This window comes from Caballeronia sp. LZ033 (assembly GCF_031451265.1).
Taxonomy (GTDB): Bacteria; Pseudomonadota; Gammaproteobacteria; order Burkholderiales; family Burkholderiaceae; genus Caballeronia.
Map to the genome: position 1 here is coordinate 583722 of NZ_JARUXQ010000001.1, position 57671 is coordinate 641392.

The 57671-nt window shown below is 65.8% G+C and carries 50 protein-coding genes (1 of these 50 only partly in view); 21 read left to right on the forward strand and 29 right to left on the reverse strand.

The genetic code is table 11. The features are described 5' to 3' along the window. On the reverse strand, positions 1–250 hold a 250-nt coding region (locus tag QCE62_RS02780), incomplete at its 3' end, for a hypothetical protein (RefSeq protein ID WP_309914042.1). 394 nt (positions 251–644) lie between these two features. Between QCE62_RS02780 and QCE62_RS02785 the strand changes: the two genes are divergently transcribed. Genes QCE62_RS02785 through QCE62_RS02795 form a run of 3 tightly spaced genes read left to right on the forward strand, consistent with a single transcriptional unit; the run spans position 645 to position 6492 of the window. Next, positions 645–1841, forward strand: a complete 1197-nt coding sequence (locus QCE62_RS02785; protein ID WP_309914045.1) for an efflux RND transporter periplasmic adaptor subunit — start codon at positions 645–647, stop codon at positions 1839–1841. Between the two features lie 18 nt (positions 1842–1859). Further along, positions 1860–5039 carry an efflux RND transporter permease subunit gene (locus tag QCE62_RS02790; protein WP_309914047.1) on the forward strand — a complete coding sequence of 1060 codons (3180 nt, stop codon included), beginning with the start codon at positions 1860–1862 and terminating at the stop codon, positions 5037–5039. Between the two features lies 1 nt (position 5040). Continuing rightward, complete coding sequence (locus tag QCE62_RS02795) at positions 5041–6492, forward strand: efflux transporter outer membrane subunit (RefSeq protein WP_309914050.1); 1452 nt, start codon at positions 5041–5043, stop codon at positions 6490–6492. A gap of 133 nt (positions 6493–6625) precedes the next feature. Here the strand turns inward: QCE62_RS02795 and QCE62_RS02800 are convergent, their stop codons facing one another. Beyond that, positions 6626–8017 (reverse strand): nucleobase:cation symporter-2 family protein, encoded by a 1392-nt coding sequence (locus tag QCE62_RS02800; protein WP_309807377.1) that lies wholly within the window; start codon positions 8015–8017, stop codon positions 6626–6628. 571 nt (positions 8018–8588) lie between these two features. Between QCE62_RS02800 and QCE62_RS02805 the strand changes: the two genes are divergently transcribed. The 3 genes from QCE62_RS02805 to fghA are packed head-to-tail and all read left to right on the forward strand — an operon-like array spanning position 8589 to position 11808. Beyond that, complete coding sequence (locus tag QCE62_RS02805; RefSeq protein ID WP_309914053.1) at positions 8589–9803, forward strand: AGE family epimerase/isomerase; 1215 nt, start codon at positions 8589–8591, stop codon at positions 9801–9803. Between the two features lie 35 nt (positions 9804–9838). Beyond that, on the forward strand, positions 9839–10945 hold the full coding sequence (locus tag QCE62_RS02810; protein ID WP_309914055.1) for an S-(hydroxymethyl)glutathione dehydrogenase/class III alcohol dehydrogenase: 1107 nt from the start codon (positions 9839–9841) through the stop codon (positions 10943–10945). A gap of 14 nt (positions 10946–10959) precedes the next feature. Beyond that, positions 10960–11808: an S-formylglutathione hydrolase gene (gene fghA, locus QCE62_RS02815; RefSeq protein ID WP_309914059.1), complete on the forward strand. Its 849-nt coding sequence runs from the start codon at positions 10960–10962 to the stop codon at positions 11806–11808. Positions 11809–11836: 28 nt separating this feature from the next. On the opposite strand, the gene QCE62_RS02820 is transcribed toward fghA, so the two are convergent. The 13 genes from QCE62_RS02820 to QCE62_RS02880 form a co-directional block, all read right to left on the reverse strand. After that, on the reverse strand, positions 11837–12625 hold the full coding sequence (locus QCE62_RS02820) for a metal ABC transporter permease (protein WP_309914062.1): 789 nt from the start codon (positions 12623–12625) through the stop codon (positions 11837–11839). Continuing rightward, complete coding sequence (locus QCE62_RS02825) at positions 12618–13532, reverse strand: ABC transporter ATP-binding protein (RefSeq protein ID WP_309914065.1); 915 nt, start codon at positions 13530–13532, stop codon at positions 12618–12620. Before QCE62_RS02825 ends, QCE62_RS02820 begins: the two co-directional genes overlap by 8 nt. Beyond that, positions 13529–14410 (reverse strand): metal ABC transporter solute-binding protein, encoded by an 882-nt coding sequence (locus QCE62_RS02830; RefSeq protein ID WP_309914066.1) that lies wholly within the window; start codon positions 14408–14410, stop codon positions 13529–13531. Before QCE62_RS02830 ends, QCE62_RS02825 begins: the two co-directional genes overlap by 4 nt. 58 nt (positions 14411–14468) lie before the next feature. Then, positions 14469–14945, reverse strand: coding sequence for a Fur family transcriptional regulator (locus QCE62_RS02835; protein WP_309914068.1), 477 nt, complete (start codon positions 14943–14945; stop codon positions 14469–14471). Between the two features lie 147 nt (positions 14946–15092). Next, the gene (locus QCE62_RS02840) at positions 15093–15509 is read right to left on the reverse strand and encodes a hypothetical protein (RefSeq protein WP_309914070.1); all 417 of its coding nucleotides are present in this window, start codon (positions 15507–15509) and stop codon (positions 15093–15095) included. 3 nt (positions 15510–15512) lie between these two features. Continuing rightward, positions 15513–16313: a hypothetical protein gene (locus QCE62_RS02845; RefSeq protein WP_309914073.1), complete on the reverse strand. Its 801-nt coding sequence runs from the start codon at positions 16311–16313 to the stop codon at positions 15513–15515. Positions 16314–16370: 57 nt separating this feature from the next. Beyond that, positions 16371–16832 carry a hypothetical protein gene (locus QCE62_RS02850; RefSeq protein WP_309914076.1) on the reverse strand — a complete coding sequence of 154 codons (462 nt, stop codon included), beginning with the start codon at positions 16830–16832 and terminating at the stop codon, positions 16371–16373. Continuing rightward, positions 16823–17578: an enoyl-CoA hydratase/isomerase family protein gene (locus QCE62_RS02855; protein ID WP_309914079.1), complete on the reverse strand. Its 756-nt coding sequence runs from the start codon at positions 17576–17578 to the stop codon at positions 16823–16825. Before QCE62_RS02855 ends, QCE62_RS02850 begins: the two co-directional genes overlap by 10 nt. Positions 17579–17684: 106 nt before the next feature. After that, entirely contained in the window at positions 17685–18551 is an 867-nt protein-coding gene (locus tag QCE62_RS02860) for a TauD/TfdA family dioxygenase (protein ID WP_309914081.1), read from the reverse strand. 44 nt (positions 18552–18595) lie between these two features. Further along, positions 18596–19792 (reverse strand): bifunctional glutamate N-acetyltransferase/amino-acid acetyltransferase ArgJ, encoded by a 1197-nt coding sequence (gene argJ / locus QCE62_RS02865; protein ID WP_309914084.1) that lies wholly within the window; start codon positions 19790–19792, stop codon positions 18596–18598. Positions 19793–19800: 8 nt separating this feature from the next. Then, positions 19801–20577, reverse strand: a complete 777-nt coding sequence (locus tag QCE62_RS02870) for an enoyl-CoA hydratase/isomerase family protein (protein WP_309914087.1) — start codon at positions 20575–20577, stop codon at positions 19801–19803. Positions 20578–20646: 69 nt separating this feature from the next. Further along, positions 20647–22128, reverse strand: coding sequence for an asparagine synthetase B family protein (locus QCE62_RS02875; RefSeq protein WP_309914090.1), 1482 nt, complete (start codon positions 22126–22128; stop codon positions 20647–20649). 275 nt (positions 22129–22403) lie between these two features. Further along, a complete protein-coding gene (locus QCE62_RS02880; RefSeq protein WP_309914094.1) occupies positions 22404–22907 on the reverse strand; it encodes a DUF1566 domain-containing protein in 504 nt (167 codons plus the stop codon). A 455-nt stretch (positions 22908–23362) separates the two neighbouring features. Between QCE62_RS02880 and QCE62_RS02885 the strand changes: the two genes are divergently transcribed. From QCE62_RS02885 to QCE62_RS02915, 7 genes are all read left to right on the forward strand, one after another. Continuing rightward, positions 23363–24136: an L-iditol 2-dehydrogenase gene (locus QCE62_RS02885; RefSeq protein WP_309914097.1), complete on the forward strand. Its 774-nt coding sequence runs from the start codon at positions 23363–23365 to the stop codon at positions 24134–24136. A gap of 288 nt (positions 24137–24424) precedes the next feature. Beyond that, positions 24425–25789, forward strand: coding sequence for a sugar ABC transporter substrate-binding protein (locus tag QCE62_RS02890; RefSeq protein ID WP_309914099.1), 1365 nt, complete (start codon positions 24425–24427; stop codon positions 25787–25789). Positions 25790–25890: 101 nt separating this feature from the next. Next, positions 25891–26829, forward strand: coding sequence for a sugar ABC transporter permease (locus tag QCE62_RS02895; RefSeq protein ID WP_309807402.1), 939 nt, complete (start codon positions 25891–25893; stop codon positions 26827–26829). Beyond that, a complete protein-coding gene (locus QCE62_RS02900; RefSeq protein WP_404987219.1) occupies positions 26826–27689 on the forward strand; it encodes a carbohydrate ABC transporter permease in 864 nt (287 codons plus the stop codon). Before QCE62_RS02895 ends, QCE62_RS02900 begins: the two co-directional genes overlap by 4 nt. 10 nt (positions 27690–27699) lie before the next feature. Further along, positions 27700–28428, forward strand: a complete 729-nt coding sequence (locus tag QCE62_RS02905) for an HAD-IA family hydrolase (RefSeq protein WP_309914101.1) — start codon at positions 27700–27702, stop codon at positions 28426–28428. Beyond that, on the forward strand, positions 28421–29557 hold the full coding sequence (locus tag QCE62_RS02910) for a sn-glycerol-3-phosphate ABC transporter ATP-binding protein UgpC (RefSeq protein WP_309914103.1): 1137 nt from the start codon (positions 28421–28423) through the stop codon (positions 29555–29557). The genes QCE62_RS02905 and QCE62_RS02910 overlap by 8 nt, the downstream gene beginning before the upstream one ends. A 138-nt stretch (positions 29558–29695) precedes the next feature. Then, positions 29696–30547 (forward strand): MOSC N-terminal beta barrel domain-containing protein, encoded by an 852-nt coding sequence (locus QCE62_RS02915; protein ID WP_309914106.1) that lies wholly within the window; start codon positions 29696–29698, stop codon positions 30545–30547. A gap of 4 nt (positions 30548–30551) precedes the next feature. Here QCE62_RS02915 and QCE62_RS02920 read toward each other — a convergent pair whose 3' ends face one another. The 3 genes from QCE62_RS02920 to dalD all read right to left on the reverse strand — a co-directional run bounded on the left by QCE62_RS02920 (position 30552) and on the right by dalD (position 34680). Then, positions 30552–31499: a sugar-binding transcriptional regulator gene (locus QCE62_RS02920; RefSeq protein WP_309914110.1), complete on the reverse strand. Its 948-nt coding sequence runs from the start codon at positions 31497–31499 to the stop codon at positions 30552–30554. A gap of 115 nt (positions 31500–31614) precedes the next feature. Further along, a complete protein-coding gene (xylB, locus tag QCE62_RS02925; RefSeq protein WP_309914112.1) occupies positions 31615–33096 on the reverse strand; it encodes a xylulokinase in 1482 nt (493 codons plus the stop codon). Between the two features lie 195 nt (positions 33097–33291). Then, positions 33292–34680, reverse strand: coding sequence for a D-arabinitol 4-dehydrogenase (gene dalD / locus QCE62_RS02930; RefSeq protein WP_309914115.1), 1389 nt, complete (start codon positions 34678–34680; stop codon positions 33292–33294). A gap of 391 nt (positions 34681–35071) precedes the next feature. Between dalD and QCE62_RS02935 the strand changes: the two genes are divergently transcribed. Next, positions 35072–36616, forward strand: a complete 1545-nt coding sequence (locus QCE62_RS02935) for an FGGY-family carbohydrate kinase (protein ID WP_309914119.1) — start codon at positions 35072–35074, stop codon at positions 36614–36616. A 23-nt stretch (positions 36617–36639) separates the two neighbouring features. On the opposite strand, the gene QCE62_RS02940 is transcribed toward QCE62_RS02935, so the two are convergent. After that, positions 36640–37461 carry an EAL domain-containing protein gene (locus QCE62_RS02940; protein ID WP_309914123.1) on the reverse strand — a complete coding sequence of 274 codons (822 nt, stop codon included), beginning with the start codon at positions 37459–37461 and terminating at the stop codon, positions 36640–36642. Positions 37462–37733: 272 nt separating this feature from the next. On the opposite strand from QCE62_RS02940, the gene hmgA reads away from it, so the two are divergent. The 4 genes from hmgA (at position 37734) to QCE62_RS02960 (ending at position 42087) form a co-directional block, all read left to right on the forward strand. After that, entirely contained in the window at positions 37734–39059 is a 1326-nt protein-coding gene (hmgA, locus tag QCE62_RS02945) for a homogentisate 1,2-dioxygenase (protein WP_309914126.1), read from the forward strand. Then, the gene (gene fahA / locus QCE62_RS02950) at positions 39056–40342 is read left to right on the forward strand and encodes a fumarylacetoacetase (RefSeq protein ID WP_309914129.1); all 1287 of its coding nucleotides are present in this window, start codon (positions 39056–39058) and stop codon (positions 40340–40342) included. Before hmgA ends, fahA begins: the two co-directional genes overlap by 4 nt. Before the next feature lie 25 nt (positions 40343–40367). After that, positions 40368–41705 (forward strand): MFS transporter, encoded by a 1338-nt coding sequence (locus tag QCE62_RS02955; protein WP_309914132.1) that lies wholly within the window; start codon positions 40368–40370, stop codon positions 41703–41705. Between the two features lie 100 nt (positions 41706–41805). Next, positions 41806–42087, forward strand: a complete 282-nt coding sequence (locus QCE62_RS02960; RefSeq protein ID WP_309914135.1) for a hypothetical protein — start codon at positions 41806–41808, stop codon at positions 42085–42087. A 31-nt stretch (positions 42088–42118) separates the two neighbouring features. Here the strand turns inward: QCE62_RS02960 and QCE62_RS02965 are convergent, their stop codons facing one another. Together QCE62_RS02965 and QCE62_RS02970 are read right to left on the reverse strand one after the other, a co-directional pair. Then, positions 42119–43285: an MFS transporter gene (locus tag QCE62_RS02965; RefSeq protein WP_309914138.1), complete on the reverse strand. Its 1167-nt coding sequence runs from the start codon at positions 43283–43285 to the stop codon at positions 42119–42121. Between the two features lie 19 nt (positions 43286–43304). Further along, on the reverse strand, positions 43305–44477 hold the full coding sequence (locus QCE62_RS02970; protein WP_309914141.1) for an MFS transporter: 1173 nt from the start codon (positions 44475–44477) through the stop codon (positions 43305–43307). Between the two features lie 310 nt (positions 44478–44787). Here QCE62_RS02970 and QCE62_RS02975 point away from each other — a divergent pair, with 310 nt between their 5' ends. Then, entirely contained in the window at positions 44788–45231 is a 444-nt protein-coding gene (locus tag QCE62_RS02975) for a hypothetical protein (RefSeq protein WP_309914143.1), read from the forward strand. Here the strand turns inward: QCE62_RS02975 and pdeM are convergent. The 4 genes from pdeM to QCE62_RS02995 are packed head-to-tail and all read right to left on the reverse strand — an operon-like array spanning position 45194 to position 51218. Continuing rightward, the gene (gene pdeM / locus QCE62_RS02980) at positions 45194–45883 is read right to left on the reverse strand and encodes a ligase-associated DNA damage response endonuclease PdeM (RefSeq protein ID WP_309914146.1); all 690 of its coding nucleotides are present in this window, start codon (positions 45881–45883) and stop codon (positions 45194–45196) included. The genes QCE62_RS02975 and pdeM overlap by 38 nt on opposite strands. Beyond that, the gene (locus QCE62_RS02985; protein ID WP_309914148.1) at positions 45884–48502 is read right to left on the reverse strand and encodes a ligase-associated DNA damage response DEXH box helicase; all 2619 of its coding nucleotides are present in this window, start codon (positions 48500–48502) and stop codon (positions 45884–45886) included. Continuing rightward, positions 48499–50166: an ATP-dependent DNA ligase gene (locus tag QCE62_RS02990; RefSeq protein WP_309914152.1), complete on the reverse strand. Its 1668-nt coding sequence runs from the start codon at positions 50164–50166 to the stop codon at positions 48499–48501. The genes QCE62_RS02985 and QCE62_RS02990 overlap by 4 nt, the downstream gene beginning before the upstream one ends. Then, positions 50163–51218, reverse strand: coding sequence for a ligase-associated DNA damage response exonuclease (locus tag QCE62_RS02995; RefSeq protein ID WP_309914155.1), 1056 nt, complete (start codon positions 51216–51218; stop codon positions 50163–50165). Before QCE62_RS02995 ends, QCE62_RS02990 begins: the two co-directional genes overlap by 4 nt. Before the next feature lie 264 nt (positions 51219–51482). Here QCE62_RS02995 and QCE62_RS03000 point away from each other — a divergent pair, with 264 nt between their 5' ends. After that, positions 51483–51980, forward strand: coding sequence for a plasmid fertility inhibition factor family protein (locus QCE62_RS03000; protein ID WP_309914158.1), 498 nt, complete (start codon positions 51483–51485; stop codon positions 51978–51980). Positions 51981–52062: 82 nt separating this feature from the next. Here QCE62_RS03000 and QCE62_RS03005 read toward each other — a convergent pair whose 3' ends face one another. After that, the gene (locus tag QCE62_RS03005) at positions 52063–53115 is read right to left on the reverse strand and encodes a LysR family transcriptional regulator (protein ID WP_309919572.1); all 1053 of its coding nucleotides are present in this window, start codon (positions 53113–53115) and stop codon (positions 52063–52065) included. Positions 53116–53625: 510 nt separating this feature from the next. On the opposite strand from QCE62_RS03005, the gene QCE62_RS03010 reads away from it, so the two are divergent. Beyond that, positions 53626–54471 (forward strand): aldo/keto reductase, encoded by an 846-nt coding sequence (locus QCE62_RS03010; RefSeq protein ID WP_309914161.1) that lies wholly within the window; start codon positions 53626–53628, stop codon positions 54469–54471. Between the two features lie 24 nt (positions 54472–54495). Here QCE62_RS03010 and QCE62_RS03015 read toward each other — a convergent pair whose 3' ends face one another. The 3 genes from QCE62_RS03015 to QCE62_RS03025 all read right to left on the reverse strand — a co-directional run. Continuing rightward, positions 54496–54927: a hypothetical protein gene (locus QCE62_RS03015; RefSeq protein WP_309914164.1), complete on the reverse strand. Its 432-nt coding sequence runs from the start codon at positions 54925–54927 to the stop codon at positions 54496–54498. Positions 54928–55026: 99 nt separating this feature from the next. Next, positions 55027–57093 (reverse strand): ABC transporter ATP-binding protein, encoded by a 2067-nt coding sequence (locus QCE62_RS03020; RefSeq protein WP_309914167.1) that lies wholly within the window; start codon positions 57091–57093, stop codon positions 55027–55029. Beyond that, positions 57090–57671, reverse strand: partial view of an ABC transporter permease gene (locus tag QCE62_RS03025; RefSeq protein WP_309914169.1) — the 3' portion only. Its footprint extends 285 nt past the window's final position; the window shows 582 of its 867 coding nt (coding positions 286–867); the start codon falls outside the window, past its right edge — the gene reads right to left on this strand; its stop codon occupies positions 57090–57092. The genes QCE62_RS03020 and QCE62_RS03025 overlap by 4 nt, the downstream gene beginning before the upstream one ends.

The window sequence follows — 57671 nt, forward strand, 5'->3', positions numbered from 1 at the left end:
AGTCTTTGACGACTGCTTGCTTGAATCGTGCGCTGTGCTTGCTCATGAAAAAACACCCCAAATCGTTGGACTGGTGTCCAACTTTTGGGGTGCAGTTCACCTTGCGCCGGGCTTTTTTTCGCCCGTAACGGGCCAGCGATGACAGCGTTTGTTGAAATTCAACAAGCAACGACAAACGTTGACGGATCTGCCCGATGATCGGGCGGACTGAAGGCGCGCGCTCACTATAATCAATTGCTTGCCGCAGCAACTACTGCGTCAGTCTCTGTGGCCTGTCCGTGGGGTCGTCCGGCGTGTGTTGAGCGCCAGTCGAAACAACGCGGCGGGCTGTATCGAAACGCTGAAATCCCGCGATGCGAGCAAGCAAAAAGATTAGTCATCCCGAAATATTCCGATCCGCTTTCCGACACGACGCGCGGCGCTCTGCACGGCGCCTTTCCAGCGCGAGGTCCAGTCCGAAGCGCCAGTGATTCCCACCATCGGGGCTGCCTGAGCGGCCCTCGCATCGCATCTTGCACAGCGTGCGCACGGCCATCGTGTCCGGCGCGCGTGGCTGCGCACGCGCGGGTCCTCGCGAGTGCCCGCGGGTGCCCCTGGGTGCCCTGCGTCATTTCAATTTCAGTCATCAAAGAGGTTCGCGTTCCATGCGTCTCACACGGATTCCATATCGCTTCATCGGTGTCGCGACGGTCGCCATGCTGACCGCCGCCTGCGGGGAAAAGCGTCCCGCGATGACGCCGCACACGCCGGAAGTCGGCGTCGTCACGCTGGCGCCCGTCACGGTGCCCGTCTCGACCGAACTGACCGGGCGCACCAGCGCCTACCTCGACGCCCAGGTGCGGGCGCGCGTCGACGGCATCGTGCTGCGCCGCGAGTTCACCGAAGGCAGCGTCGTCAAGGCCGGGCAGCGTCTGTACAAGATCGATCCGGCGCCATACATCGTGCAGTTGAACAACGCCCGGGCGTCGCTCGCGAAGGCGCGCGCCAATCTCGACTCGACCACCGCGCAGGCCACGCGCTACAAGGTGCTGGTTGCATCGAACGCGGTCAGCCGGCAGGACTACGACAACGCCGTCGCCGCGCAGTCGCAGGCCGCGGCGGATGTCGCATCGGCACGGGCCGCGATCGACGCCGCGCAGATCAACCTCGGCTATACCGATGTCGTCGCGCCCGTCACGGGCCAGGCCGGCATCTCGCAGGTCACGCCGGGCGCCTATGTGCAGGCCGCCCAAGCCACGTTGATGGTGACGGTCCAGCAGCTCGACCCCATGTACGTGGACCTGACCCAGTCGAGCATCGACGGTCTCAGGCTGCGCCGGCAGATCCAGGAAGGGCGGCTCGCCACCCATGGCCCGAACGCGGCGAAAGTGAGCTTGATCCTGGAAGACGGCCGCGTGTACCCCGAGCAGGGCAAGCTGCAATTCAGCGACGTCACCGTGGACCCGTCCACCGGCTCCGTGACCGTGCGCGCGATGTTCGAGAACAAGGACCGCGTGCTGCTGCCGGGCATGTTCGTGCGCGCGCGCATCGAGGAAGGCGTGAATCCGAACGCGCTGGTCGTGCCCGTGCAGGGCGTGTCGCACGACCAGAAGGGCGGGGCGCAGGCGCTGGTCGTCGGCCGCGACGAGAAGGTCACGCTGCGTCCGCTCGTCACCGGCGGCACCTACGGACAGAACTGGATCGTCGACAGCGGGCTGCAGCCGGGTGAGCGCGTGATCGTCGAGGGCATCGACAAGGTGCGTCCCGGCATGACGGTGAAGACGCAGTCGGCGCATCTGCCGGGCGCGTCCGCCGCAACGCCGGTTGCCGCTTCCGGCGGTTCCGGCGCCGGTGGTGCGTAAGGACGGGAGACACGCGCCATGGCCAATTTCTTCATCGATCGCCCGATTTTTGCGTGGGTGGTCTCCATCATCCTGATGCTGGCGGGCGCGGCGTCGGTCGCGACCTTGCCGGTCGCGCAGTATCCGACGATCGCACCGCCCGCCATCCAGATTTCCGCCACCTATCCGGGCGCCTCGGCCCAGACCGTTGAAAACACGGTGACACAGGTGATCGAGCAGCAGATGAGCGGTCTCGACCATCTGCTGTACCTGTCCTCCACCTCCGACGACAGCGGCACCGCCACCGTGACGCTGACCTTCGCCGCCGGCACCAATGCCGACATCGCACAGGTGCAGGTGCAGAACCGCTTGCAACTGGCTACGCCTAACCTGCCGCAGGTCGTGCAGCAACTGGGCACCAGCGTGTCGAAGTCGAGCAGCAGCTTCCTGCTGGTGCTCGCGTTCGTGTCGAAGGACGGCAGCATGAGCCGCGAGGACCTCGCGAACTACGTGGCGTCGAACGTGCAGGACCCGGTGAGCCGTCTCAACGGCGTCGGCACGGTGACGCTGTTCGGCACGCAATACGCGATGCGCATCTGGCTCGACCCGAACAAGCTGACGCAGTACAGCCTCACGCCGGTCGATGTGCAGAACGCGCTGCAGACGCAGAACGTGCAGGTCGCGGCGGGGCAACTGGGCGGCACGCCCGCCGTGCCCGGCCAGGCGATGCAGGCGACCATCACGGAAGCCACGCTGCTGCGCACGCCCGAGCAGTTCGGCAACGTGCTGCTGAAGGTGAACCAGGACGGCTCGCAGGTGCGCATCAAGGACGTCGCGCGCGTGGGCCTGGGCGGTGAGAACTACATCTTCGAGACGCGCTACAACGGCAAGCCGGCCGCCGGCTTCGGCATCCAGTTGGCGACCGGCGCGAACGCGCTGGCCACCGCCAACGCCGTGCGCGCGAAGATCGACGAGCTCTCGAAGTTCTTCCCGCCGGGGCTGGTCGTCGAGTATCCCTACGACATGACGCCGTTCGTCAGGCAGTCCATCAGCGAGGTGGTGAAGACGCTGTTCGAGGCCATCGTGCTGGTGTTCCTCGTGATGTACCTGTTCCTGCAGAACCTGCGCGCCACGCTGATCCCCACGCTTGCCGTGCCGGTGGTGCTGCTTGGCACCTTCGCGATCATGTCGGCGGCGGGCTTCTCGATCAACACGCTGTCGATGTTCGGCATGGTGCTCGCCATCGGCCTGCTGGTGGATGACGCGATCGTCGTGGTGGAGAACGTCGAGCGGGTGATGACCGAGGAGGGTCTCGGACCGAAGGAGGCCACGCGCCGCGCGATGAGCCAGATCACCGGCGCGCTGGTCGGCGTGGCGCTGGTGCTGGCGGCGGTGTTCGTGCCGGTGGCGTTCTCGGGCGGCTCGGTGGGCGCGATCTACCGGCAGTTCTCGCTGACGATCGTGGCCTCCATGGGCCTTTCCGTGCTCACGGCGATGATCCTCACGCCGGCGCTGTGCGCTACGCTCCTGAAGCCGCTGCCGCCGGGACACGGGCCGAAGACCACCGGCTTCTTCGGCTGGTTCAACCGCGTGTTCGCTCGCAGCCAGGAGAAGTATCACGACGGCGTGTATCAGGTGATCCGCCGCTCGGGCCGCTTCATGATCGTCTATCTGGTGATCATCGCGGCGGTCGCGCTGCTGTTCGCGCGGCTGCCGAAAGCCTTCCTGCCCGACGAGGACCAGGGAACGATGTTCGTGCTCGTCGCGACGCCAGCCGGCTCCACGCAGGAACTGACGCAGCGCGCGCTCGACGACGTCTCGGGCTACTTGCTCAAGCAGGAAGGCGCGATCGTCGAATCAGCCTTCACCGTGAACGGCTACAGCTTCGCGGGCCGCGGCCAGAATGCGGGCCTCGTGTTCGTGCGCCTGAAGGACTTCGCCAAGCGCACCGGCGCGAAGGAGAAGGTGCAGGCGCTGGTCGGCCGGACCTTCGGGCACTTCGCCGGCTACAAGAATGCGCTGGTGTTCCCGGTGAATCCGCCGTCCATTCCAGAACTCGGCACGGCGGCGGGCTTCGACTTCGAGTTGCAGGATCGCGCGGGTCTCGGTCACGAGAAGCTGATGCAGGCGCGCGCGATGTTGCTCGGCATGGCGGCGAAGGATCCGTCGCTGGCGCAGGTGCGTCCGAATGGCCTCAACGATACCGCGCAGTTCCGCGTCAACATCGACCGCCAGAAGGCGCTTTCGCAGGGCGTGGATCCGTCGGCGATCGACCAGACCTTCTCGATTGCGTGGGCGTCGAAGTACGTCAATAACTTCCTCGATACCGACAGCCGCATCAAGAAGGTCTACCTGCAAGGCGATGCGCCGTTCCGCATGGCGCCGGAGAACATCGACAGCTGGTACGTGCGCAATGCGTCGGGCGCGATGGTGCCGTTCTCGTCGTTCGCAACCGGCAGCTGGAGCTACGGCTCGCCGAAGCTCGAACGCTACAACGGCCGTTCGTCGATCGAGATCCAGGGCGTTGCCGCGCCCGGCAAATCCACCGGGCAGGCCATGACCGCCATGGAAGCGCTCGCGGCGAAGCTGCCGGCGGGCATCGGCTTCGAATGGACCGGGCTGTCCTATCAGCAGATCCAGTCGGGCTCGCAGGCGCCCGTGCTGTACGGCATCTCGATCCTCGTCGTGTTCCTGTGTCTCGCGGCGCTGTACGAGAGCTGGTCGGTGCCGTTCGCCGTGATCATGGTCGTGCCGCTCGGCGTGATCGGCGCGTTGTTTGCCGTGTCGCTGCGCGGCCTGGAAAACGACGTGTTCTTCCAGGTCGGCCTGCTGACCACGGTGGGGCTGTCGGCGAAGAACGCCATCCTGATTGTGGAATTCGCGCGCGACCTGCAGCTCACCCAGAAGATGGGTCCGGTCGAAGCAGCGATGGAAGCGGCGCGCCTGCGTCTGCGGCCCATCCTGATGACCTCGCTGGCCTTCATCCTCGGCACGCTGCCGCTCGCCATCAGCAACGGCGCGGGCTCGGGCAGCCAGCACGCGATCGGCACGGGCGTAATCGGCGGCATGCTCACCGCGACCTTCCTGGCCATTTTCATGGTGCCGATGTTCTTCGTCGTCGTGCGTTCGCGCTTCGGCGGCGACAAGGAGGACCCGCAAGCCGCGCTCGCGCACTACGACCAGAAGCGCCGCGCGGAAGCCGGCAAGGAGGGACACTGACATGCTGAGACTGACCTTGATTGCCGCCGCCATCGCGTGGCTTGCCGGCGGCTGCACGCTCGCGCCCAAGTACGCGCAGCCGGCGTCGCCGGTGCCCGCGGGCTATCCCGCCGATGGCGTATATGCGGCGCAGGCTGCACAAAACGCGTCCGCCACGCCCGCCGCCGATGTCGGCTGGCGCGATTTCTTCATCGATGTCCGCTTGCAGCAACTCATCGACATCGCCTTGCGCAACAACCGCGATCTGCGCGTCGCGGTGCTGAACGTGCAGGCGGCGCAGGCGCAATACCGCATCGCCCGCGCCGGGCTGCTGCCGTCGGTGAGCGCGCAGGGCGGACAGACGAAGCAGCGCACGCCGCGGGATCTCGCATTCGCCAACCAGACGATCCAGAACAGCTACTCCGTGGGCCTGAACGCGTCGTGGGAAATTGACCTGTTCGGCCGCGTGCAGAGCCTGAAGGACCAGGCGCTCGCCACCTATTTCGCGACTGCCTATGCACGCAAGGCGGCCGAGATTTCGCTGGTCGGACAGGTGGCGACGCAATACCTGCAAGTGCTGCAAGCCGACGATCTCCTCGCCGTCACGCGCGAGACACTGAAGAGCGCGGGCGATTCGTTCGGCATCGTCAAGCTGCAGTTCGACAACGGCACGGCGTCTGAGCTGGATTTGAGCCAGTCGCAAACCGTGATGGAAACCGCGGCGGCCAATCTGCAGGCGCAGGAACGCGCGCGGGCCCAGGCGGTGAACGCGCTCGCGCTGCTGCTCGGCGAACCCGTGCCGGACGATCTTCCGGAAGGTCAGCCGCTCGCTCGCCAGCCGATGCTGACCGACCTGCCAGCGGGACTGCCGTCGGACCTGTTGCTGCGACGTCCGGACATCATGGAGGCGGAGCAGAACCTGGTTGCCGCCAACGCGAACATCGGCGCGGCGCGCGCGGCGTTCTTTCCGAGCATTTCGCTGACCGGCAGCTTCGGTACGCTGAGTCCGTCGCTCGGCGGGCTGTTCAAGCCGGGCTCGGCGGCGTGGAGCTTTGCGCCGACCATCACCCTGCCGATCTTCTCGGGCGGCCAGAACGTCGCGAACCTGGACCTGGCGAACGTCAGCAAGCGCATCGAGGTGGCGCGCTACGAGAAAACCATCCAGTCGGCGTTCCGCGACGTCGCCGACGGTCTGGCCGCGCGCGGCACCTTCGATCAGCAGATCGCGGCGCTCGAGCGCGATACGGCTGCGCAGCAGCGTCGTCTGGATCTTTCGACGCTGCGCTACCGGCAAGGTGTCGACGGCTATCTGAACGTGCTGACGGCGCAGCAGGATCTCTATGCCGCGCAGCAGACGCTCGTTTCCGCGCGCACACAGCGGCTGGCGAATCTGGTGAGTTTGTATCAGGCGCTCGGCGGCGGGTGGATTGAGAAGACGGGAGACGCGCCGCGTCCGGCGGACGCGAGTTCGTGATGGGCGCAGGCGTCGTGAGGCGCCTGCCGCTTACACGCCGCGCTACGCCTGCGGGTCACGCGAGCACACAAAAAAAACGCCGCAACTTTCGTCGCGGCGCTCAACGCAAGCACTTCCTGGGACTACTCCATCATCAATGCGCGTCGCCTGCGTGCGCCGCGCCATCGAAATCGTGCGCGGCTTCGCGGATCTCGCGCCGCGCCTCGCGTTCCTTGCGCACGCCATTGAACACGATGTTCAGAATCACCGCCGTCACCGAGGCCAGCAGAATGCCGCTGTGGAGGATCGGTTCGAGCGCGTGCGGCAGTTGGGTAAAGAACTTCGGCGCGACGACCGGCACCATGCCCATGCCCACGCTGACCGCGACGATGAACAGGTTGTGATGATTGGTCGAGAAGTCCACGCGCGACAGCGTCTTGATGCCGTTTGCCGCGACCATGCCGAACATCACGATGCCCGCGCCGCCCAGCACGAACGGCGGCACGGAAGCCACGACCTGCGCCATCTTCGGGAACAGGCCGAGCACGACCAGGATGACGCCGCCGGTCGCGCAGACGAAGCGGCTCTTCACGCCGGTCACGCCGATCAGCCCGACATTCTGCGAAAACGACGTATGCGGGAACGAGTTGAAGATGCCGCCGATCAGCGTGCCCAGGCCATCGACGCGCAGTCCGCGCACCAGCGACTTCTGATCGACGGGACGTTCGACCAGATCGCCGACCGCGAGGAACATGCCGGTCGACTCGATGAACGTGACGAACATGACGATGACCATCGTCGCGACGGAGAGCGGATCGAAATGCGGCAGGCCGAAGTGGAACGGCAGCACGATGCCGACCCACGGCGCATGGGCCACGCCGTCCATGTTGACGCGGCCGAGCAGCGCGGCGATGACGAAGCCCGCGACGATCCCGAGCAGCACCGAGATATTGGCGATGAAGCCGCGCGCGAACTTGTTGATGAGCAGGATCAGCGAGAGCACGACGAGCGAGAGCAGCAGGAACACCGGGTTGCCGTAGTCGGGATTGCCGACGCCGCCCGCCGCCCAGTTGATGCCGACGCCCATCAGCGAGAGCCCGATCACCGCGATGACCGTGCCCACCACGACCGGCGGGAAGAAGCGCAGCAGCTTGCCGATCATCGGCGCGAGCAGGATGCCGATCACGCCGGCCGCGATGGTCGAGCCGAAGACATCGAGAATGCCGAGCGAGGGATTCGTGCCGATGGCGACCATCGGGCCGACCGCGGCGAAGGTGCAGCCCATGATGACCGGCAGGCGGATGCCGAAGATCCACAGGCCGAGCGTCTGGATCAGCGTCGCGACGCCGCAGGAGAACAGGTCAGCGCTGATGAGGAACGCGACCTGGTCCTTCGGCAAGCCCATTGCGGCGCCGAGGATCAGCGGCACCGCGACCGCGCCGGCGTACATGACGAGCACGTGCTGGATGCCGAGGGTCAGCAACTGACCGGCAGGTAGCCGCTCGTCGCACGGATGCACGGACGGATTCACCGAACTTGATGCCATGTCTCTCTCCTTTATTGCCTTCTAACAAGAATGGCCTCCACGTTAAGTGCATCAAAATGCATGAACAAGACCACGCGGCGCTATACGTCGCGTTCGCCCGCCGATATGGATCGGGCGCGGCGGCGCGGACGCAAACGTGCGCAGGTCCCGGCTACAAGGGGCTTGGCGCATTGCAAGGGAAATTCGTCGGGTCGTGCAAGGCGCACTTCCTGCGGTGCTCGTTATGATGTGCATTACCCCGTGCGTATAGTCGATTTTTGACGCGGGTCGCGCGGCGCAGGGGTAAACCCCCGTTTTGCGCGTTTTCCCTAAGGCCTTTTTTCGCTCCGCCGTCCCATGGTTTTTCCTGGAATCGATGCGCTTTACATCGCCGGTTTGTCGCTCGACGAACGCTTCCTGCGCGTCCTCGATCCGGACACGCGGTCCGACGGCGGGTTCACGGTCCGCCGCGAGAGCGCTTAAACTTGCGTACCCTCGAAGCCGATGCAACGCGCGCCGCGCATCATGAAGCGACGCTTCATATGAGCGGCGCATGATGCCCGCTATCGTCCAGCTCACTCCGGAATCCGCCATGCCCGCACCTTCGCCGTCCCATCCTGACTTCCGTTCGCGCGCCTTCCTGCTGGACCACGTGCTGCGCACGATGACCTTCTATCACCCGCACTGCATGGACCCGGCGGGCGGCTTTTTCCACTACTACAAGAACGACGGCACGATCTACGACCGCACCTCGCGGCATCTGGTGTCGAGCACGCGCTTCGTCTTCAACTACGCGATGGCCTGGAAGCATTGGGGCATGGACGAATATCGCGGCGGCGTGGTGCATGGCATCGACTATCTGCGCGAGTTTCACCGCAATCCGCAGACGGGCGGCTACGCGTGGACGCTGAACGGCCGTGAGGTGACGGACGCGACCAATCATTGCTACGGACTGGCGTTCGTCATGCTCGCGTATGCGAAGGCGGTCGAAGCCGGCGTCGACGAGGCGCGCGCCTATCTCGACGAAACCTGGGACCTGATGGAAGCCCGCTTCTGGGACGCGCCGCATGGTCTCTACAAGGACGAGGCGAGCGCGGACTGGGACGTGTCGGAGTATCGCGGCCAGAACGCCAACATGCACACCTGCGAGGCGCTGCTCGCCGCGTTCGAGGCCACCGGCGCCGCGCGCTATCTCGACCGCGCCGCGCTGCTCGCCGACAACATGGTGAACCGTCAGGCGGCGCTCGCGGGCGGGCTCGTGTGGGAGCACTACAAGCCGGACTGGTCCGTCGACTGGGACTACAACAAGGGCGACCGCAGCAACATCTTCCGGCCGTGGGGTTTCCAGCCGGGACACCAGACCGAATGGGCGAAGCTGCTGCTGATCCTCGACCGGCATCGTCCGGAAGCCTGGCATGCCGTGCGCGCGCGCGAACTGTTCGACCGGGCGCTGGAGCGCTCGTGGGATCACGAGCACGGCGGCATGGTCTATGGCTTCGACCCCGAAGGCCAGTTCTACGACGAGGACAAGTATTTCTGGGTGCAGGCCGAATCGCTCGCAGCGGCGGCGCTGCTCGCGGAGCACGCGCGCAGCGCGGGCGACACGACGCTCGCCGCGCGCTACTGGAACGATTACGACCGCCTGTGGGCCTATTCCTGGGAGCATTTCGTCGATCACAAGTGGGGCGCGTGGTATCGCATCCTGACGCGCGACAACCGCCAGTACAGCGACGAAAAGAGTCCCGCCGGCAAGACCGACTATCACACGATGGGCGCATGCTACGAAGTCTTGAACGTCGTGCGCTGAACTGAATCCGCCAATCAAAACCGAGGAGCTGAACGATGAAGACGAAAGCCGCAATCGCATGGGAAGCAGGCAAGCCGCTGACGATCGAAGAGGTCGATCTCGAAGGTCCGCGCGCCGGTGAGGTGCTGATCGAAGTGAAGGCAACCGGCATCTGCCATACCGACTACTACACGCTGTCGGGCGCGGACCCGGAAGGCATTTTCCCGGCGATCCTCGGGCACGAGGGCGCGGGCGTGGTCGTCGATGTCGGACCGGGCGTCGGCACGCTGCGCAAGGGCGATCACGTCATTCCCCTCTACACGCCGGAATGCCGCGAGTGCAAGTTCTGCCTGTCGCGCAAGACCAATCTCTGCCAGAAGATCCGCGCGACCCAGGGCAAGGGCCTGATGCCCGATGCCACTTCGCGTTTCTCGCTCGACGGCAAGCCGCTGTTCCACTACATGGGCACGTCGACGTTCTCGAACTACATCGTCGTGCCGGAAATCGCGGTGGCCAAGGTGCGTGAAGACGCGCCGTTCGACAAGATCTGCTACATCGGCTGCGGTGTGACCACGGGCGTCGGCGCGGTGGTGTATTCGGCGAAGGTCGAGGCGGGCGCGAACGTCGTCGTGTTCGGGCTGGGCGGCATCGGACTGAACGTGATCCAGGGCGCGAAGATGGTCGGCGCGGACAAGATCATCGGCGTCGACATCAATCCGGGCCGCATCGAGCTGGCGAAGAAGTTCGGCATGACGCACTTCATCAACCCGAAGGAAGTGGAGAACGTCGTCGATCACATCGTGCAGCTGACCGACGGCGGCGCGGACTATTCGTTCGAATGCGTCGGCAACACGACGCTGATGCGCCAGGCGCTCGAATGCACGCACAAGGGCTGGGGCCAGTCGTTCATCATCGGCGTGGCGGCGGCCGGGCAGGAAATCAGCACGCGGCCGTTCCAGCTGGTCACGGGCCGCGAGTGGAAAGGTTCGGCGTTCGGCGGCGCACGCGGGCGTACCGACGTGCCGAAGATCGTCGACTGGTACATGGAAGGCAAGATCAATATCGACGACCTGATCACCCACCATCTCAAGCTCGAGCAGATCAACGACGGCTTCGACCTGATGAAGAAAGGCGAGTCGATCCGCTCGGTCGTGGTCTACTGAACCCGGAGGCCTTCATGCTGGAACTCGTGGAAGAGCACCGCTGTTTCGACGGCGTGCAGCGCATCTACAAGCACGACGCCCGAAGCATCGGCCTGCCGATGCGCTTCTCGGTCTTCCTGCCGAAGCAGGCCGCGTCGGGCAAGGTGCCGGCGCTGTTCTACCTCGCCGGCCTGACCTGCACCGAAGAAACCTTTCCGATCAAGGCGGGCGCGCAGCGTTACGCCGCGGAGCACGGCATTGCGCTGATCGCGCCGGATACGTCGCCGCGCGGCGCCGACATTCCCGGCGAGAAGGACGCGTGGGACTTCGGCGCGGGAGCGGGCTTCTATGTCGATGCGACGCGCGAGCCATGGTCGAAGCACTACCGGATGGACTCGTATGTGACGCAGGAATTGCGCGAGACGGTGATCGCGGAACTGCCGGTGCGCGAGGACCGCATCGGCATCTTCGGTCATTCGATGGGCGGGCACGGCGCGCTCGTGCTGGCATTGCGCAATCCGGACATCTATCGCAGCGTGTCGGCGTTCGCGCCCATCGCGGCGCCGTCGCAGTGTCCGTGGGGCGTGAAGGCGTTTTCCGGCTACCTCGGCGACGATCGCGAGGCGTGGAAGCAGTATGACGCGAGCGAGCTCATCAAGGGCGATGCGGCCGCGCGCTTCGAGGGCGGCATCCTGATCGATCAGGGGCTGGCGGATCAGTTCCTCGCCGAACAGTTGCATCCCGACGTGTTCGAGCGCAATGCGCGTGAAGCCGGACACACGGTGAACGTCCGGCGGCACGAAGGCTACGATCACGGCTACTTCTTCATCTCGACCTTCGTGGGCGAGCATGTCGCGCATCACGCGCGGGTGTTGTGCAAGTGAGTTTGCAGGACGGCGCCGGCGAGAGAACTCAGTCGCCGCGCCGTCCGATCAGACTCGCGCCATAGACGACGGCGGCGAGCATGGTGATCCAGAAGCTCGTCGGCCAGTCGGTGTAGTAGGCGAGCGTCAGCCCGAGCCACGCCTGCCCGAGCGCGAACGCGGCGGCCAGCAACAGCCCTGACGACAGCCGCGTCGTGACGTTCTGCGCGGCGGCGGCCGGACCGACCATCAGCGCGAATACCAGCAACACGCCCACGATCTGCGTACACGCTGCCACTGCGAGCGCGGTGATCGCAAGAAACAGCACCGACACGAGCCGCAGCGACACGCCCTTGGCCTCGGCCAGTTCCGGTTGCAGCGACGCGAACATCAGCGGCCGCATGATGAACGCCAGCGCCGCGAGACTCACCAGCGCGAGACCGAGCAGTACGATCAGCGTGTCATGGCTGACGCCGAGCACGTTGCCGAACAGAAGCGCAGTGGCCTGGGTGGCATAGGCGGTAAAGAAGTGCAGGAACAGCAGGCCGAAGCCCAGCGACAACGAGAGAATCACGCCGATCGCCACGTCGCGGCCCGAGAGCTTTTCGCCGAGCGCGCCCATGCCGATGCCCGCCGCGAGCGTGAAGCCGACCATGCCCCAGAGCGGCGGCATGCCGATCAGCACCGCGCCGGTCGCGCCGGTGAAGCCGACGTGCGAGAGCGCGTGGCCCGCGAAGGTCTGCCCGCGCATCACCAGAAAATAGCCGACGATGCCCGCCAGCACCGCGACGATTCCCGACGCCGCGAATGCATTCACCATGAAGTCGTATTCAAACATTGTGCGTGTGGCTTCCCTTCTTGCCCTGAGCGCCGGCGTGCTCATGATGATGCGCATGGCCATGCCCGTGCCCGTGGTCATGATCGTGCGTGTGTTCGCCGTCTTCCTCGTGGGCGTGATCGAGCTTGTCGATCTCGACATCGCCCGACATCACGAAGATGCGCCCGTTCACCCGCATCACGTCGATCGGCGAGCCGTACAGCCGTGACAGCACCGGCTTCGAGATGACCTCGTCGACGGTGCCGAGCGCCGCGCGGCCGCTGCCGAGATAGAGCACGCGGTCAAGCGAGTTCAGCAGCGGATTGAGTTCGTGCGCCGAAAACAGCACCGTGATGTTCAGTTCGCGCTGCACGCGCCGCACCAGTTCCACCACGCCGGTCTGATGCCGTGGATCGAGGCTGATGAGCGGTTCGTCGAGCAGCAGGAGACGCGGATTGCCGAGCAGGCATTGCGCGAGCAGCAGGCGCTGCCGCTCGCCGCCCGACAGTTCCGACAGCGGCCGCGACGCAAGCTGCCGTGCGCCGACCAGGTCGAGCACGCGCTCGACTTCGGCACGCACGCGCGCATCGCGATGCGGCAGGCCCCAGCGATGCCCGTCCGCGGCCATCGCGACGAAATCGCGGCCCAGCACGCGGCGGTTGGCGAGACCGCTGCGGATCTGCGGCATATAGCCGATCGACGCATTGCCGCGCACCACGGCCTCGCCGTTGACGCGGATCGCACCGCTCTTCAACGGCACGAGGCCGAGCAGCGCGCGCATCAACGTGGTCTTGCCCGCGCCGTTCGGTCCGAGCACGCCGATGAACTCGCCGTTGTGGACCGTGAAGCTCGCGTCGTTCAGGATCTCGCGACCGCCGAGTTCCAGCGTGACGTGTTCGACTTCGAGCGCGGGTCGTGCTGCATTCATTGCTGCCATCCTTGCAGCGCGCCCGCGAGTGCGTCGAGCTGCGACTGCATCCATTGCTGGTAGGTCTTCTTCGCCGGCAGCGTTTCCGTCACGCTGATGCTCGGCACGTGCGCGTCCTTGGCGACGCCCAGCAGGCGCTTCGTCAGCGCGCCGGTGGCCTGGCTGTTGTAGATCAGCACGTGCACGCGGCGTTCGCGCAAGTCCTTCTCGAAGGCGGCGATGTCGGCGGGGCTCGGTTCGGTCTCGTTCATCGACGCCATCTGGAAGCGCAGGTTACGCATCTCGAAGCCGATGGCATCGGCCATATAGCCGAACACCGGTTCCGTGGCCGTCACGGGCACGCCCTTGTAGTGCGCCTTCAGTTGCGCGACGCTGGCGTCGATCGGCTTCAGCGAGTCGAGGAAGGTCGCGAGACGGGCGTCGTAGTCGCTCTTGTGCGACGGATCGGCGCTCACGAGATAGGCGCTCACCGCGCGCGCGACGACCGGCATGGTCGCCGGGTCATACCAGAGGTGCGGATTGTCGCCGGCCTTCTTGCCGACGAGTTGCGCCGCGACGATCACCGTGCGCTTGTCGTTGCTCTTCGATGCCGCGAGCAGCTTGTCCATCCATGGATCGTAGTCCGCGCCGTTGTACACGACGAGCGACGCATGCTGCAACGCGCGTGCGGTTTTCGGGCTGGCCTCGAACAAGTGCGGGTCTTCGTCCGGATTGCTAAGGATGCTCGTCACTTGCACGTGGTCGCCGCCGAGCTGGCGGATCACGTCGCCGTAGAAGTTTTCTGCCGCGACGACCGGCACGCGCGCCGCCTGCGCGGAAGCGGTATTGCAAAAGCCGAGCGCGAGCGCGAAGCAGGTCAGGACGTGCGCGAATTTCATCGATTTCCTCGTGTGGTGGCGGTCAGAGCCGGGATGGGTGTCGTTGCTGGCGGGCGCTTCAGGCGCCTTGCGGGCGATGCTGCGCCCGATGTTTCTTCTGGCAGTCGGCGCACAGGCCGCTCAGTTCGACGACCTGGTGATGCACCTTGAAGCCATGCGCGGGCGGACTCGCCGACAGCGACGACGCGAGTTCGCGGCCCTGGATTTCGAGCGTCGCGCCGCATTCGTCGCAGATCAGAAACTGGCTTTCGTGCGGCTTGCCCGCATCGCAGCAGGCGACAAACGCGTTCTTCGATTCGATGCGATGCACGAAACCGTTCTCGACCAGGAATTCAAGCGCCCGGTACACGGTCGTGGGCGGCACGCGCGAGCCGCGCTGAGGCTGCATGGCGTCGATGAGATCGTAGGCGCCGATCGGCTTGTGCGCCTGAAGGACGAGTTCGTACACGTGGCGGCGCAGCGGCGTCAGCGCGACGCCGCGCTCGGTGGCCAGCACCTCGGCGCGCGCGAGCTTGGTTTCGACGGAATCAGTCATGACATTCGGGCCACGCGGAGCGTGAGCCAGGCAAGGGGTGAATGCGGAGCGGACCAGCCGCTCGCAATGCAATCCGGCGATGATATAACGTATCAACGGAAGATGCACGCGGGGTCATGAGCGACCGTGCTCCGCGGTCCTCCGCCGTCAACGTTTCGACAGATGCCCGGCGAGTGCGTCGTGCATGATGGCGTAGATGAGCGGGTCGTTCGTCACACGGATGCGTCCCACATGCACGACTTTTCCCGCGACGGTCGTCACGCCGCGAACGAACTGGCAATCGTCATAGCAGGTCAGGGTTCCGCCGCTCGCGCCGTCCTGATAGCGGACCGACGGCGTCCTGCCGGTCCGGTTGCCCAGATACCAGACGAGCACGCGACGTTCGGCCGCGCCTTCGCCGGCGGACATCCGGGCGTATTCGAACGCGTCGCCCTGGCGTCCGATGTAGTAGTGAGCTTGCGCGGCGTCGTCCGCACTGCGGGCGTCCGCGCCCAGCAGGACGAGCGCGGCGGCCAGCCAGCGAAGTCTCGATCCGGACGCGCGCATGGCGTTCTTCTGAGACATGCGTCAGACGCGCGAACCCGCGCGCTGCGCCGTGCCGGACTTCCCGGACAGGGCGGCGGCGTCGAGGTCGATTTCCTGGGCGGCGACGAACTCGGCCATCGAACGCCATTCGGGCATGCCCTTCGGCGAGCCGAACGTCAGATCGTCGTCTTGCGGGACGTGGTCGGGGTCGGGCGGTGCGGTGAAACTGCGCTTGCGCCTGGCGACCGCCACCAGGGTTTTCGCTCCGGAGGGCGACACACGGAAGACCCGAATCCACGCGGGACGCTCGCCGAGCGCGGTGAGATCGCTGGCTTCCTCGTCGGCGGACGCGGCAACACGCGCCCAGCCGATGACGACGATCTGCGTCGTGCGGCCGGTTGAATCAAGCCGTTCCTGACGCTGCACGCGCCCGCCCAGCAACTGGAAGCGCGCGACCGGAATGTGCGAACGAGCGGGGAAGTATTCGGCAATGACCCAGTTGCCGCCGGAGGAGACGATCGGGACGTCCCTGCGGCGCTCGTAGCGATAGATGTCCGTCAGGCGATGCAGCACGGCTTGCGGAACGTGTGCGCGCGGGAACGAATAGCGGGCGGGCTTGAAGTCGTCGGTTTCGGATCGGACCGAGTTGTGCGCGTTCATGTCGAGCCTCAGGCGCATGGGCTGAAGCTGGATCGACAGCAGCGTGCCATCTGAGACACGCGCCACGTAGGGTGGATTGGAGGATTCGATCCAGCGGCCGGGCGCCGTTGCATGCAGCGGCGACGAAAGGCTCAGGAAGACAGCGACGGCGATGGCACCGAGACTCGATAACAGCGATTTCATGTTCTGGTCAGGCAAGTGGGGCGAGCGGACATCGCTCGGCGCGGTAGTGGAAAAACGTCATTGAGATTCGGGGCAGCGGTTTCGCATCGCGTGCTTGATTTCCTCGATACCGCCGTCGCCCGCCCGGCAGAACCACGCCTGGGCGGCGCAGTAGTTGGTGGGCGTGCCCATGCCCTGGGCATGCATGAAGCCGACGAGCAACGCCGCCTCCGGATCACCGTCCCGCGCAAGCTGCGAGAGTGAGCGAAAAGCGTCCTGCACTTCGCCCTGGCCGGATTCGCTCAGCAGCGCCCGGGTGCTTTCCATGAATGGCGAGGGCGTCGGCGATGCCTGCGACGCGTTCGGTCCATACGGAAGGCGTGCGTCGATGGCGCTTCTGACGTCCGGCCAAGTCGCGACGGAGCGCAGGAACTTGCCTTCCGATGCGCAGGGAGCCGCTGCCTGCGAAAGCGCCGCGTTCGCGGTCGCTGTCGCGAGGAGACACAGGCCGCACAGGATCGCGTGCAGTGTCATGCGCATGGACGCACCAGCAGTTGCCGATGGGTCGCGCGGGCAGCGGGCAGGCAAGCAGTCAGCGCCTGCAGCAGGGTGTGCGCGATGATGCCCTTGGTGTGCGCGAACGCGGCCGGTGCATGATCCGCCAGCCGGCGAGCCCAATGCAGGGCCATGGGCATCAGTTCGTGTTCGCGCACCGCGAAGTTGACCAGACTGTGTTCGAGCGCGGTGATGGCGCCAAACTCCTTGCAGCCATAGACCATTTCCGACACCACGCCATGGGGCACGAAGTGCCGCAACATCGCCGCGCCGACAGCACAACTCACGCCCTGCGCGAGTTCTGGCTCGGAAAAGCGCGCGCCGTAAGCCGCGATGCGGATGTCGCACAGCAGCGCGAGTTGCAGGCCTTGTCCTTTCACCTGACCGTCGATGGCGGCGATCACCGGCTTCGGAAACCTCAGGACGGCGTGATACAGCGCCATGATGCTGTCGAGCCAGGCATCGACGTCCGACTCGCTGTTCAGGTTCGACACTTCCTGCCCATCGCCGCCGCCGCAAAATGCGCCGCCCGTCGGACCTGACAGAATCAATGCGGCTACCTCCGGGTCCGTGGCCGCCGCTTCCAGCGTCCCGACGATGCGCCGCCGCACCGCCGTATCGAGAACATTGGCCGGTGTCGCGCCGTGCAGCGTCAACTGCACGATGCCCGAACGCGAGTCATCCAGCGGAACCAGGCGCTGCGTCATGTCGATTGTGCCAAGTGTTTCCATGCGTCCTCTGAACAGGTGAGCCAGAAAGCGCCACGCGCCGGCCGATCATCGATGGGCCGGGGCATGGCGCGAAGTGCGGCAAAAGTCACGCTGAGAAGCGTGCAAATCAGCCCAGACCGATATCGCGCACCGGGCCGGATGCACCTGTCTCCGCTGTCTGTCCGCGCCAGAGCACGCGTTCGATGGCGGGGTCGTTGAATTCCTCGCGCTCATGAATGCTGCGGCGATTGTCGGTAATGAGCAGGTCGCCGCGGCGCCAGAAATGCGTATAGGTGTAGCGCGGGTTCTTGAAGAATTGCGAAAGCTCGGTGAAGAACCTCTTCGTCTCGTGAGGGGTGAAGCCGACGATGCGCGGTTCCCAGCTGGCGGGCTGTCCCTCGTCGAACGGGAAGTAGAGCAGCATCTTCCTGACCCAGCCGAGATCCGTGAAGACCGGCACCTTGAACCAGCCCTCGGGCGAGACGTCGACGTAATAGCCGCGCTCGGTCACCCGCACTTCAAACGTTTCTTCCTCCAGCACGTTGCGCAGATGGAGCGGCAGTTCCTCGCACGCGAGGACGTGATCCGTGACCAGTGTGGCGCCGCGAAACCGCATGTTCTCGATGCGCGCGCCGTACAGGAACACGAGGTCGACCTGACTCAGCAGCAGGCCGCCGTCCGCATGAAACGGCAGTTGACCGCGGCCGGTGACGATCTTGCGTTGATCGCCGTCGAGTTCCAGCGTGTCCCGATAGCCATAGCCGACCTTTTCCCGCTCGTTCACATACGCGACGATGTTGCCGTAGCGCGCATACAGGTTCAGGAAGTCCTGTCGTTCGAAGTCGAGATCGCGGACGAGCACGAAGCCCTTCTCCATCAGGATCGACTTGATGTCTTCCGGGTCGGCCGCAAGGAACGCCTCGCGGTTGAGGATCGCTCCGAAACCGGACGCCAGCACCGATTCCCTTTCGTAAAGCCGTACGCGTGTATCCATTCAATGCTCCATGCTGATGACAAACAACGGGATGTCTTGACGCACTAGGTGGTGTAGTGGCTGTTCAGTGCGACATAGGCCGGCGACAGGTCGCAGCCCCATGCCTCGGCGCGGCCGTGTCCGGCCGCGAGGTCGACGCGGATATCGATGTGCTCTGCCGCCGCCATCGTCCCGCGCAACGCCGAGAGCGTGGCTTCGTCGATGACGGCGGGATACACGCACGTGCCGCAGATCGATATGCGGGTGCGCTGCGGATCAATCTGGTACTTCCGGTCGCACTTGCCGATGGCCATCGCGACGCGGCCCCAGTTCGGGTCCGCGCCGTGGATGGCCGTCTTGACGAGCGGCGAATTGGCGATGGATTTCGCGACGGCGCGCGCGACGGCATCCGACTCGGCATGCTCGACGATCGTGGTGAATACCTTGGTGACACCTTCGCCGTCGCGCAGCACGAGCATGGCCAGGTGCGAGGCGACGTCCAGCAGCGCGTCGGCGAAAGCGTTCGTTTCGACGGGTCCGGCAAGCCCGCTCGAAAACGCGACGCAACTGTCGCTCGTCGAGGTGTCGGAGTCGATCGTGATGCAGTTGAACGTGCGGTCCGCCACCTGGGTCAGCATCGACTGGAGGGCGGGCTGGGGGATGCGCGCGTCGGTGAAGAAGTAGACGAGCAGCGTGGCCATGTCCGGCTCGATCATGCCGACACCCTTCGCGATGCCCACCAGCACGCTCTTGCCCACGCGCATCGCGACGGCCTTGCGCGTGGTGTCGGTGGTCATGATCGCTTCGGCGAAGGACAGGAAGTCGGGTGGCCGGGACAGGCGTTCCCGCGTCTGCGCGAGACAGGCGGCGATGCGCCCGACGGGCAGCCGCTTGCCGATCACGCCGGTCGCCGCCGTCTGGATGTCATCGCGCGAGATGGAAAGCTGCTGCGACAGCGTCTCCAGCAAGACATCGAGATCCGCCTCGCCCTGGACGCCGGTCGCGACGTTCGCGTTCTTGGAGATGACCAGCAACGCGCGGGCGCTGCCCTTCGCCAGTTGCGTGCGGGACGCCCGCACGGCCGCGCCGGCAAAGTGACTGCGCGTATAGACGCCGGCCACGGCGCACGGCGCATCGGCATGCACCACGGCGATGTCGCGCGCGTGATTCCGGATGCCGGCGCTCGCGACGAAGGTCGCGAAGCCTTGCGGAACGGGTGAGCGGGCATCCAGCGGACGCGAGAGAAAGGCGCCGGGTTTCATCGCGTGGCTCATCGTTTGGCGGCCTCGACGTGTTCGTCGCCCAGTACGCGGGCAAAGTGCGCGTGAGGACTGCGCGCGGCGAAGGCGGCGCGATGCACGCGCCGGGACGATTCGGCCGATTGCTCCAGCACCGCCCGCATGCCGGCGACGATGGTGGCCTTGGTCGCGCGATACGGCACTTGCGGGTAGCTCGCGAGCGTCTCCGCGCGGGCGATGGCGTCACGCAGTAGCGCATCGGGCCGCGAGAGGCGGTTGACGATCCGGTAGTCCACGGCCTGTTCGGCGGAAATCGGCTCGCAGGCGAAGACGATGTCCTGCATGGCCGCATGGCCGATGGCATGCCGCAGAATGGCGACGCCCATCGAGCAGCCGATGCCATGACGCAGTTCGGGCATGCGGAACTCCGCCGTGGTCGCGGCCTGACGCCAGTCGAACATCAGCGCGAACTGGAAGCCCATGCCGATGGCGTAGCCGTCGATGGCCGCTACCGTGGGCTTCTCTACGTTCAGCACGCTGAGGTACAGCTCTGTGACGCGATCGATCCAGTCGTCGACATCCGTGCCGCCCTTGAGCAGGCGCACTTCGTTGAAGTCGCCGCCGGCGCTGAACGAGCGGTCCTGGCCGCCGGTCACGACGACCGCGCCGACCTTCGGGTCGCGGTCGGCGCGGGCGAGCGCGGCCTTGACGCTGTCTTCGAGTTCCGCGCTGAACGGGTTGTTGCGATTGGCGTGCCGCAACGTGATGACGCGGATGCTGCCTTCGTCTGCTTCGGAAACTGCTGCCATGCCTGTCCTCCTTCGCTTCCTTGCGGTTCCTTGAGCTTCCTTGAAGTGACTCGCGTCACGGCGCATGCCTCAAAGCGCGTCTTCTCCGCTGAGCAACGCGCGATAACGGCGATAGGTGTAGCGGGTCTTGCCGACGTAGTCGCCGGTCTCGACGCCGATATGGGACGCGTAGATCTGATTGACCGACGAGCCCTCATGAATGCCGATCTTCTTGCGCCACACGATCTCGTCCGGCAGCAGCGCGTGCTCCGCGGCGCACTCGCGCAACATCACCTTGACTTCATCGGCGGCCACCTTCATGTCGGGCGCGAGGTTCAGTGCGAACGCGACAAGCCGCGGCGTCCAGAACGGGTGATGCACGTCCAGTCCGTAGCGATTCGCCCCGAACGGCGAGAACTCGCCGGTCCAGCGCGTGCGATAGATCTGCCGCCAGAGTTCGGGGTTCGCGTCGGCCGGCGCGCTGCCTGGCTTCAGAACGCCGCCGAACAGCAGGTCGGAGCCATAGCCGGTGATGACGCGTCCGCCGATGCCCTCAAGCGTTCGATAGAGGCACAGCAGGCTGGCCTGGATCTCGGCGGAAAGGCCGTCGAAGATCTCGTTGTAGTAGATGGCCTCGTGCGCGCCGCGCAGGATTTCCTGGTCCGTGAAGGTTTGTTCGCTGTGCGTGGTCCGGACGTGGCGCGAGACGGTGCGGGCAAACGGAAATTCGTTGCTTGTCCCGGTGCCGATCGCCAGGGTTCGGACGTCGTCCCGGTGGCGTGCCGCGATGGCCGTGACCATGCTCGAATCGAGCCCGCCGGACAGCGGAATGGACAGCGGCCCGGAACAGCGCGACAGCGACCGGATGGAGTCGGACAGCAGCGAACAGGTCAGTTCGCGGGCGTGCTCGCGGCGCAAGCGCTGCGGCGCGGCCAGCCGATGGCCCAGATAGCTGACGGAATGCATGACGGGATGTTCGCGGCCATCGGACCCGAACGAATACGCCGAGCCCGGCCGCAGGCGTGCGCCGTTGCGCAGCGGCAGGAAGGTGTCCGCCCGGTTGTCATGGGCGAGCACGTCATCCTCGGGGAGGAAGTCCAGTTCATCGCGCCGGCAACGCGCGACGTTCTTCAGTTCCGAGGTCAGCCAGAACGCGCTGCGCCCGCTCACCGCATGCACCGGTTGCAGGCCGTGGGCGTCGGTTTTCACCGCCAGCGTTCCGCGCGAGCCGAAGGTCAGGAACGTGTACGGCCCTTCGACCATGGCGAAGACGGCGTCTCCGTACACCTGGTGCAGGGTGTGCAGGACCGCGGCGTCGTTCGCGGTGAGCGCCTCCGCGGTAATCGTGGCGGCGAGCACGCGCAGTTCGTCGATGTTCGTGACGCTTCCGATCAGCACATGCGTCTGGTGGCGTTCCACATGCGAGAGCGCCGCAAACGATTCGGCGCGCCAGGTCTTCAGCCAGAGTTGCCAGCCTGCAATTTCGAAGCATTCGCCTTCGCTCTGCAGATTCGCGAGAGAAGGTGAAGGCTTGCGTCCTGAATGAGGTACCGCGATGAATGAGAAGGTCATGAACGGTCGCCAAGAAAAGGGGGGGGCGTGATGTCCGCCGCGATTGTTTGAACATCGATGAAAAATTGCTGCGCCGAAAATCACGGGGCAAGCACCTTGTCCGTAAAAATTAAATCACGAGGCAATCCTGATTTCTCGCTAAGTGTTCGTAAAGTTTTGTTTTCAGACAAACAAATTCACTGCTGGAAATAGCAGTTAATTAACCTTAACGAAGGTATGTCAGGATTTGACTGCTACTAATGCATTCGATCGAGCTAACGACTGCAAATGGTCAGCTATAAGTTCTTGACGAGGAAAACCGATAGCGAGAAACCAGCGCTGTGAAAGTCGTAGGCGCCATCGGTGAAATTGACGTAATAGAGCGTGCCCGGAATCTCCGCGGCGGTGGCGCTCCAGAAATTCGCGCCCTCGCCGAAATCCGAGGCGGCGACGGCGGGGAACACCTTGGCGTCGATCTTCGGACCGCTGCAGGTCCTGCGTCTCAGACTGCCCAGTTCTTCGGCTGTCGGCAGGCGCCAGCCGGGTCCGGTTCGTTTCGCGGCCTTTTTCGCTTCGTCATGACTCAGGCCCAACGGATTTCCCGTGCAACGTCCGCTGCGCTGGTCCCATTCCATCCCCACGGCGCAACGCTTCCAGACCAGCCGCTTTCCGGGATCGGTTGCTTCACTCGCGTTGATGCTCCATGAACTGTCGGTTGCCTGAACGCAAGATGCGGAAGTTAAAACGGAATGGAGCGCCAATGGGAGTGTCGTGCACACTAATCCGATATTTCGTTTCATGCTTCTGGATAATGTCATTGTCTTATGATTGAAGTTGCTGCTGTTGATTAACGGATCAAAGAGATCATTTGCCTTGTCTTGGCAAATGACTGCCAACAGGAAGCTAAGCTGTCGGTTCGAGTTAAGGCCAAATCCAAGCAAACCAGCCTAAGCGACATCAATCTTGTTTTGGAAGCATTCAAGAGTCACAAATCAACAAACGGCTGAACCGAACCGTCCCGCACAAGCAAGCGAAAAATGCTCGTACGGGAACGTGCGTTGCTCGTTTCGCGCCATGCCAGATGGGGTTTCCCCGAGCAAACCGGCTGATTGCGCGTCGCAGCATCGAAACCTGTGCCGGATGCCTTGACACGATCCCGCGCAGCGCCGATCATTCGATCAAACTAAGAGCAATTGCTCACTCGTGGAGCGTTCGCTCACCCGCGTGAGTGAAGCGGAAGAAATCGGAGACATCGGTGAGACTGAGAGACAAGGTCGCGATCATCACAGGCGCCGGCGGTGGCATCGGCGAGGCGGTCGCGCAGCGCTATCTGGAAGAAGGCGCGCAGGTCGTCGTCGTCGACGTGCGGGACGAGAGCGAACTCGCCCGGCGCTTCACGGAAGACGCCACGCGCGTGCTCGCGCTCAAGGCCGACGTCACGCGCCGCGAGGACATCGCGCAGATCGTCGGGCGCACGGTGGAGCGCTTCGGCGGCATCGACATTCTCTTCAACAACGCGGCGCTGTTCGACATGCGCCCGCTGCTCGACGAATCCTGGTACATCTACGACCGCCTCTTCGCGGTCAACGTCAAGGGCATGTTCTTCCTGATGCAGGCCGTCGCCCAGCGCATGGTCGAACAGGGCCGGGGCGGCAAGATCATCAACATGTCATCGCAGGCCGGACGGCGCGGCGAGGCGCTCGTGTCGCATTACTGCGCGACCAAGGCGGCGGTGATCAGCTATACGCAATCGGCGGCGCTCGCGCTCGCAAAAGAGCGCATCAACGTGAACGACATCGCGCCGGGCGTCGTCGATACCCCGATGTGGAAGGACGTCGACGCGCTGTTTGCGCGCTACGAGAACCGGCCGATCGGCGAGAAGAAGCGGCTCGTCGGCGAAGAAGTGCCGCTCGGGCGCATGGGCCTGCCCGCCGACCTGACGGGCGCGGCGCTGTTCCTGGCCTCGGCGGATGCGGACTACATCACGGCGCAGACGCTCAACGTCGATGGCGGCAACTGGATGAGTTGACGCGGCGCGGCGCGCTGCATGCGGCTTGAAGCACAGGAAGCACCGTCTATAGTGAAACGGCGTCACAGCAGACACGAAGCGCGGCACACGCAACTGCACACCCGATAGCACACGCAACGAAAAACGCAACGAAAAAACGCAACGAAAAAACGCAACGAAAAAACGCAACGACAAACGCGCGATTCCGGTCGCGCACCCTCAAAAGCAGTCAGCGGCAACCACGGCGCCCGCGGTCATTGCAGCGGGACCCTCCACGGCGTCCGTGCCAACAAAAAGGAGACGAACCTCATGAAACGCACTCAACGCATCGTTCGAACCCAACCGCGCGCGCGCCGCGCACCGTTCGCGAGCGGGGCGCTGTCGGCGGCGCTGGCTGCCGCCGCGCTCGTGCCGCTGTCGGCGCATGCCGCGACCATCACGATCGCGACGCTCAACAATCCGGACATCATCGAGTTGAAGAAGCTCTCGCCGGCGTTCGAGAAAGCCAATCCCGACATCAAGCTGAACTGGGTGATCCTCGAGGAAAACGTGCTGCGCCAGCGCGCCACGACCGACATCACGACCAACAGCGGCCAGTTCGACGTGGTGACCATCGGCACCTACGAGGCGCCGCAGTGGGGCAAGCGCGGCTGGCTCTCGCCGATGACGAACCTGCCCGCCAACTACGATCTCGACGATGTCGTGAAGACGGCCCGCGACGGCCTCTCCTACAACGGCACGCTGTTCGCGCTGCCGTTCTACGTCGAAAGCTCGATGACGTACTACCGCAAGGACCTGTTCCAGGCCGCCGGCCTCAAGATGCCGGACCAGCCGACCTACGACCAGATCAAGCAGTTCGCCGACAAGCTCACCGACAAGTCGAAGGGCCAGTACGGCATCTGCCTGCGCGGCAAGGCGGGCTGGGGCGAGAACATGGCGTATGTGTCGACCGTGGTGAACACCTACGGCGGCGAGTGGTTCAACGAGAAGTGGCAGGCGCAGCTCGACACGCCCGAATGGAAGAAGGCGGTCGGCTTCTACGCGGACCTGCTGAAGAACGACGGCCCTCCCGGAGCCAGCTCGAACGGCTTCAACGAGAACCTCACGCTGATGTCGTCGGGCAAGTGCGCGATGTGGATCGACGCCACGGTCGCCGCCGGCATGCTCTACAACAAAGCGCAGTCGCAGGTGTCGGACAAGATCGGCTTCGCGGCGGCGCCGGTGGCCGTCACGCCGAAGGGTTCGCACTGGCTGTGGTCGTGGTCGCTCGCCATTCCGAAGACCTCGAAGCAGCAGGACGCCGCCAAGAAGTTCGCCGCATGGGCGACGTCGAAGGAATACATCGAGATGGTCGGCAAGGATGAAGGCTGGGCCTCGGTGCCGCCGGGCACGCGCAAGTCCACCTACGCACGGCCCGAGTACAAGCAGGCCGCGCCGTTCGGCGACTTCGTGCTGAAGGCGATCGAAACCGCCGATCCGAACGACGCCACGCTGCACAAGGTGCCTTACACCGGCATCCAGTTCGTCGGCATTCCGGAGTTCCAGTCGTTCGGCACGGTGGTCGGCCAGTCGATTGCAGGCGTGGTCGCGGGCCAGACGAGCGTCGATGCCGCGCTGAAGGCCGGCAACGCCGCCGCCGATCGCGCGGTGAAGCAGGCCGGGTATCAGAAGTAAGAGAAGCACGCTGCATGCGGTAACGCGCTTCATCCATCGCGGTACACGGGCCGTCCCGTCACGGGGCGGTCCGCCGGCGTCAATCATCGAGAGGTGACACGATGAGTCAACTGAATCCCCCCATCACCGATCATCATCTGGAGGAGTCCGCCGCCGAGCGCGACAAGCGGCGCGCGAAGTCGGTGCGCTGGCTGATCTCGCCGTCCACCGGATTGCTGTTCCTGTGGATGGCGATCCCCCTCGCGATGACGATCTGGTTTTCGTTCTCGCGCTACAACCTGCTGAATCCCGACGTCAAGGGCTTCGCCGGTCTCGACAACTTCGAGTTCCTGGTCACCGATCCGGCGTTCGGCCCGTCCATCGCCCACACGCTCACGCTGATCATCTCGACGCTCGTCATCACCGTGGTCGGCGGCGTGCTGCTCGCGGTGCTGTTCGACCGCAAGTTCTGGGGGCAAGGCATTGCGCGCCTGCTGGTGATCGCGCCGTTCTTCGTGATGCCGACCGTTTCGGCGCTCATCTGGAAGAACATGATCCTGCATCCGGTGTACGGCCTGATCGCGGGACTGATGCGCTCGCTGGGCATGCAGCCGATCGACTGGTTCGCCGAATATCCGCTCTTCGCGGTGATCGTGATCGTCTCGTGGCAATGGCTGCCGTTCGCGTTCCTGATCCTCTTCACGGCGATCCAGTCGCTCGATCAGGAACAGAAGGAAGCGGCGCGCATCGACGGCGCGGGTCCGTTCGCCATGTTCTTCTTCATCACGCTGCCGCACCTGAAAAGGGCGATTGCGGTCGTCGTGATGATGGAAACCATTTTCCTGCTGTCGATCTTCGCGGAAATCTACACGACCACGGGCGGCGGCCCCGGCACCGCGACGACCAACCTGTCCTACCTGATCTACGCACTCGGCCTGCAGCAGTTCGACGTCGGCCTGGCTTCGGCGGGCGGCATCCTCGCGGTCATTCTCGCCAACATCGTTGCGTTCTTCCTCGTGAGAATGCTCGCGAAGAACCTCAAGGGGGAGTACGAGTCATGAGCACACCCGTCCGCACTCAAGCCATGAGCGGCGCGCCGCGCACGTCAGCGCTCGAGCATGTGAAGAACATCGTGCCCGGCATCGTGGCGTGGATCGCGTCGATCCTGCTGTTCTTCCCGATCTTCTGGATGACGATCACGGCGTTCAAGACCGAGCAGCAGGCGTATTCGTCGTCGCTGTTCTTCACGCCGACGCTGGACAGCTTCCGCGAAGTGTTCGCGCGCAGCAATTACTTCGGCTTCGCGTGGAATTCGGTGCTGATCTCGGTCGGCGTCACGGTGATCTGCCTGCTGCTCGCCGTGCCCTGCGCCTACGCGATGGCCTTTTTCCCGACCAGGAAGACGCAGAAAGTGCTGCTGTGGATGCTCTCGACCAAGATGATGCCGTCGGTCGGCGTGCTCGTGCCCATCTACCTGCTGTGGAAGAACACGGGCCTGCTGGACACGGTGTCCGGCCTCATCATCGTCTACACGCTGATCAACCTGCCGATCGCCGTCTGGATGGCCTACACGTACTTCAACGAAGTGCCGAAGGACATTCTCGAAGCGGGCCGCATCGACGGCGCGTCGACCTGGCAGGAAATCGTCTTCCTGCTGATGCCGATGTCGCTTCCCGGACTGGCCTCGACCGGCCTGCTGCTCATCATCCTGTCGTGGAACGAGGCGTTCTGGAGCATCAACCTGTCGAGCTCGAACGCGGCGCCGCTCACGGTGTTCATCGCGTCATATTCGAGTCCGGAAGGGCTGTTCTGGGCCAAGCTCTCGGCGGCTTCGCTGCTGGCGGTCGCGCCGATCCTGATCGTCGGCTGGCTGTCGCAGAAGCAACTCGTGCGCGGTCTCACGTTTGGCGCGGTGAAGTGAGGGCGCGCTCGTGAATCTCACACCCTCCAACGAAGCCAATCTCGACGATCGCCTTCTGATCTGCGACTGCGACGGCGTACTCATCGACAGCGAGGCCGTCGCCGCGCGCATGCTCGTCACCGAGCTGCAGGCGCTGTGGCCGGGCGTCGATGTCGAACCGGTCGTGATGCCGCTGCTCGGGCTGCGCATCGAGGCGGTGCTCGCGAGCGCCGCCGACACGGTCGGCCGCACGCTGACGCACGATCAGGTGGTCACGATCCGGCGCGCGGTCGAGGCGGCGGCGATCCAGGCGCCCGCGGTGCCGGGCATCGCCGAGGCGCTCGCGGCCGTGCCGTTCATGAAGGCCTGCGCGAGCAACAGTTTCTCGACCTATGTCGATGCGGTGCTGAAGCGCACCGGCCTCGTGCGCTTCTTCGGCGCGCGGCGCTTCTGCGCGGACATGGTCGAGAACCCGAAGCCCGCGCCCGACGTGTATCTCGCGGCGGCCCGCGCGATGCGCATCGATCCGCTGCGCTGCCTGGTGGTCGAGGACAGCGTGACGGGCGTGACGGCGGCGCGCGCGGCGGGCATGCCGGTGCTCGGTTTCATCGGCGGCGGACATGCGACTGAAGGACAGATTGGCGCGCTCCAGCAAGCGGGCGCACACGTGGTATTCGACGACATGACGCGCTTGCCGGCGCTCGTGGCGCACTGGCTGCAAGACGCGTCGTTCGACATGGGAGACACACATCATGGCTAGCCTGACCCTGCGCAATATCAGCAAGCGTTATGAAGAAACCGAGGTGATGCGCAACATCAACCTCGACATCAACGACGGCGAGTTCGTCGTGTTCGTGGGTCCGTCGGGCTGCGGCAAGTCCACCCTGATGCGCATGATCGCCGGGCTGGAGGACATCAGCGGCGGCGAGCTGATGATCGACAACACGCGCGTCAACGAACTCGCGCCCGCCAAGCGCGGCATCGCGATGGTGTTCCAGTCGTATGCGCTCTATCCGCACATGACGCTGTACGACAACATGGCGTTCGGCCTCAAGCTGGCGGGCGAGAAGAAGCCCGCCATCGACGCCGCCGTGAAGAACGCCGCGAAGATCCTGCACATCGATCATCTGCTCGACCGCAAGCCGAAGGCGCTCTCGGGCGGCCAGCGGCAGCGCGTCGCGATTGGCCGCGCCATTACGCGCAAGCCGAAGGTGTTCCTGTTCGATGAACCGCTGTCGAACCTGGACGCCGCGCTGCGCGTGAAGATGCGGCTCGAGTTCGCGCGCCTGCACGACGACCTCAAGACGACGATGATCTACGTGACGCACGATCAGGTCGAGGCGATGACGCTCGCCGACAAGATCGTCGTGCTGTCGGCGGGGAACATCGAGCAGGTGGGCACGCCGAACACGCTGTATCACGCGCCGGCGAACCGCTTCGTCGCGGGCTTCATCGGCTCGCCGAAGATGAACTTCATGTCCGGCACGGTGGCCGCCGTGCAGAACGACGGCGTGCTGGTCAAGTACGCGACGGGCGAGACGCAACTGGCCGGCGTGCTGCCGGGCAATGCCAAGCCGGGCGATACCGTGACGGTCGGCGTCCGCCCCGAGCACTTGCAGCCTAATTCGACCGAAGCGGGCGAGTACGGCGTGTCGGCTTCGGCGATGACGGTCGAGACGCTCGGCGACGCGGCCTATCTCTATGCCGAAACCGATGTCGCGCCAGATGGGCTGATCTCGCGCATTCCGCCGCTAGAAAAGCATGCGCGCGGCGAGAAGCTCAAGCTCGGCGCCGCGCCGGAGCACTGCCATCTGTTCAACGCGGAAGGGCAGGCGTTCACGCGCAAGGTCGTGGATGGCTGGCAGCGCGAGCACGCGACGGCCGCCTGAAGCGTCGCACCATCGCGGCACAGGGGCATGACGACGGCGCCGTTCGCAGGAACGGCGCCGTATTTTTTAGCCGACGTAGGATAATCGCGTGTACAACCGGCCGCGTCCGACGGCCGGCGCGCTCCCACCGACATCGCCATGCCCGTCCTGAATGAACTCTTTGTCTATCCGGTCAAGTCCTGCGCGGGCATCGCCCTGAAGCGCGCGACGCTGCTCGAAACCGGTCTCGAACACGACCGCCACTGGATGATCACCGAGCCGTCCGGCGCCATGCTCACGCAGCGCGCGCATCCGCGCATGGCGCTGATCCGGACAGCCTTCGCCGACGATTCACTCGTGCTCGACGCGCCCGGCATGCCGACGCTGCGCACGCCCTTGCGCGCCGAAGCGCTCGTCGATCCGAAGCCGCTGCGCACGACCGTCTGGCGCGACACCTTCGATGCGCTCGATACCGGCGAGGAAACGGCGCAATGGTGCAGCACGTTCCTCGACATGCCGGCGCGGCTGACCCGCTTTGCGCCGCAGGTGCGCCGCGTCGTCGATGAAACCTGGACCGCGCCGCTCAGCACGCATACGCGCTTCGCTGACGGCTTTCCGCTGCTGGTGATGAGCCAGGCCTCGCTCGATGATCTGAACGCGCGTCTCGTCGCGAAGGGCGCGCCCGCGATTCCCGCGAACCGCTTCAGGCCGAACCTGGTGGTCGGCGGACTCGATGCGTATGAGGAAGACTTCGTCGGCGAGATGCGGATCGGCGAGGCGCAACTGAAGCTCGTCAAGCTCTGCTCGCGTTGCCCGATGCCGACCATCGACCAGGACACGGGCGCGGCGGACCCCGCGTGGCCGCACGAGCCGCTCGACACGATGAGCGCCTACCGCGCCAGCGAGCAGATGGGCGGCAAGCTCACCTTCGGCAAGAACGCGATTGTCCTCGCGGGCGAGGGCATGGCGCTGCACGTGGGTCAGGACGTCGAGGCCGAGATCGACTTCTGAGGCGTTACGCTTCCAGCGCGGCCTTCGCGCAGAGTTCGTCGGTGACGAGGCCCGACAGCCATTGCCCCTGCAACGCTGCGATCAACGCATCGAGCTTGCGCTGGCCGCCCGCGAAGCCGATCGTGGGACGCCGCGGCGGCGAGTCGAGCTTGAGGCTCGTCACGCGCGCGCCGGTGCTCGACTGCACGCGCTTGCCGGTGGCGTCGATCGGCAGCCCGAGCCATTCGGCCACCGCGCCGGCCTCGATCATCTCTTCCACTTCCGCGCGCGTGATGAAGCCGTCTTCATGCAGCGGACAGTTCACGGCCACGTTGCCGATGCCGACGAAGGCCACGTCCGCGCCTTGCGCGAGTTCATCGACGATGCGATACAGCCGGTGATTGACCCACTGGGCGCGCTCGGATTCGCTGTCGGCCATGAGCGGCGCGGGCAGCATGAAGTGCTTGCCGCCGGTCTTCTCTGAGAGCTGCTGGGCCACGTCATAGCGGTTCGACGAACCGTCCTGCGCGATGGCGCCGACCATCGACACGAAGCGATGCTGCGGCCGCTCGATCTGCCCGATCTGCGCGACGCAGGCCTTCAACGTGCGCCCGCTGCCGATCGACACGACCAGCGGTTTCTCGTCGAGCAGATAGCGCTCCATCACTTGCGCGCCCGCGACGGCGAGCTTGCGGTCGACCTGCTCGGGCGCGTCGCCGTCGACGGGCACGACTTCGCACATCGCGAGGCCGTAGCGGTCGCTGAGCGCGCGCGCCAGCGACAGGCAATCGGCGATGCGATGATCGACCCGCACGCGGATCAGGTTTTTCTCGACGGCAAACGCGACGAGCCGTTGCGCCACCGGGCGCGAGATCTGCAATTTCTCGGCGATCTCGTTCTGGGTATTGCCGGCGACGTAGTAGAGCCAGGCTGCGCGCGTGGCGAGGTCGAGTTTTTCGGTGGATTTGGGCACTGTGGTTGCGCGGCTGTCTGCTCTTAAGTTTTAGTTCTTATTTTGGACAACGTGATGCCAAATTCAGAACCACCCATGGACTCGATCGCCCTCACGAGCGCTCTTGGGGCCGACGTTATGCCAGCCTCGGCCGCGCCGGATCGAACAGCGGCCGCACGTGCTGGTACAGCTCCCGGAAACTCTTCAGCCGCTGCCTCAACAGCGCATGGCGCTGCGCATCCGGCGTGAACTCCTGCTTGATCTCGGGTTTCGCGAGCACCGTTGCCGGGTCGCCGCCCGCCGCGAGCCAGCCGAGCCGCGCCGCGCCCAGCGCCGCACCGGTTTCGCCGCCGCCGTGGGTGCGGGTCGGGGTATCGAAGGCGTCGGCGAACATCTGCGCCCAGTACGCGCTGCGTGCACCGCCACCGAGCATCGACAATGCGCGCGCCTGCGTGCCCGCCGACTGCAGCGCGTCGAGACCATCGGTCAGCGAGAGCGTGACGCCTTCGAGCACCGAATAGCCGAGCAGCGCACGATCGGTCGCGTGCGTCATGCCGAAGAACACGCCCTGCGCGTAGGGATCATTGTGCGGCGTGCGCTCGCCGCTCAGATACGGCAGGAACAGCGGCGCGGACGAGAGGATGTCGACGGGCAGGGCCTCGATCTCGGCGAGCAGCGTGGGCTCGTCGGTCGAGGTCAGCTTGCAGACCCAGCGCAGGCAGCTCGCCGCCGACAGCACCACGCTCATCTGGTGCCAGCGATCCGGAATGGCATGGCAGAACGCATGCACGGCGGACGCCGGATTGGGCCGGAAACGGTCGCCGATCACGCACAGCACGCCCGAGGTGCCGAGCGACAGGAAGCCGTCGCCCGGATCGGTGGCGCCGATACCCACCGCGCTCGCGGCATTGTCGCCGCCGCCCGCTGCGACCACCACGCCTTCCGGCAGGCCGAGTTCGCGCGCGAGCGCCGGCAGCAGGGTGCCGGACGGCGCGCTGCCTTCGGCCAGCGCGGGCATCTGCTGGCGCGACATGCCGCAGGCCGCGAGCAGTTCGTCCGACCAGTCGCGCCGCGCGACATCGAGCCAGAGCGTGCCGGCGGCATCGGAGGGATCGGACACCTTGGTGCCGGTCAGATGCATGCGCAGATAGTCCTTCGGCAGCAGCACGCACGCGGTCTGGCGGAACAGGTCGGGTTCGTTGTGCGCGACCCAGAGCAGCTTCGGCGCGGTGAAGCCGGGCATCGCGAGATTGCCGGCGATTTCATGCAGATTGGGCGCGCGCTCGTACAACTCGGCGCACTCCTTGTCGCTGCGCATGTCGTTCCACAGAATCGCGGGGCGCAGCACGCGGTCTTGCGAATCGAGCAGCACCGCCCCATGCATCTGACCCGAGAGCCCGATGCCGCGCACCTGGGCGAATTCGGCAGGGAATTTCTCGCGCAACTTGAACAGTGCGGCGCGCGTGCCTTCCCACCAGTCGAGCGGATTCTGTTCTGACCAGCGCGGCTTCGGACGCGACACGGTGAAGGGCGTGCCCGCCGTGCCGATCACGCTGCCGTCGGCGGCGAGCAGCAGGACTTTCACTTCGGAGGTGCCGAGGTCGATGCCTAAGTACATGAACGTACCCTTGGGTCGTGGCCAGGTTCGCGCCCGGCGGAAAACGAGGAATGAGCGACGTGTGAGTCCCGCGCAGCGGGAGGCGCTAATTTAACGCCACGCGCGGCGCCGCGCCATGGGCACATTACCCGAGCGGCGCGGCGCGCAGTTGACGCTGCGATTACGTTCGCGATAACCGCGCGCGGATGGAACGTCTCACGGACGGTTGGCGAGCCACGCGTCGACCTTGGCGACGGCGTCGCGCATCACGCGTTCGAGTCCCTCGCTGCCGGCCATCTTGCCCCAGAGCTGCTTGTCCGCGACGAAGGCCTTGACCGGATCGGGCGACGTGAAATAGCCATGCGCGACGGCCGGATCCATCACGCCGTCCTGATAGGCATAAGGCAGCTTGCCTTCGTGCCAGCGTTCGAGAAAGCGCAGGAAGAGCGCGGGCAGGATGGCGGTGGACGCGGGATCGACGTTGCGCGCGAAGCACTCAGACAGCGTCGGCGCGATGAAGCCCGGCAGTTTCGAGAAACCGTCGGCCGCGACGCGCTGGTTCGTGTCCTTGATATACGGATTGCTGAAACGGTCGAGCACGATGTCGCGATACTTCGCGAGATCGATCGGACTCGGCGTGAGGCAGGGAATCACGTCGTCGGTGACATACGCCTCCGCGAGCGCGCGAATCTCCAGGTCCTGCGTGCCTTCATGGATGTACTGCAACCCGACCAGCGTCCCCGCCCACGCAATGCAGCTGTGCGGGGCATTGAGCACGCGGATCTTCGCTTCCTCGTACGCATGCACCGAGTCGACCATCTCCGCGCCAACCTTCTCCCATGCAGGGCGGCCGTCGATGAAGTCGTCCTCGACCACCCACTGGATGAACTTCTCGCCCATCACCGGCGCGCGGTCATCGAAGCCGGTCGCGGCCTTGACGCGCTCGGCGACGTCGGGCGTCGGGCGCGGCGTGATGCGGTCGACCATCGAGTTCGGGCACGACGTGTTCGCGAGCATCCAGTCGCGCAGGTCGGTCTCGCCGCGCAGGCTCAGGAATTCGAGCATCCCTTTCTTGAAACGATCGCCGTTGCTGCGCAGGTTGTCGCAATTCTGCAGCGACACCTTGCCCGCGCCGTTCTTCATGCGCGCGGCGAGAATCGCGGCGATCGCGCCATAGATGGTCGTCCGGCCGCCTTTCAGGTCGGCGGCGAGATCCGGGTTCGAAGGATCTAGCCGATCGTGATCGTCGAGGTAATAGCCGCCTTCCGTCACCGTGAACGACACGATCTTGCACGACGGATCGGCGCCCGTGGCGATCAGCGCATCGAGGTCCGCCGACCACGGCAGAACCTTCTTGATGGCCTTGATCCGCTCGTATTCGCGCTCGCCTTTCGGCGTCACGGTCTCGAGCGTGTATTCACCGTTCTGGGCCGCCAGCGCGTCGAGCACGGCGTTCATGTCGCCGCGGATGTTGCCCACCGCGAGCGACCAGCGCCTGTCGTTCGCATCACCGGTCTCGATAAGGCGGTGCAGGTACCACGCCTGATGCGCGCGATGAAAAGACCCGGCGCCGATGTGCAGGATCACGTTGGCTTCGCTAGTCATGTCGTCTCTTCCTTTGATGGGCTGCGCGCCGTTCTTCGCGGACGCTGGTCGCAACGGCGCGCGTGCGCGGGACATTGCGGTGGTGAGCATTTGCTCGTTTGATGATCTAATGATCGAATAATCGTATTCGCTCGAGGGAATGTCAAGGCGTGATGCGTCGTGCAACGCGGCGCAATTCGCGCGCCTCGGCATGGGTGAGAGGGCAGCAACGCATGAACGGAGACGACGCTGCGCCGCAACAAGACGGCACGCATACGCGTCTCCGGAATAACCCGGATAGGCAAGCCGGCGGCCATTGGACGAAGGTGCGTGAGCGCCTCGCCGGGGCTTGACGCGGGGCCTCAGCGGCACATCAGACGATAGGCGAAAAAACATCATGCAGGAGACAGAGATGAATTACGTGATCGGCATCGACATCGGCACGCAGAGCGCGAAAGCCTTGCTCGTCGATACGCACGGCGCGATCGTCGCGCAGCATGCGAGCGCGTATCACCCGGACACGCCGAAGCCGTTGTGGGCGGAGCAATGGCCGTCGGTCTGGTTCGATGCGGTGACCGCGTGCATCGCGGGCGTCACGGCCAAGGCGCGCGAGAAGGGCGTAACCGCCGCCGACGTGAAGTCGCTCTGCGTGAGCAGCCTGTACGGCGGTTCGGGCATTCCCGTCGATGAGCACATGGAGCCGCTGCATCCCTGTCTCATCTGGATGGACCGGCGCGCGACGGCTGAAGTGGACTGGGTGCGCGCGAACGTCGACGTCGAGCGCCTGGAGAAGATCACGGGCAACGGTGTGGACAGCTATTACGGCTTCACGAAGATGCTCTGGCTGCGCGAGCATCGTCCGGAGGTGTGGCAGAAGACGCGCTGGTTCCTGCCGCCCAATGCCTTCGTGATCCAGCGCCTGACGGGCGAACTCGCGGTCGATCACAGCTCGGCGGGCAATCTCGGCGGCGTGTATGACGTCGCGCAGCGCGCATGGTCGGCGCAGGCGCTCGACATGCTCGGCATTCCAGCGTCGATGATGCCGAAGCGTCTGGTGGAGTCATCGGAGATCGTGGGCGGCCTGTCGTCGCAGTGGGCCGATGCGCTCGGACTCGCGGCCGGCACGCCGGTCGTCGCGGGCGGCGTGGATGCCGCCGTGGCGACCTTCGCCGCGGGCGTCACGCAGGCGGGCCATCACGTCGCGATGATCGGCACGAGCATGTGCTGGGGCTACATCAACCAGACGGTGGATGCGCGTCATGGCCTCGTGTCGATGCCGCACGTCCACAACGGCACGCGCGATCTCTACGTATTCGGCGGGGCGAGCACGGCGGGGCAATGCGTCGCGTGGTATCGCGACCAGTTCTGCCAGGCCGAGATCGAAGCCGCGAAGCAGCTGCCGCATGGCGACCCGCACCGCCTGCTGGAAGAGGCGGCATCGAAGATCGCGGCGGGTTCGGACGGCGTCGTGTTCCTGCCTTACCTGATGGGCGAACGCAGTCCCGTATGGGATGCGCGCGCGAGCGGCACGTTCGTCGGGCTGAACCTGTTCCATACGCGCGCCACGTTGTACCGCGCGGTGCTCGAAGGCGTCGCGTTCGCGCTGAAGCACAACATGGAGGCGGGACGGCGCGGGGCGCAGTCGCTGGATGACCGGCTGATCGTCGTGGGCGGCGCGGCGCATTCCGATCTGTGGATGCAGATCATCGCGGATGTGACGAACTACCCGGTGCTGTCGATCGAACAGGATGTGGAAGCGGCGATGGGCGCGGCGTTGCTGGCGGCGCTCGGAGCAGGACTGGTGTCGCGCGAAACGGCCGAGGGCGGCTGGGTCACGCTCGTCGAACGGGCGCAGCCGGATGCCGAAAGACAGCGGGTCTATGCGGACCGGTTCGAGGTGTATCGCGAGCTGTATCCGGCGCTGAAACCGCTGATGCATCGGTTGCGCAGCACGTAGCGCCGTGCAGGGCGCGCCGCTTCTTAACGCCCATGCACCGGATGCGCATCGAACACGGGCCCCTGCACGAAATGCACATCGAACTGCTGCAGGGCGTCGAACTGCGCCTCGTCGGCGACGTTCGAGAAAATGAGCGGAATCCGCAGCCGATGCGCATACGCGACGAGATGCTTCACCACTGAATCGCGCAGGGCCGCGCCCGCATCCATCTTGATGAAGTCGAGGCGCGCCATGTCGGACACGGCCATGATCTGCCCGGCATTCGGCAGGTTGCCCGCGACCTTGAAGCCGTAGTGCTGATAGCTCTTGGTGAGATAGCCGAGAAAGGTCTTGTGCGCGACCGCGGCCGCCGGCAGTTCGATCACCACGCGCGACGGGCTCATGCCGAACTCCATCAGCACCGACGAGAAGTGCAGCCCGTGGTCGTACTTCACGCTCTTGAGCAGCCGTTCATGCACGCGCAGGAACAGCAGCCCCGGCCGATGCGGCCCGAAGAAATTGAACGCGTGCAGCGCCCGTGACAGCCGGTCCAGCGTCACCAGCTCCTGATCGTCTTCCAGTTGCCCGAAGGGATCGCGCGGCGCATCGCCGCGGATGAGCGTCAGCGCCTGCACGCCGAGTTCGTCGCCGAAACGCTCGGCGCTCTCCGGCGACGCACTCAGCGTCTGCGGAAAGCTGTGCGTGCCGACATCGAAGATCGGCTCGTACGCGCTCGCAATGCACACGTCCCGATAGTGCGCGAACGCCTCCTCCGTCTTGTCGTCGTCGCCCAGCACGATATGCGCCCCGAGAAAGGGATGTTCCTTGGCGCGGGCAACGAGTTCAGGCAGCGATGGGGAGATCATGAAAGCGGCGTCGGTTTTTATAAGGGCGTGGCTGAAGGCAGATACGCAATAGCTTCGATGGAATGGTCGATGGTATCAGCGCGTCATGCCGCGTCCACCACCAAATTCACATATTGATATGCCGGATGAAGTGCGGTGCCTAGGGTTTACGATCAATTTCACTAAACGTAATTGGTTTTACCATTCGTAAATCGCGTCACGGGCGCGGGCTTTACGCCGTGCCGTTTCGCCCTGCTGTATTCGATCGCGTTCATTCGCCGAGGACTTCGACCATGTCAACGTTCGACACCCACACGGACGCCAGCCGGCACTACCAGTCGGGTTTCGCCAACGATTTCGCCACCGAGGCGCTGCCCGGTGCGCTGCCAATCGGCCGCAATTCGCCGCAGCGCGTGGCCTATGGCCTGTACGCCGAGCAGTTGTCGGGCACCGCGTTCACCGCGCCGCGCGCGCACAACCGCCGGTCGTGGCTGTACCGCATCCGGCCGGCGGCGGTGCACCTGCCTTTCACGCAGATCGGCCGGGGCAGGCTGGTCGCCAATTTCGCCGAGGTGCCGCCGACGCCGCCCAACCAGCTGCGCTGGGATCCGCTGCCGATGCCGTCCGCGCCGACCGATTTCATCGACGGCTGGGTGACGATGGCCGGCAACGGCGCCGCCGAGTCGATGAGCGGTTGCGCCATCCACGTCTACGCGGCCAACCGCCCGATGCAGGACCGCTTCTTCTACAACGCGGACGGCGAGTTGCTGATCGTGCCGCAGCAAGGCCGTCTCGCGATCCGCACGGAACTGGGCAACGTCGATGTCGAGCCGAACGAGATCGCCGTGATTCCGCGTGGCGTGCGCTTCACGGTCGCGCTGCCGGATGGCGAGGCGCGCGGGTACATCTGCGAGAACTTCGGCGCGCTGTTGCAACTGCCGGATCTGGGTCCGATCGGCTCGAACGGTCTCGCGAATCCGCGCGACTTCCTCACGCCGCACGCTGCCTACGAAGACCGCGAAGGACGCTTCGAGCTGGTCACGAAGATGAACGGCGTGCTGTGGGGCGCGGAGATTGGCCATTCGCCGCTGGATGTGGTCGCGTGGCACGGCAACTACGCGCCGTACAAGTACGACCTGCGGCACTTCAACACCGTCGGCTCGATCAGCTTCGACCACCCGGATCCGTCCATCTTCCTGGTGCTGCAATCGCCGAGCGATACGCCGGGCGTCGATAGCATCGACTTCGTGATCTTCCCGCCGCGCTGGCTCGCGGCCGAGGATACGTTCCGTCCGCCCTGGTTTCACCGCAACGTGGCGAGCGAGTTCATGGGCCTCGTGCAGGGCGTCTACGACGCGAAGGCCGAAGGCTTCGTGCCGGGCGGCGCGAGCCTGCACAACTGCATGTCGGGACATGGTCCGGACGCCGAGACCTTCGAGAAGGCCTCGCACGGCGACACGACGCGACCGGCCAAGGTCGGCGCAACCATGGCCTTCATGTTCGAGACCCGCACGCTGATCCGGCCGACGCAGTTCGCGCTCGACACCGCGCAGCTGCAGGCCCATTACTACGAGTGCTGGCAAGGCCTCACGAAACATTTCAACCCGGAGCAACGATGAACGACGCGCTGCAAGCCACCCTCGCGCCCTCGCTGAAGAGCTGGATCGAGTCCGCGAACGATCCGGCGAGCGACTTCCCGATCCAGAATCTGCCGTTCGGCATTTTCAGCGACGCCGTGAACACGCAGCCGCGCGCGGGCGTCGCGATCGGCGACTGGATCGTGGATCTCGCCGCGCTGGAGGACGCGCGCCTGCTCGACGCGCACGGCACGCTGCATGCACCGCGCCTGAACGATTTCATCGCGCTGGGCCGCGAGCACTGGCGGGCGGTGCGCGTCGCGCTGAGCGGCCTGCTGGCGCACGGCAACGCTACGCTGCGCGACGATCCGGCGCTGCGTCGCCGCGCGCTGGTGCCGCGGGCGGACGCGACGCTGCATCTGCCGGTCGAGATTCCGGGCTACACGGACTTCTATTCGTCGAAGGAGCACGCCACCAACGTCGGCTCGATGTTCCGCGATCCGAAGAACGCGCTGCTGCCGAACTGGTCGGAGCTGCCGGTGGGCTACAACGGACGCGCGTCGTCGGTGATCGTGAGCGGCGCGCCGGTGCGCCGGCCGAACGGCCAGATCAAGCTGCCCGACGCGGAACGTCCTGTGTTCGCCGCGTGCCGCAAGCTCGACTTCGAACTGGAGACGGGCTTCATCATCGGGCGCGGCAATGCGCTGGGCGAACCCATCGCGTGCGAGCAGGCCGAGGCGCACATCTTCGGCATGGTGCTGCTCAACGACTGGAGCGCCCGCGATATCCAGCAATGGGAATACGTGCCGCTCGGACCGTTCAACTCGAAAGGCTTCGCGACCACCATCTCGCCGTGGATCGTCACGCTGGACGCGCTCGAACCGTTCCGCACCGCGACGCCGGCACAGGACCCGCAGCCGCTCGACTATCTACGCCATGCCGGCGATCACGCCTTCGATATCGACCTGCGCGTGACGCTGCAAGCCGAAGGCGCGAGCGAGGCCACGACGATCTCGCGCACCAACTTCAGGCTGATGTACTGGTCGATGGCGCAGCAGCTCGCGCATCACACGGTGAGCGGCTGCAATACGCGCGTCGGCGACCTGATGGGCTCGGGCACGATCAGCGGCCCGACGCCGGACTCCTGCGGCAGCCTCCTGGAGAGCACGTGGAACGGCCAGCGGCCGCTGCGGCTGGAAGGCGGCGGCGAACGCGCTTTCCTGCAGGACGGCGATGAAGTCGTGATCACCGGCTGGTGTCAGGGCGACGGCTATCGCGTCGGTTTTGGCGAATGCGCTGGCCGGATTCTGGCGGCGCGCGGTTGATATCGGAATGAACAAGGACAAGGACATGAGTGAGACGACCATCGACGTCGAGCGCGCGCTGGGCAGCGCGCACCGGCCGGGTTTCCAGTGGATGCTGCTTGCGCTGTGCGGGCTGTGTCTCGTCATCGACGGCTTCGACGCGCAGGCCATGGGCTATGTCGCGCCCGCCGTCATCGCGGACTGGCATGTATCGAAGGCGGCGCTCGGGCCGGTGTTCAGCGCGAGCCTGTTCGGCATGCTGCTGGGCGCGCTCGGACTCTCGGTGCTGGCGGACCGCATCGGGCGGCGTCCGGTGCTGATCGGCGCGACGCTGTTCTTCGGGCTCTCGATGATCGCCACCGCGTTCACCAACGACCTGACCGTGCTGACCGTGCTGCGCTTCGTCACGGGGCTCGGTCTCGGCTGCATCATGCCCAACGCGATGGCGCTGGTCGGCGAGTTCTCGACGCCCGAACATCGCGTCAAGCGGATGATGCTCGTGTCGTGCGGCTTCACGCTCGGCGCGGCGCTCGGCGGCTTCGTCAGCGCCGCGCTGATTCCGGCGTTCGGCTGGCGCGCGGTGTTCTGGGTCGGCGGCGCAGTGCCGCTGCTGCTCGCGTTCGCGATGATCGCCGCGCTGCCGGAGTCGCTCCAGTTCCTCGTGCTGAAGGGCCGCGAGGCGCGTGCGCGGGACTGGCTCGCCAAGTTCGATCCGACGCTGCGCATCGACGCCTCGACGCGCCTCGTCGTGCGTGAGAAGGCCAGCGGCGGCGCGCCCGTGGCCGAACTGTTCCGCGCTGGCCGCGGACCGGTCACGCTGATCCTGTGGGCCATCAGCTTCATGAATCTGATCGACCTGTACTTTCTGTCGAACTGGCTGCCCACCGTGATGCGCGACGCCGGCTATTCACCCGGCATGGCGGTGCTGGTCGGCACGTTGTTGCAGACCGGCGGCGTGATCGGGACGCTTTCGCTCGGCTGGTTCATCGAACGGCTCGGATTCGTGCGCGTGCTGCTCGCGTGCTTCGCGCTCGGCGCGCTGTGCGTCGGGATGATCGGCGGCGTCGCGCATGTGCAGACCTGGCTGTTCGTGGCGGTGTTCGCGAGCGGGTTTTGCATCGTCGGCGGACAGCCGGCGGTCAATGCGCTCGCCGGCCATTACTATCCGACGGCGCTGCGCTCGACCGGCATCGGCTGGAGTCTGGGTATCGGGCGTGTGGGCTCGGTGATCGGACCGCTCGTCGGCGGCCAGATGATCGCGCTTGGCTGGAGCAACGTCGCGCTGTTCCATGCGGCAGCGCTGCCGGTGTTGTGCTCGGCGGGGCTGGTGATGGTGCTCGCGTTCGTGCGGCGGGAAAAGGGCGGGGCGGTGCAGGCGGTGTGATGATTCACTCCGCCGCGCCGAGTTAGGACGAATCGTATGGTCTCCGCGGTTCGAGTCGCGATAGAAACATGCATCGCAAAATACTCGAACCGGAGACCGAATGAGCGACCTTACTTGTCCGCACTGTCTTTACGGCGTACCCCGCGGAGCCCGCGTCTGTCGGGGCTGTCAGGCCGAGGTGTATTACGGCTTGCCGAAGCAACAGTCCCTGGCGATCTTGTTTGCCGCCGGGGTCACTGTCTTCCTGGGCTGGAAAATCTCGAACAATGCGCCTGCGGCCATGGTCGTAGGCCTGATCGTCGTGATCGCGCTGACGGTGGCAGCCAAGCGGAAATATGCGGATCACGTCGAGTTCAAACGGCCTTATCGAACGCGAAAATAGCGAACGTCGGGTTGTCGGTGTTGAACTGACGTCAACCTGACACGCGTTCCGTCCCGCGCCGCCTTTCCCACCACGCCGCGACCAGGAACGCGCCCGCCGCCGCCGTCAGCACGCCGACCAGCGCATCCGCGCCGACGCGCTGCATCAGCGTTCCCGCGATGATCGGCCCGCCGAAGCTCGCGACGCTCCAGGACGCCCCGACGATCGCCGTCGCGGACACGAGCGACGGTCCGCGAAAGCGCTCGCCGCAGGCCACCAGCGAAAGCGTATAGACACTGCCCGCCGCCGCGCCGGTCACGAACAGCAGCGGCCAGCAGAGCCACGGCGTCGCCACCGCCCACGGCAGCACCGGCAGCAGCGCCACGACGACGCCCCCCGCGCCGGCGTGGACCTTTGCGCGCCCGAAACGGTCGGCGAGCCAGCCGATCGGAAACTGCATGGTCGTGTCGCCCAGCAGGATCGCGGACGCGAACAGCACGCCGAGATCCTGGCTCACGCCGTGCGCCATCGCGAACAGCGGCATCAGGGAGAGCGCGAGCGTATCGAAGAGCGCGAAAAAGCCCGTGCCGATCACGAGCGCCGGCATGCGCGGCAGCACGTCGCGCCAGTCGCCGTGTCCGCTTTCGTCCGGGTCCGGCGCGAGCGCGTGCGGCTGACCGCGGATCGACGCCAGCGCCGGCAGCGCCAGCAGGAAGATCGCGCCGCAGATCGCGAAGCGCCACGCCGGCCAGCCGCCGATCACGCTGACCAGCACCGGGCCCGTCATCTGGAAGAGGGTGAAGTTCGTCGCATAGATCGCGACGACGCGGCCGCGCGTGGCATCGTCGGCGAGTTGCGTGACCCAGGCTTCGCCGATGGTGAACAGCAGCATCAGCGCCGCGCCGAACACGAGGCGCAGCGCGGCCCACAGCCACAGGTTCGAGGTGAACTGCATCGCGATGGTGGCGCACGCCGCGAGCAGTACCGTGACGACGATGATCTCGCGCGCGCCGTAACGCGTCGTCACGCGGCCCGCGAACGGCGCGATCAGCAGGCCGCCGCCTGCCTGCATCGCCGTCATCAGGCCGACGACGCCGCTGCCGTGACCCGACTGCGTCAGTGCGAGGGCGGTCAGCGGCAGCGTCGCGCCGAGTCCCAGTCCGACGACCGCGACGCTCAGGATCAGCGCAAGAAAATCACGCGAGAGGATGCCCTTCATGCATTGCCGTGGGCGGCGTTCAGGCCGCCTGGCCGATCGCCAGACGGCGGGCGCGCTTGTCGAGCGTCGCCGACACGAGCGTCAGGCCGAACGCGCTCGCCGCCATCAGGATGCCGACCCAGGGCAGCGCGGTGAGCGGCGCGCCCGCGCCGATCACGCAGCCGCCCAGCCACGCGCCGGTCGCGTTGCCGAGGTTGAAGGCGCCCTGGTTCAGGGTCGAGGCGAGATTGGGCGCGTCGCTCGCGCGGTTGACGATGAGGATCTGCAGCGGTGGCACGATCGCGAACGCGAGCACGCCCCAGAAGAAAATCGTCACCATCGCCGGGACGGGCTCGTGCATCGTGCCGGCGAAGATCGTCAGGATCACGACGATGGCCAGCAGGAACGACAGCAGCGAGCGCAGCAGCTTCCAGTCCGCCAGCTTGCCGCCCAGCGTGCTGCCCACCGTGAGGCCGAGGCCGAACAGCAGCAGCACGTAGGTGACCGCATGCGGCGTAAAGCCGGTTACGTCTTCGAGGATCGGCGTGATATACGTGAACACCGAGAAGAGACTGGCCGAGGCGAGCACGCTGATGCCGAGCACCATCAGCACCTGCGGATTCTTGAGCACGTCGAATTCGCGCAGGATGCTGGTTTCGCGCATCTCGATGTGCTTCGGCAGGCAGACGGCGAGGGCGCCGGCCGCCGCAATGCCGATCAGCGTGACGACCCAGAAGGTCGAGCGCCAGCCGGCCGCCTGGCCGAGCGCGGTGCCGAGCGGCACGCCGAGCACGTTGGCGAGCGTGAGCCCGGTGAACATCAGCGCGATGGCCTGGGCACGGCGGTTCGGCGCGACGAGATCGGCGGCGACCACCGAGCCGATGCCGAAGAATGCGCCATGGCAGAACGCGGTGACGATGCGCGCGCCCATCAGCACCCAGTAGTTCGGGGCCAGCGCGCACAGCATGTTGCCGACGATGAACACGCCGATCAGCCCCATCAGCGCTTTCTTGCGCGGCATTTTCGCGGTGACCACGGCGAGGATCGGCGCGCCGATGGTGACGCCGAGCGCGTAGCCGGAGACGAGCATGCCGGCTGCGGGGATCGATACGGCGAGATCGCGTGCGACGTTGGGCAGCAGGCCCATGATGACGAACTCGGTCGTACCGATGCCGAACGCGGCAATGGCGAGAGCGAAAAGAGGCAGGGGCATGGTGGAGACGGAGCGGGGTCACGCCGCGCGCGCATCGTCGGACTGAGCGATGCCGGCGCCGGGGCGGTTTGAAGGCTCGAATTGTACCGAAAGGCTTTTTGCGATGCTGGTATAAACCCTAGGTCGGCTGTCCCGGATGAAGCCTGGCGCCGCATGGAAATTCTTTTGTCAAGCATCCCGGCGCATGAGTCTTGCGAATGTCGCGCCGGCTTGCGTCAGATGTTTCCGGTAACAGTGTCGCTGCCGCGCATTCGTTGCGGATCGCATGACCCGGCCACTGTTGGAAAAACGCAGCAATTACTGAATAACGATGTCACCGACAAAATTCTGTATTGGCGCCGCCATGGCGGCCACGTTCATGGTCGCCGCACAGGCGTTCGCTCAAAGCAACGCCGCCGGGCCGATCCCCACGCCGGCGGGCACGCTGCATTTCCTGCAGGACGAGTCCGGCATGGCCGCGCTCATCGACACGCAGGTGTTCGACCGCTTCGACGCGAAGCGCATCGTCCATTTCGATGACACGCCGGGCGCGGGCGTTACCGTTGCGCGCATGCTGGTGCAGACCGACACCGGACCGATTCTGTACGACCTGCGCCGCAATCCGCCGCTGGTGCAGCGCACCGGCCAGCGCATGACGGTCAAGCGCGTGTTCTGGCAGGGCGAGGAAGTGGTGATGCAGTCGAATCTCGGCTGGTACGGCTTCACGCGCGGCAAGCTCACGCAGCTCCAGTCATCGACGAGGATCTATCACTGACCTGCAGCACGCGCTCGCCGGCGATGACGTAGACCGCTTCGCGGCGTACCTCGTGGTTTACCTCGAAGCCGCCGGTGAACGCGCCGAACGCCGGCAGCACGCCCGCGCGCGCGCCGAACCGGAAGCACGGCAGGCGTGCGCGGTCGAGGCGCGTCGCGAGCCGGTACACCGGATGTTCATGGCCCGCGAGCGCGTACGCGCCGTCCACCGTCTGCGGGTGATGACACAGCGCCCATGGGCCGAGCCGGTACGGTTCCTTCACGAGTTCGACGCCGAATGCCGTGGGCAGCGCACCTGCATGCCGGTCGTGATTGCCTTCGACCAGCACGAGCCGCAAGCCCCGATGTCTCTCCCGCCAGGCGCCGAGCGCCTCGAGCGTTTCCTGCGCGTGCGATTCGCGCGCATGCAGCAGGTCGCCGAGAAACACCACGGATTCCGGCCGATGCGCCGCGACCAGCGCGTCGAGCCGCGCGAGGCTCTCGCCGGTGGTGCCGGCCGGCACCGGAATGCCGCGCGCGCGAAACACGGCGTCCTTGCCGAAATGCGCATCGGCGATGAACAGACTCCCGAGGACGGGATCGAATGCCGCGCGGTCTGCCGAGAGCACGAGCGCGTGGCCGTTCACATCGATGGTCAGTGCCTCAATTGCCATTTACTTGTCCGCTGCCTTCTCCAGATCCGCGAGCATACGCTCCACGCGATCCGACAGCTTTTCCGTGCTGACCTTTTCCCGCAGCCGCGCGATGATCAACGGGAAGGCGAACGGCGTCGGCTTCTTCGGATGGGTCAGCGCGAGGCGGCTCTCGCTCATGCGCTGCAGCGCCGCGCGGATGCGTCCGAGTTCGAGTTCCTGCAGCATGACTTCCTGATCCGCCTGCGCGAGCAGCAGATTGCCGCTGTCGTGCTTGCGGAAGACTTCATAGAACAGGCCGCTCGACGCCTGCAACTGACGCGCGCTCTTCTGCTGTCCGGGATGCCCTTGATAAATGAGCCCCGACACCCGCGCGATCTCGCGGAATCGCCGCGACGACAACTCCGATGCGTTGAGGCTGGCGAGAATGTCATGCTCCAGGTTGTCCGGTGAAAACAGCCCTTCGGCGATGAGCGTCTCCCAGTCGAACGGCCGCGCGGACAGCAACTCGAAGCCATAGTCGTTCATCGAGATGGAGAAGGTGCTCGGCTGGTCGCGCGCGACGCGCCAGCCGATCAGCGATCCCAGGCCGATGTGCGCCATGCGTCCCGCGAACGGATAGCAGAAGAAGTGATGTCCTTCGCGTGAACGCACGCATTCCACCACGAGCACGCCCGGTCCCGGCAGCGCCGACCACTTCGCCTGCAAGTCGAGCAACGGTTCGACGGCGCGCATCTCGGGCTCGTCATGGATGCCGTCGCTGGCGCGGGCGAGCATCACGAGCGCGGCCTCCGCGAGTTCCGACGACAGCGGCATCTTGCTGCCGGCCCATTGCGGCATCGCGCCGCGTGACGAGGTTGCGCGCTTCACGTAAGCGGTCATGTCGCGCACGCGCACGAGTTCGAGCGAGCGTCCGCCGAAGGTGAAGACATCGCCGGGTTTAAGGCGCGAGATGAACGACTCCTCCATCGCGCCGATCCGTCCACCCGTCATGTACGCCACGTTGATGGTTGCATTCGCAACGATCGTCCCGACGTTGTTGCGATGGCGGCGCACGAGGTCTTCGCGCGGCACGCGATACACGCCGTCATCGCCCTGTGCGACGCGATGAAAATCCGGATACGCGCCCAGCGAAGTGCCGCCGCGCTCGACGAACGCGAGCGCCCAGTCGAACTCGGCCTGCGTGAGATCGCGATACGCGTAGGCGCGGCGCACTTCGTCGTACATCTCGGCCGCCGTGAAGCCGCCGCCGATCGCCACCGTCACGAGATGCTGGACCAGCACGTCGAGTGGCTTGAGCGGCATGTCGCGGCCCTCGATGCGTTTCTCGCCGATCGCCCAGCGCGCCGCCGCGGCCTCGACGAGTTCGAGCGCGTGAGTCGGCACGATGGTCACGCGCGACACGCGTCCGGGCGCGTGGCCCGAGCGCCCGGCGCGCTGCATCAGCCGCGCGACGCCCTTCGGCGAGCCGATCTGGAACACGCGGTCCACCGGCAGGAAGTCGACGCCGAGATCGAGACTCGACGTGCACACCACCGCCTTCAGTTGCCCGTTCTTGAGGCCGAGTTCGACCCAGTCGCGTACTTCCTTGTCGAGCGAGCCGTGATGCAGCGCGAGCAGGCCAGCCCAATCCGGGCGCAATTCCAGCAGCGCGCGATACCAGATTTCCGCCTGCGAGCGTGTGTTGGTGAAGACGAGCGAGCTTTGCGCCTGATCGATCTCGGCGGCCACCGGCCCGACCTGGCGCACGCCGAGGTGCCCGCCCCACGGAAAGCGTTCGATGGTGTCGGGAATCAGCGTATCGACGACGAGCGTCTTCGGTTGCGCGCCTTGCACGACGACGCGCGGCGTCCTGACGGGATGCAGCAGCGCATCGTGCGCGAGCGCGAGGTTGCCGAGCGTCGCGGAAAGTCCCCAGATCCGCAGGTCCGGACGCCAGTGCGCGAGGCGCGCGATGGCCAGTTGCGTCTGCGTGCCGCGCTTGTTGCCGAGCAGTTCGTGCCATTCGTCGACGACGATCATGCGCAGATGCCTGAGCTCTTCCTGCGCGTTGGCGCGCGTCAGCATCAGCGTGAGACTCTCGGGCGTGGTCACGAGCGCCGACGGCATGCGGCGGTTCTGGCGCGCGCGTTCGGTAGACGTGGTATCGCCGGTGCGCAGCCCGACGCTCCACGGCACCGCCAGCGCCGTGACCGCCGCTTGCAGCGCGCGGGCGCTGTCGGCGGCGAGGGCGCGCATCGGCGTGATCCACAGCACCGTGAGCGGCGCGGGCTGCGGGTTGTGCTGCAGGTTGTGCTGCGGTTTCGGCGCTTTGTCCGCGAAGGCGGCCAGCGCGCCGAGCCACACGGCCCAGGTCTTGCCCGCGCCGGTGGTCGCATGGAGCAGGCCGCTCGCGCCCCGTGCGATCTCGCGCCACGCTTCGCGCTGGAAGGGGAAGGGCTGCCAGCCACGTGCGTCGAACCAGCGCGCGAGGCGGACATCGAAGGGCTGCGCGGCCTCATTCTCGTCGACGGCAAACGGCGCGGGAACGAACAACTCGGCCGCGGCATCGAGCTTCGCCTGCGCGGCGCGCGTGCGCGGAATCCGGCGCGGCCGGGGCGCGCGGCGGCGGTCCTTGCCGCTTGCATCGGTCTCGCTCATGCCGTGACCTCATTGAGGAAACCCTTGAGCATCTCCAGCGTGTCGGCGTCCTCGATCGCCTTGTCGGTGCGCCAGCGCAGCATGCGCGGAAAGCGCACTGCGATGCCCGACTTGTGGCGCGGGCTCGCCTGGATGCCCTCGAAGCCGATTTCGAAGACCAGGGTGGGCGTGACGCTGCGCACCGGGCCGAATTTCTCGATGGTCGTTCTGCGCACGATGGCATCGACGCGGCGCATCTCTTCGTCGGTGAGGCCCGAGTAGGCCTTCGCGAACGGCACGAGCGTGCGCACGCCGTCGGTTTCATCCCAGACGGCGAAGGTGAAATCCGTGTAGAGGCTCGCGCGCCGTCCATGGCCGCGCTGCGCGTAGAGCAGCACCGCATCGATCGAATACGGATCGATCTTCCATTTCCACCACGTCCCCGAAGACTTCGTGCGCCCGACGCCATACATCGATTCGCGCTCCTTCAGCATCAGCCCTTCGACGCCGCGTGCACGGCTCTCGTCGCGCAACGCAGCGAGCGCGCTCCAGTCGCACGCGCTCACCAGCGGCGACACGCGCAGCAGGTCGACCGCGAGCGTACTGGACATCGACTGGGCAAGCGCGTCGAGCCGCGCCCGCCGCGCGTGCAGCGGTTCGGTGCGCAGATCGCGGCCGTCCGCTTCGAGCAGGTCGTAGGCGAGCAGCGCGGCCGGTGAATCCGCGAGCACTTTCTTCGTCAGCGACTTGCGCGCGATGCGGGGCTGCAGGCGCGCGAATGGCAAGGGCGCGGCGGCGCCCGGTTCCCATGCGAGGATTTCGCCGTCGATCACGGTGCCGTCGGGCAGCGCCGCGCCCAGCGACGCGAGTTCCGGGAAGCGGTCCGTGACGAGATCCTCGCCGCGCGACCAGACCCACACACGCCCTCCGCGTTTCACCAGCTGGGCGCGGATGCCGTCCCACTTCCATTCCGCGAGCCAGCCGGAGGGCGGCCCCAGCGTCTCCGGATCGGCCTGCAAGGGATGCGCGAGAAAGAACGGGTAGGGCAGGCCGAGATCGCTTTCATGCGGCGTATCGACGTCGTCGCCCTCGGCGGCGGGCGCGATCAACCGCAGATAGCGCGCGGCGCTCGGCGCCTGGCGCGAATCGGTCCAGCCGACCATGCGCTGCGCGACGCGCTTGTGATCGACACCCGCGACTTGCGCCAGCGCGCGCACGACCAGCTGGCGCGCGACGCCCACCCGAAAACCGCCGCCGATCAGCTTCGTCAGCAGGAAGCGCTCGCTCCAGTCGAGTTCGTCCCAGTAGGCGAGCAGGCGCGCGCGCAGCTCCGCGGGATCCGTGCCGCGCAATGTCAGCACGCGCTCCTCGATCCATTGCGCGAGCCCCAGCGTCGATTCGCCCGTCGCGGGCGGCAGCACATGCGCGATGGTTTCCGCGAGATCGCCCACGGCCTGATACGACTCTTCGAACAGCCAGTCCGGCAGACCCGCGCGCTCGCGGGCGAATTCGGCCAGCAGGCGCGCCGGCACCGACTGGCGCGGCTTGCCTCCCGCGAGGAAATATGCGGCCCATGCCGCATCTTCCGGCTCCGCTGCCGAAAAGTAGGCAATCAGCGCTTCCAGCTTTTCGTTGGTCGAGGTGGTGGCGTCGAGCGCGGTGTAGAGCGTCGCGAAGCGCTTCATGACGCGTCGGCTCCGGCAGGAGCGGGTTCGGGTTGAGCGGTGTCGGCTTCGATGGCGTCGTCGCCGTATTCGGTCGTGAACGCGCCGGCTTCGAGGCCTTGCTCGGTGAGCCAGCGGACCATCGGCTCGATCTGTCCGTGCGTGACGATCACGCGTTCAGCCCGGCTCGCGCCGATCGCGAGTTGCAGGCCCGGCCAGTCGGCGTGATCGGACAGCACGAAGCCGCGGTCCACGCCCTTGCGCCGCCGCGTGCCGCGCAGGCGCATCCAGCCGGACGCGAAGGCGTCGCTGTAGTCGCCGAAGCGGCGCATCCAGGTGCTGCCTTGCGCGGACGGCGGCGCGACGATCAGCGCGCCCTTGAAGGCGGCCTTGTCCTTTGCGGCGATCTCGCTGACCGGGCGCGTCGGCGGCAGCGCCACGCCCGCTTGCGCATAGGCGCGATTGAGCGGCTCGACCGCGCCGTGACAGAAGATCGGGCCGATGGCGGCATCGACGCCGGCCAGCACGCGCTGCGCCTTGCCGAACGAATAGCAGAACAGCACCGACGCGCGTCCCTGCGCCGCGTTGTGGCGCCACCAGGAATCGATGCCGTCGAAGAGCACGCGCGGGTGATCCCAGCGATAGATCGGCAGGCCGAAGGTGGACTCGGTGATGAAGGTGTCGCAGCGGACCGGCTCGAAGGGCGCGCAGGTGGGATCGGGCTCGACCTTGTAATCGCCGGACGCCACCCAGACGCGCCCCTTGTACTCGACGCGCACCTGCGCCGAGCCGAGCACGTGTCCCGCGGGATGCAGCGACACGCGCACGCCGTTCACGTCGATGGCTTCGCCGTACGGCAGTCCTTGCACGTCGATGCCCGGCAGCCGCGACAGCAGCACGCCGACGCCCGGTTCGGCGGCGAGATAGCGGGCGTGCCCGAAACGCGCGTGATCGGCATGAGCATGCGTGATGACGGCCCGTTCGACCGGCCGCCATGGGTCGATATAAAAGTTGCCCGGAGCACAGAAGAGACCTTCGGGCCGCGCGACGATGAGATCGGAAGCGTTATCCACTTGAGCGTCCACGAGGCGTGCATGACGGCCGCGTGACAGCCGCGCCGCCGCTTTCGCCAGTCTGTTCAATTCTGGCAACAAAAGCACGCCACGTGCCCGTCACGGCGCTTTCATGAATCGCGTCTAGGGTGTAAAAGTTTAGCTGGGCCCGAGGTTCGCCGAGAGAGAACCGCGAGGCAGATCAAGCGGAATGTTCAAGCGAAGCATGGATGCGAAACACGCGCGCACGGGGCGCGCGCGCCGCAGTCTTCATCAGATACCGACATGGACACGATGGTTACGCCGACCGCCGCAGAAGCGGTCTGGATCGTCAGGCTCCAGAGCCATCCGCAGTATGACTTCGTGCGTCTGAAGCGGGTATTCACTGGCCGTGACTCGCGCCACCGGGTCGTGCTCGTCGACGTGAGGAAGTTGCTCGCGTGCGCCGATCGCGACGACACCGACTACGTGCTCAAGGCCGTCGACGACTGGCATGCCGGCAAGGTGCGCGGCATCCGCGAGTTTCTCGACCCGGACAATCCGCGTGTGCCGGAGATGCCGTACGTGACGATCAGCGTGCGGCGTTCGCCCGGCTTGCTCGGGTTGCTCGGCGTGCATCGGGAAGGGGTCGTGGCCTTTCGCAACGGGCAGCATCGCGCGCGCTACATGGCTTATGCGGGCGCGTTGTGCATGCCCGTGGAAGTGCACGAGCGCGAAGCGCCGCTGCTGCACGAGATGTGCGCAGCGCCGGATGTGACCAGCGCTGAATACGGCGAGACCTGAGCACGGCGCGCTCCGCGCGCCGCGCAGGCAGGGCGGGACGGACCGCGATCGCGCCGTCCGCCGATGCAACCGGAACGCCGCTTCAGTTCGCGGCGGCCGGCACGGCGTTGACCGAGGCCGGCATCGGTTTGAGCGCCAGGTGCGGCGCACGGAAACCCTCGTCCGGCATGCTCGTGGACGTCGCGAAACGCTGGCTGAGATAGTCCAGCGCGTAGTCAACGAAGAAGCGCGTCTTGGCCGGCAAGTACTGGCGTCCCGGATAGACGATCGACATCTTGATGTCCGGGTCGTCGATGGCGTAATCGGGCAGCAGGCGGACCAGCGTGCCTTCCTTCAGGTCCGCATTCACGATGCCCTCCGGCAGGATCGCGAAGCCGATGCCCTTCAGCGTGCCCAACCGCACCATCAGGCCGTTGTTCACCGTATAGACCGGCGCGAGCGTGATCTGGTCGGCGGCGCCGAGGTGATGGCGGAAATGCCAGGTCAGATTGCGCATCTCGTTCGGCAACGCGACCGCGGGCAGTCCAAGGAGATCGGCGGGCGCGACGGGCGCGCCGTGCTGCGCGATGAACTCGGGCGTGGCGACCGGAACGAAGGCGTTGGTGCCCACGGGCCGTTCGACCAGCGCCGTGCTCGACACCATGTAAGCCGTGACGATGCCGACGTCGTAGCCGTCCTCGACGAGATCGACGTGGCGCTCGGCGAGCGTCAGACGCACATTGACCCTCGGATGCAGCCTGCGGAAGCCGTCGATGAGCGGCGTGAGCGTCAGCAGCGACAGCGCGCTCGATGCCACGACACGCAGCGTGCCGCTCGGTTCACCCTCGGTATGGGTAATGGCGGATTCGAGATGATCGAGTTCTTCGAGTAACGCGCGGCAACCTTCGAGATAACGGGTGCCGGCTTCAGTCAGCGAAAGATTCCGTGTGGTTCGATTGATTAACCGGGTTTTCAAATGCGCTTCCAGCATCGCGATGGCTCGCGTAACCAGTGCATTCGATACATCGAGTTGTTGAGCAGCCCGGCGAAAGCTTTCAGTATCTGCCACCCGCACGAAAACCCGCATTGCATGGATCTGGTTCATTGTTGCCCTCTCACTGTTGGAGTCATACAGGCTCGCACCCGCCTGCGTCATATCCCAGGCATGCGTCCAGTATTTGAACACCCCCGTTTCTTGTGGAAATAATATTGATCGCCGACGCGAATTGCAATATCCAATTCTTTAAAGTTTTGCTACCAGTTTCTGATATTTTCGTCATTTTCGAATATTCTTTTATGAGGAATCGCCGGAACGCGTTTTTTGGTACGAAAAATGAAACCGATCAGGGGATAAGAAGATGAATGTTCGACCGCAGCGAATTTATATTTCATCGAATTCGAAACCGTATGTTGCATTCATTTAACGACGTTTGCATTAACTGAAGCGGACGCTGGAATTAACTCCGGGAGTCATAAGCGAGCGCGTGGAAGTATGTGTAGTCAATACTCTAAATGACCACTGGAGTTGGTCTTTCGCATGCGAATCACTTTCTTCGTTCACGGGTTCGGTATCGGGCTTGCAATGAATGACTCGCCAAGGCGTCTTCACCAGGCGCTGCGGGCGTGTTCCGTGCTTTGTGATCGGCTGGCTTATCAGGAGGCTCGAATGACCCTTGCCGAATCAACCGTCACGCTGCCGAGCGGCGAAACTCTTCCGAAACTCGGACAGGGCACCTGGGAAATGGGCGACCGCCCGAATGCGCGTGCCAAGGAAATTGCAGCCCTGCGTGAGGGCGTCGAGTTGGGCATGACGCTCATCGATACCGCTGAGATGTACGGCGACGGCGCGAGCGAGCAATTGATCGCCGAAGCGCTCGGCGACCAGCGCGACGCGTTGTTCATCGTCAGCAAGGTGTATCCGCACAATGGCAGCGAGCGCGGCGTTCAGGCCGCTTGTGAACGCAGCCTAAAACGCCTGAAGACCGACCGCATCGATCTGTATCTGTTGCATTGGCGCGGCGGCGAGGATCTGGAAGGCGTGCTGGCCGGCTTCGAAAAATTACAGCGCGACGGCAAAATCCGCCACTGGGGCGTGAGCAACTTCGACACCGACGACATGGAAGAGCTCTTCTCCCTGGACGGCGGCAACGCCTGCGCGACCAATCAGATTCTCTATAACGTCGCGCGGCGCGGGGCGGAATTCGACCTGCTGCCGTGGCTGCGCGAACGCCGCATGCCGGCCATGGCGTACAGCCCCGTGGATCACGCGCGCCTGCCGCGCGGCGGCGCGCTGGCAAAGATCGCGGCGGCGCGCGGGGTGTCGGCGTTCCAGGTGGCGCTGGCGTGGGTGCTGAAGCAACCGGCGGTATTCGCCATTCCAAAGGCGGCGGACGTCGCGCATGTCCGTGAGAACCGCGCGGCGCTCGACCTGGAACTGTCGGCGGACGAACTCGCCGACATCGATCAGCAGTTCAGGCCGCCCCAGTCGAAGCGACCGCTCGAAATGCTGTAGCAATTGCTGTGAAGCTGCGCCTGCTCAACTGCAGGCGTGATGCGCGTGCACCGAGCCCAGCACCGCCACTTCGGCGGGCGTGCGCTTCAGGTCGTCTTCGTTGACCTGCTTCGCGTCAGCGACGAAATCATCGATGATCGACGACACCTTCGTGTCCATCAGGCACAGCGATACGCGCCTGGTCTCGGCCTCCGGCAGCGACATGCGTTGCGACAGGAACAGTACGCCGTACTGATAGCCGCGCACGATGCCGCGTACCGCGCCCAGGCACTGCGCCAGTGCGGCGTTATCCGACTTGTTGGCGCACTGCTGCGCGAGCGTGTAGGCGGAGAAGGTCGGGTCGGAGGCGCCGGGCGTTGGGGCGGGCGCGGTGGTCTGTGCCTGGGCGGCGAAGGTGACGGCGAAAGCAGCGCCGGCGACGAGCGATGCGCGGGCCATGGAACGGGCGGGTTTCATCGGTTGAATCCTCATTGTTGTTGAACGTCGAACCGATGAGAGACGTGGCGGACCGCTTTGGTTCCGGCCAATGCTTGCGCCGGGCGGCCCGCCGTGCAATCAACTCTCCCGGCGCTGCAACGCTCGCAACTCTTCCACCGGAATGTGGCAATGAATCGCGTGGTCGTTGCCGGCGGCGCGGCAGGGCGGCGTTTCGGTTTCGCACACCGCACCGATCTTGCGCGGGCAGCGCGTATGGAACACGCAGCCCGACGGCGGATGGGCCGCGCTCGGCAGGTCGCCCGACAAACGAATGCGCTTCGCATGCGTGCCGTCGAGTGACGGCGCCGACGACAGCAACGCTTCGGTATAGGGATGCTGCGGCCCGCCGAAGACATCGGCGGCGCGGCCGATCTCCATGATGCGGCCGAGATACAGCACCGCGATGCGGTCCGACAGATACCTCACGACATGCAGATCGTGCGAAATGAACACGTAGCTGACGCTGCGTTCGCGCTGCAGGTCGGCGAGCAGGTTGAGGATGGCGGCCTGCACGGACACGTCGAGCGCGGAGGTCGGTTCGTCGCACACGACCACGCGCGGGTCGCCCGCGAACGCCCGTGCGATCGCCACGCGCTGCTTCAGGCCGCCCGACAATTGCCGGGTGCGCGCGCCGAGATAGCGCGCCGGCAGCCGCACGGCTTCGGTCAGCTTGTGCAGTCGCGCCTCTTTCGCCGGGCCATGCAGCGCGGCGAGCTTCGACAGCGAGCGCGCGATCAGCTGCCGCACCGAATGAGCGCGATTGAGCGCCGAGTCCGGATTCTGAAAGACGATCTGCAACGACTTCACCTGCTCGTCGCTGCGCTGGGTGACGCGCTCGGGCAGGCTGGCGCCGTCGAGTTCGAGCGTGGCGCCCTTGTCGGGCGAGACGAGCCCGAGCAACAGCTTGGCGAGCGTCGTCTTGCCGCTGCCCGATTCGCCCACCAGCCCGAGCGTTTCGCCCTGCACGAGGTCGAGCGAGACATCGTGGACGGCGCGCACGTCTTCATCGCCGACCCGGAAGGTCTTCGACAGATTGCGCGCCGACAACGCCAGCTGTCCCGTGCCGTTCGCGACGGGCACCGGCGCTTCGTCGGTGGCGCGCGGCAGGTCTTGCGCACGCTCGTGATAATGGCAGCGCGCCATCTGGTCGCCGTGCGCGGCGGCCACGCGGTAGGGTGGCGGCGCGTCCTTCAGACAGCGCTCGTCGGCGAGCTTGCAGCGCGGCGCGAAGATGCAGCCCTGCGCGATCGCGCCCGGCAGCGGCAGCGAGCCGGGAATGGTGTCGAGCCGACCGGTTTCCTTGCTGCGTCCCGCGCGCGGCAGGCAGCGCAGCAGACCCACCGTGTACGGATGACGCGGCTGCGCGAACACGTCGGCGGTCGCGCCTTCCTCGACGAGCTTGCCGGCATAGAGCACGCCGACACGCTCGCACATGCGCCCGATCACCGCGAGGTTGTGGCTGATGAAGAGCACGGCCGTGCCCAGTTCGGCGCGCAGCTGCGCGATCAGATCGAGCACTTCGGCCTCGACGGTGGCGTCGAGCCCGGTGGTGGGTTCGTCGAGGATCAGCAGTTCGGGATTGCAGGCCAGCGCCATCGCGATGACGACGCGCTGTTGCATGCCGCCGGACAGCTGATGCGGGTAGCTCTCCATCACGCGTTCCGGCGACGCGATGCGCACGCGGCGGAGCATGTCGGCGGTGCGGGCGAGGGCTTCGCCGGCGGAGGCGCCCGTGACTTCGAACGCTTCGGAGACTTGCCGCGCGATCGTCAGCGACGGATTCAGCGCGCGCCCCGGATCCTGATAGACCATCGAGACGGCGTTGGCGCGCATGCCGCGCAGCGCATCGGCGCTGAGCCCGGCGACATCGCTGCCGGCAATCGTGATCTTGCCCGCCTTCACGCGGCCGTTGCGCGGCAGATAGCGCAGCACCGCGAGTGCGGCCGTCGACTTGCCGCAGCCCGATTCGCCGACGAGCCCGTACGCCTCGCCGCGCTTCACGCGCAGGGTGATGTCCTGCAGCACATCGCGTTCGCGTCCGCGCGACCGGTAGGCGACCGTCAGCCCGACGACGGTCAGTGCGTCGGCCTGATCGCCTTTCGCGGCGCCGAAGGTGGGGAAGGCAGAGGGCGGCGGGCCGTTCATCGGTCGAGCACTCCCTGCACGGCGTCGGCGACCAGATTCACCGCGACCACCAGCGTGGCGATCGCGGCGGCATCGAACACGACCGTCCACCACGCGCCGCCGGCCATCAGCGTATAGCACTCGGAGAGCGCGAGGCCCCAATCGGCGGACGGCGGCTGGATGCCGAAGCCGAGAAAAGAAAGCGTCGCGACCGCGAAGATCGCGTAGCCAAGCCGTACGGTTGCTTCGACGATGATCGGCGGCAGCACGTTCGGCAGGATCTCCGCGAACATGATGTACAGCGCGTTCTCGCCGCGCAGTTGCGCCGCGAGCACGTAGTCCAGATGACGCTCGCCGAGCACGGCGGCGCGCACCGTGCGCGCGGTGATCGGCGCGAAGGTCAGGCCGATGACGAGGATCACCGTGGTATTGCTCGCGCCCACCGCCGCCAGCGCCAGCAGCGCGACGATCACGAGCGGCAGGGCCAGCAGCGCGTCGATGGCGCGGCCTATCACGGCGTCGACCCAGCCGCCGAAGTAGCCGACCATCAGGCCGATCGCCGTGCCCGCCGCGGTGCCGAGCAGCGTGGCGAGCGGCGC

Bases quoted from the DNA above. Each gene is read 5' to 3' on its own strand.
- QCE62_RS02785 (WP_309914045.1), top strand. From the start codon at position 645: ATGCGTCTCACACGGATTCCATATCGCTTCATCGGTGTCGCGACGGTC.
- QCE62_RS02790 (WP_309914047.1), top strand. From the start codon at position 1,860: ATGGCCAATTTCTTCATCGATCGCCCGATTTTTGCGTGGGTGGTCTCC.
- QCE62_RS02795 (WP_309914050.1), top strand. From the start codon at position 5,041: ATGCTGAGACTGACCTTGATTGCCGCCGCCATCGCGTGGCTTGCCGGC.
- QCE62_RS02800 (WP_309807377.1), bottom strand. From the start codon at position 8,017: ATGGCATCAAGTTCGGTGAATCCGTCCGTGCATCCGTGCGACGAGCGG.
- QCE62_RS02805 (WP_309914053.1), top strand. From the start codon at position 8,589: ATGCCCGCACCTTCGCCGTCCCATCCTGACTTCCGTTCGCGCGCCTTC.
- QCE62_RS02810 (WP_309914055.1), top strand. From the start codon at position 9,839: ATGAAGACGAAAGCCGCAATCGCATGGGAAGCAGGCAAGCCGCTGACG.
- fghA (WP_309914059.1), top strand. From the start codon at position 10,960: ATGCTGGAACTCGTGGAAGAGCACCGCTGTTTCGACGGCGTGCAGCGC.
- QCE62_RS02820 (WP_309914062.1), bottom strand. From the start codon at position 12,625: ATGTTTGAATACGACTTCATGGTGAATGCATTCGCGGCGTCGGGAATC.
- QCE62_RS02825 (WP_309914065.1), bottom strand. From the start codon at position 13,532: ATGAATGCAGCACGACCCGCGCTCGAAGTCGAACACGTCACGCTGGAA.
- QCE62_RS02830 (WP_309914066.1), bottom strand. From the start codon at position 14,410: ATGAAATTCGCGCACGTCCTGACCTGCTTCGCGCTCGCGCTCGGCTTT.
- QCE62_RS02835 (WP_309914068.1), bottom strand. From the start codon at position 14,945: ATGACTGATTCCGTCGAAACCAAGCTCGCGCGCGCCGAGGTGCTGGCC.
- QCE62_RS02840 (WP_309914070.1), bottom strand. From the start codon at position 15,509: ATGTCTCAGAAGAACGCCATGCGCGCGTCCGGATCGAGACTTCGCTGG.
- QCE62_RS02845 (WP_309914073.1), bottom strand. From the start codon at position 16,313: ATGAAATCGCTGTTATCGAGTCTCGGTGCCATCGCCGTCGCTGTCTTC.
- QCE62_RS02850 (WP_309914076.1), bottom strand. From the start codon at position 16,832: ATGCGCATGACACTGCACGCGATCCTGTGCGGCCTGTGTCTCCTCGCG.
- QCE62_RS02855 (WP_309914079.1), bottom strand. From the start codon at position 17,578: ATGGAAACACTTGGCACAATCGACATGACGCAGCGCCTGGTTCCGCTG.
- QCE62_RS02860 (WP_309914081.1), bottom strand. From the start codon at position 18,551: ATGGATACACGCGTACGGCTTTACGAAAGGGAATCGGTGCTGGCGTCC.
- argJ (WP_309914084.1), bottom strand. From the start codon at position 19,792: ATGAAACCCGGCGCCTTTCTCTCGCGTCCGCTGGATGCCCGCTCACCC.
- QCE62_RS02870 (WP_309914087.1), bottom strand. From the start codon at position 20,577: ATGGCAGCAGTTTCCGAAGCAGACGAAGGCAGCATCCGCGTCATCACG.
- QCE62_RS02875 (WP_309914090.1), bottom strand. From the start codon at position 22,128: ATGACCTTCTCATTCATCGCGGTACCTCATTCAGGACGCAAGCCTTCA.
- QCE62_RS02880 (WP_309914094.1), bottom strand. From the start codon at position 22,907: ATGAAACGAAATATCGGATTAGTGTGCACGACACTCCCATTGGCGCTC.
- QCE62_RS02890 (WP_309914099.1), top strand. From the start codon at position 24,425: ATGAAACGCACTCAACGCATCGTTCGAACCCAACCGCGCGCGCGCCGC.
- QCE62_RS02895 (WP_309807402.1), top strand. From the start codon at position 25,891: ATGAGTCAACTGAATCCCCCCATCACCGATCATCATCTGGAGGAGTCC.
- QCE62_RS02900 (WP_404987219.1), top strand. From the start codon at position 26,826: ATGAGCACACCCGTCCGCACTCAAGCCATGAGCGGCGCGCCGCGCACG.
- QCE62_RS02910 (WP_309914103.1), top strand. From the start codon at position 28,421: ATGGCTAGCCTGACCCTGCGCAATATCAGCAAGCGTTATGAAGAAACC.
- QCE62_RS02915 (WP_309914106.1), top strand. From the start codon at position 29,696: ATGCCCGTCCTGAATGAACTCTTTGTCTATCCGGTCAAGTCCTGCGCG.
- xylB (WP_309914112.1), bottom strand. From the start codon at position 33,096: ATGTACTTAGGCATCGACCTCGGCACCTCCGAAGTGAAAGTCCTGCTG.
- dalD (WP_309914115.1), bottom strand. From the start codon at position 34,680: ATGACTAGCGAAGCCAACGTGATCCTGCACATCGGCGCCGGGTCTTTT.
- QCE62_RS02935 (WP_309914119.1), top strand. From the start codon at position 35,072: ATGAATTACGTGATCGGCATCGACATCGGCACGCAGAGCGCGAAAGCC.
- QCE62_RS02940 (WP_309914123.1), bottom strand. From the start codon at position 37,461: ATGATCTCCCCATCGCTGCCTGAACTCGTTGCCCGCGCCAAGGAACAT.
- hmgA (WP_309914126.1), top strand. From the start codon at position 37,734: ATGTCAACGTTCGACACCCACACGGACGCCAGCCGGCACTACCAGTCG.
- fahA (WP_309914129.1), top strand. From the start codon at position 39,056: ATGAACGACGCGCTGCAAGCCACCCTCGCGCCCTCGCTGAAGAGCTGG.
- QCE62_RS02955 (WP_309914132.1), top strand. From the start codon at position 40,368: ATGAGTGAGACGACCATCGACGTCGAGCGCGCGCTGGGCAGCGCGCAC.
- QCE62_RS02960 (WP_309914135.1), top strand. From the start codon at position 41,806: ATGAGCGACCTTACTTGTCCGCACTGTCTTTACGGCGTACCCCGCGGA.
- QCE62_RS02965 (WP_309914138.1), bottom strand. From the start codon at position 43,285: ATGAAGGGCATCCTCTCGCGTGATTTTCTTGCGCTGATCCTGAGCGTC.
- QCE62_RS02970 (WP_309914141.1), bottom strand. From the start codon at position 44,477: ATGCCCCTGCCTCTTTTCGCTCTCGCCATTGCCGCGTTCGGCATCGGT.
- QCE62_RS02975 (WP_309914143.1), top strand. From the start codon at position 44,788: ATGTCACCGACAAAATTCTGTATTGGCGCCGCCATGGCGGCCACGTTC.
- pdeM (WP_309914146.1), bottom strand. From the start codon at position 45,883: ATGGCAATTGAGGCACTGACCATCGATGTGAACGGCCACGCGCTCGTG.
- QCE62_RS02985 (WP_309914148.1), bottom strand. From the start codon at position 48,502: ATGAGCGAGACCGATGCAAGCGGCAAGGACCGCCGCCGCGCGCCCCGG.
- QCE62_RS02990 (WP_309914152.1), bottom strand. From the start codon at position 50,166: ATGAAGCGCTTCGCGACGCTCTACACCGCGCTCGACGCCACCACCTCG.
- QCE62_RS03000 (WP_309914158.1), top strand. From the start codon at position 51,483: ATGGACACGATGGTTACGCCGACCGCCGCAGAAGCGGTCTGGATCGTC.
- QCE62_RS03005 (WP_309919572.1), bottom strand. From the start codon at position 53,115: ATGACGCAGGCGGGTGCGAGCCTGTATGACTCCAACAGTGAGAGGGCA.
- QCE62_RS03010 (WP_309914161.1), top strand. From the start codon at position 53,626: ATGACCCTTGCCGAATCAACCGTCACGCTGCCGAGCGGCGAAACTCTT.
- QCE62_RS03015 (WP_309914164.1), bottom strand. From the start codon at position 54,927: ATGAAACCCGCCCGTTCCATGGCCCGCGCATCGCTCGTCGCCGGCGCT.
- QCE62_RS03020 (WP_309914167.1), bottom strand. From the start codon at position 57,093: ATGAACGGCCCGCCGCCCTCTGCCTTCCCCACCTTCGGCGCCGCGAAA.